This is a genomic window from Streptomyces sp. NPDC031426, from assembly GCF_055581585.1.
The window spans coordinates 1-53366 of sequence record NZ_JBVIJE010000040.1; the positions used below are offsets into that span (position 1 = coordinate 1).

A 53366-nucleotide genomic window follows, 5' to 3' on the forward strand; every position below is an offset into this window, starting at 1 on the left:
GCGAGAACGATCGCCAGCATCAGCACTTTGTTGCTCGTGAGATCCATGGGCTGTTACCTGCCTGCGCTCTCCGCCCGGCGCCGCCCGCGCTTCGTTGCGAGGGCTTGCCCGGGGCTTTCCTTGGCCTTTGACCCGACTTTCCGGTGGGGAGTGAACCTCTCTCCCCAAGACACCGTCCTAGAGGGCGCAATGTCGCCGGATGCCCGATCGGGCCCGGGTTCAAGGTCTCTCGCAGAACTACGGGATGCGATGTCTGTCAGGATAGATGGGGAAATGTCGGGCGAGGTTCCGAGCCGATCAAGCCGGGCGCGGCGCATACTGCGCGGCCCGCGTCCCGAGGCCGTCCCCGTGCTCGTCGGCAGGGCGGCCGCCCTCGTGGGCGTCCTGGACATTGCCGCGGGTGTGTTCCCGCGCTTTCGTCACAGCCGTATGCACGCCATCGCCGAGGTGCTGCCGGGCTCGTTCGGGCCCTTCGCGGCCGCGCTCTCGCTGAGCGCCGGTGTGCTGCTGCTGTTGCTCGCGCACGGACTCAAACGGCGCAAGCGCCGGGCGTGGCGGGCCGCGGTCGCGCTGCTGCCGGCCGGCGCGGCGGCGGAGTTCGCGTACCGGCACTCGGTCGTCGGCATGCTCATCGCGGTGGCACTGCTCGTGCCCCTGCTGGTCCACCGCGACGAGTTCGCGGCGCTGCCCGATCCGCGCAGCAGGTGGCGGGCGCTCGCGAACTTCATCCTCATGAGCGCCAGTTCTCTCGTCCTCGGACTCATCATCGTCAGCGTCCACCCGCACCGGACCATCGGCGACCCGAGCCTGGCCGACCGGCTGACACACGTCGTCTACGGCCTGTTCGGCTTCGAGGGCCCGGTCGACTACCAGGGCAACACGTCCTGGACCGTCGCCTTCTCCCTCGGCGCCCTCGGCTGGATCACCGCCGCCACCACGATCTACCTGGCCCTCCGCCCCGAGCACCCGGCCGCCCGTCTCACCGAGGAGGACGAGGCACGGCTGCGCGCCCTGCTGGAGAAGCACGGCGGGCGCGACTCGCTCGGCCACTTCGCGCTGCGCCGCGACAAGGCGGTCGTCTTCTCGCCCAGCGGCAAGGCGGCGGTCACCTACCGCGTCGTCTCCGGGGTGATGCTCGCCAGCGGCGACCCCATCGGTGACGTCGAGGCCTGGCCCGGCGCCATCGAGCGCTTCATGGACGAGGCCAAGGCGCACTCCTGGACGCCCGCCGTCATGGGCTGCTCGGAGACCGGCGGCGAGGTGTGGACCCGGGAGACCGGCCTGGGCGCCCTGGAACTGGGCGACGAGGCGGTGGTGGACGTCGCGGATTTCTCGCTCGCCGGACGCGCGATGCGCAACGTACGGCAAATGGTCAAGCGCATCGAGCGAGCCGGCTACGAAACCCGGGTGCGGCGCATCCGTGACCTCGGCGACGCCGAACTGGAACGCATCCGCCGGGCGGCGGAGGACTGGCGCGGCACCGACACCGAACGCGGCTTCTCCATGGCGCTCGGCCGCGTCGGCGACCCCGCCGACGGCGACTGCCTGATCGCCACCGCCCACAAGCAGGACGACGAACCCGGCGAGTACGGCGACCTGAAGGCGGTCCTGCACTTCGTGCCCTGGGGCGAGGACGGCGCCTCGCTGGACCTGATGCGCCGTGACCGCAGCGCCGACCCCGGCATGAACGAGCTGCTGATCGTCGCCGCCCTCCAGGCCGCGCCGAAGTTCGGCATCGCCCGGGTCTCGCTGAACTTCGCGATGTTCCGCTCCGCCCTCGCACGCGGCGAGAAGATCGGCGCCGGCCCGGTGCTGCGCGCCTGGCGCGGGCTGCTGGTCTTCCTCTCGCGCTGGTTCCAGATCGAGTCGCTGTACAAGTTCAACGCCAAGTTCCAGCCCCGGTGGGAACCCCGCTTCGTGGTCTACCGGAACAACGCCGACCTGCCCCGCATCGGCTTCGCCGCCATGCAGGCGGAGGGCTTCGTCAACATCGCCCTGCCGCTCCCGCGCTTCCTGCGCCGGCGCAGGGCGGCCGCCGAGCGCCCCTGCGCGCACGCCGTGGCGGAACGGGACGTCCGCGCGGCCTGAGCGCCGCGGGACGACATCAGGACCGCAGGACAGAGCGGTCCGGCCGAGGACGGGCCCGGGCGGGCGCCCCACCCCCTCCAGCACCGGGGGGCTCCCGCCCGGGCCGCCTCGCATTCCAGGCGCCCTCCTGGGCCTACGCTGAACGTATGAACAACGTCAGCGGGCGCGGCCGGGTCGCCGGCCTTCCGGTATGGGACCGGTGCGCGGTCATGGGTGTCGTCAACGTGACCCCCGATTCCTTCTCCGACGGCGGCCGCTGGTTCGACACGACCGCCGCCGTCAAGCACGGCCTGGACCTCGTCGCCGAGGGCGCGGACCTGGTCGACGTCGGCGGCGAGTCCACCCGCCCCGGCGCCACCCGGGTGGACGAGGCCGAGGAACTCAGGCGCGTCATCCCGGTCGTCCGGGGCCTCGCCTCCGAAGGCGTCGTCGTCTCCGTCGACACCATGCGCGCCTCCGTCGCCGCAAAGTCCCTCGCGGCCGGCGCCGCCCTCGTCAACGACGTCAGCGGCGGGCTCGCCGATCCCGCGATGATCCCGGTGGTCGCCGACACGGGCGCCCCGTTCGTCGTCATGCACTGGCGCGGCTTCCTGCACGGCGGCAACGTCAAGGGCGCCTACGAGGACGTCGTCACCGAAGTCGCGGACGAACTGCACGCACGCGTGGAGGCCGTGCTGGCCGGCGGCATCGCCCCCGACCGCATCGTCGTCGACCCCGGCCTCGGCTTCTCCAAGGAGGCCGAACACGACCTCACCCTCCTCGCCCACCTCGACCGCCTGCGCGCCCTCGGCCACCCGCTGCTCGTGGCCGCCTCCCGCAAGCGGTTCCTCGGCCGGGTCCTCGCCGGCCCGGAGGGCGCGCCCCCGCCGGCCCGGGAGCGCGACGCCGCCACCGCCGCCGTCTCCGCACTCGCGGCGCACTCCGGCGCGTGGGCGGTGCGCGTACACGAGGTACGCGCCACCGCAGACGCGGTCCGGGTCGCACGCGCCGTGGAGGGAGCGCGTACGGCGGGCTCAGCGCCGGACGCGCTCAGCGAGCGCGGGGCGCGTGAAGCGGGAAACACTCCGAGCGCCGAGCGCGAGCCCGGGGTGTGCGGCAGTGGGCGCACGCCCGGCACCAGTGATGAGCAAGGGGCGGAAGGAGCCCGGTGAGCGCCCCTCATACCGATGCCGAACAGGTGGAGGCCGCCAACACCGCCTTCTACGAGGCGATGGAACGCGGTGACTTCGATGAGCTGTCGTCCCTCTGGCTCACCCCTGCCGACCTGGACGTGGACGAGGAGTACCACGACCCGGTGGACACCGGCGTGGTCTCCTGCGTACACCCCGGCTGGCCGGTGCTCACCGGCCGCGGCGAGGTCCTCAGGTCGTACGCCCTGATCATGGCCAACACCGACTACATCCAGTTCTTCCTCACCGACGTGCATGTCTCCGTCACCGGCGACACCGCGCTCGTCACCTGCACCGAGAACATCCTCAGCGGCGGCCCCGCCCCCGAGGACGGCGCGGAGCTGGGACCGCTCGTCGGCCAGCTCGTCGTCGCCACGAACGTGTTCCGGCGCACACCCGCCGGCTGGAAACTCTGGTCGCACCACGCCTCCCCCGTGCTGGCCGAGACCGCCGAGGACGAGGAGCCCGGCGCCGACGGCGTGAACCCGGACGACGGACCCCTCGCCTGAGCGGGTGGACGCTCCATGGGGCGAGAAGTGGTTGGAATCACCTCCCCCGGGGTAGGAGCCGCTACCAGCCCGTGACACGGCCGGGTTTCCCCGGGGAAACCCGGGATGAACCCTCGTGATCCCGGCCCGGGCCAGCGCCCCGCGGCCCGGCTTTGTCAGTGCCCGCAGGTAGATTCGTCTGAGGACGGCGTGCCGCCCGCACGTGGTACGGACCGGTCCTTCCCGACGATTGCAGGAGTGATTCGCGTGGATCGTGTCGCGCTGCGCGGCCTCAAGGCCCGCGGGCACCACGGTGTGTTCCCCAAGGAGCGCGAGGAGGGCCAGACCTTCATCGTGGACCTCGTCCTGGGGCTGGACACCCGGCCGGCGGCGACCGACGACGACCTGGCGAAGACCGTCCACTACGGCATCGTGGCCGAGGAGGTCGTGGCCGTCATCGAGGGTGAACCGGTGAACCTCATCGAGACCCTCGCCGAGCGGATCGCCCAGACCTGCCTGAAGCACGAAGGGGTACACGAGGTCGAGGTCTGCGTCCACAAGCCGGACGCGCCGATCACCGTCCCCTTCGACGACGTGACCGTCACCATCACCCGGAGCCGAGTATGACCCGATCCTTCCTGCAGGGTCACAGCGACCCGACCGTCCAGCCGGTGCCCGCCTCGGTCGTCGAGAAGGTGGACGCCGCCGACACGACCCTCCAGAACCCGAAATGGGCCGTCATCTCCATCGGCTCCAACCTCGGCAACCGCCTGGAGACCCTCCAGGGCGCCGTCGACGCGCTGGAGGACACCCCCGGTGTCCGCGTGAAGGCCGTCTCCCCGGTGTACGAGACCGAGCCCTGGGGCGTGGCACCCGGCAGCCAGCCGTCGTACTTCAACGCGGTCGTGGTCCTCAAGACCACCCTCCCCCCGGCCTCCCTGCTGGAGCGGGCCCACGCCATCGAGGAGGCGTACAAACGCGTCCGCGACGAGCACTGGGGGCCACGCACCCTGGACGTCGACATCGTCGCCTACGCCGACGTCATCTCCGACGACCCCCGGCTCACCCTGCCGCACCCACGCGCCCACGAGCGCGCCTTCGTGCTCGCCCCCTGGCACGACGTGGACCCGCAGGCCCAGCTGCCCGGCCGCGGCCCGGTGGCCGAACTGCTGTCGGCCGTCACCCGTGCGGGCGTCGAGCCCCGCGCGGACCTGGAACTCCGACTGCCTGAATAGTCGTTAAGGTCAAGACGACTCGAACGACAAGGTCGAGCCGACCGCAGTCCGGACCGGTCCGGGGGAGCTGAAGGGACACCGTGAGAGAGCTGCGCATCAGGGTGCTGGCGGGCGTGTTCGTCGTGGCCGGGATCCTGTCCTGGGCGGGCGCCCGCCTCTGGAACTCGATCGGGACCCTGCCCAGCGTCCCCCTGGCCGCCCCCATCGTGCTCGCCCTGATCGCGGTGGTCCTGCTCTCGACGGCGCTGTCGCTGCGCGCCCGCCTCAAGGCCCAGCGCGAGCGCCGCCCCGGCGCGAAGGGCGTCGACCCCCTGATGGCCGCCCGCGCGGTGGTCTTCGGCCAGGCCAGCGCCCTGGTCGCCGCCCTCGTGGCCGGCATGTACGGCGGCACGGGCGTCTTCCTGCTGGAGCTGCTGGACATCCCCGCGCGCCGCGACCAGGCCGTCTACGCCGGCTTCTCGGTCCTGGCCGGCATCGGTGTCATAGCGGCGGCCCTGTTCCTGGAGCGGGTGTGCAAACTCCCCGAGGACGAGGACCAGAACCCCCCGGGAGCGGAGCCGGCCGCGTGACGGCCGGTTTCGGCAAGCAGCGGTTCAGCGCGCCATGATCAGGCTCATGGCCTCGTTCCGCGTCGCCGCATCCCGCAGCTGCCCGCGCACGGCGGACGTTATGGTCTTCGCGCCCGGCTTGCGGATGCCGCGCATGGACATGCACATGTGCTCGCACTCGACGACCACGATGACGCCCCGCGGCTCCAGCATCTCCATCAGGGAGTCCGCGATCTGCGTGGTGAGTCGTTCCTGCACCTGCGGTCGGCGGGCGTAGACGTCCACCAGACGGGCCAGCTTGGACAGGCCGGTGATCTTCCCGGTGACGGACGGGATGTAGCCGACGTGGGCGACGCCCCGGAACGGGACCAGATGGTGCTCACAGGTCGAGTACACCTCGATGTCCTTCACCAGCACCATTTCGTCGTGCCCGAGGTCGAACGTCGTCGTCAGCACGTCCTCGGGCCGCTGCCACAGGCCCGCGAAGATCTCCTTGTAGGCCCGCGCCACTCGCGCCGGCGTCTCCCTCAGGCCCTCCCGGTCCGGGTCCTCGCCGACCGCGATCAGCAATTCCCGTACGGCATTTTCGGCGCGCTTCTCGTCGAATTCGCCGATGGGGGCCCCGTCGCCGTCCAGCGTCACCGGGTTGGTCATCTGGTTCCTCGCTCCTGTACCTCGCGCGCGTGGCGGCGGCCACGCGTCTGTGTGCGGACATACGAACGCCGCGCCCTCCAGGCTAAAACCTGATGGGCGCGGCGTTCATTCCAGGCCGTTTGGCCGAAACGCGATCAGTTCTCCGGGCGGTCCTCCGGGGTCTTGTCCGTCGCCGGGGCGGGCTCCGCGGCGGTGGACTTGACCGTGCTGATCGCGGCCGTCGCGCCGTTCGCACCGTTCGTCAGTGCCAGCTCCTTCGGGGAGAGCACCGGCGGGCGGGTGGACGGGGTGCGGCGGGAGGAGCCTGTCCAGGCGGGCCGCGGCGGGCGCTTGACGATCGGGGCGAAGATCTCTGCGATCTCCTCCTTGCCCAGGGTCTCCTTCTCCAGCAGATGGAGGACGAGCTGGTCGAGCACGTCGCGGTTCTCGACCAGGATCTCCCAGGCCTCGTTGTGCGCGGTCTCGATGAGCTTCTTGACCTCTTCGTCGACCAGCGCGGCGACCTCTTCCGAGTAGTCGCGCTGGTGAGCCATCTCACGGCCGAGGAAGGGCTCGCTGTTGTCGCCGCCGAACTTGATGGCGCCGAGCCGCTCGGTCATGCCGTACTGGGTGACCATCGCGCGGGCCAGGTTGGTGGCCTTCTCGATGTCGTTCGCGGCGCCGGTGGTCGGGTCGTGGAAGACCAGTTCCTCGGCGGCGCGGCCGCCCAGCATGTAGGCGAGCTGGTCGAGCATCTCGTTGCGCGTGGTCGAGTACTTGTCCTCGTCGGGCAGGACCATCGTGTAGCCGAGGGCGCGGCCGCGGGACAGGATCGTGATCTTGTGGACCGGGTCGGAGTTCGGCGAGGCCGCCGCGACCAGGGCGTGACCGCCCTCGTGGTACGCGGTGATCTTCTTCTCCTTGTCCGACATGATCCGGGTCCGCTTCTGCGGGCCCGCGACCACGCGGTCGATCGCCTCGTCGAGCGCTCGGTTGTCGATCAGCTTCTGGTCGCCTCGGGCCGTCAGCAGCGCGGCCTCGTTGAGGACGTTCGCCAGGTCGGCGCCGGTCATACCAGGGGTGCGGCGGGCGACGGCGGCCAGGTCGACGTCGGGCGCGACCGGCTTGCCCTTCTGGTGGACCTTGAGGATCTCCAGGCGGCCCTGCAGGTCCGGCGGGTCGACCGCGATCTGGCGGTCGAAGCGGCCGGGGCGGAGCAGTGCCGGGTCGAGGATGTCGGGGCGGTTCGTGGCGGCGATGAGGATCACGCCGCCCTTGACGTCGAAGCCGTCCATCTCGACGAGCAGCTGGTTCAGGGTCTGCTCGCGCTCGTCGTGACCACCGCCGAGGCCGGCGCCGCGGTGGCGGCCGACCGCGTCGATCTCGTCGACGAAGACGATCGCCGGGGCGTTCGCCTTGGCCTGCTCGAACAGGTCACGGACCCGGGAGGCACCGACACCGACGAACATCTCGACGAAGTCGGAGCCGGAGATCGAGTAGAAGGGGACGCCCGCCTCGCCGGCCACGGCGCGGGCGAGGAGCGTCTTGCCGGTACCCGGGCGGCCGTAGAGCAGCACGCCCTTGGGGATCTTGGCGCCGACGGCCTGGAACTTGGCCGGCTCCTGGAGGAACTCCTTGATCTCGTGGAGCTCCTCGACGGCCTCGTCGCAGCCGGCGACGTCGGAGAAGGTCGTCTTCGGGGTGTCCTTGGTGATGAGCTTGGCCTTGGACTTGCCGAAGTTCATCACCCGGGAGCCGCCGCCCTGCATCTGGTTCATCAGGAACAGGAAGACGACGACGATCAGGACGAAGGGCAGCAGGGAGAGCAGGACGCCGACGAACGGGTTCTGCTTGGACGGCGACACGGTGTAGCCGTCCGGGATCTGCTTGTCCTGGTACTTGGTCTGCAGGATGCCGGCGACGGTCTCGCCCTGACGATCGATGTAGCTCGCCTGGATCTTCGAGCTGCCGTCGATCTTCTGACCGTCCTTGAGGGTGACCTTGATGGTCTGCTCGTCGCCGGTGGTCAGCTTGGCCGACTGGACCCTGTTGTCATTGATCGCCGCGACGACCTGGCCGGTGTCCACCGTCTTGTAGCCGCCGGACGAGCCGACGACCTGCATCAACACGACCACGGCAAGGACGGCCAGCACGATCCACATGACCGGCCCACGGAAGTATCGCTTCACGTCCATCCATACGGAGCGGTGCCGCCCCGTCCCTCCTGCCATAGTGAGTTTGATAAGACAGTTCTTCTGACGGTACCCCAGCGTGGTGGTCCGAAGCCGCACGAAGTTCGCTTCGGACGGCCGGGGAGCCCCGTCTCTGCATGCTTCAACGCCCTGGAACCCGCCGGGGTTCCCGATCGTCCTACAAGGCTTGAGCCGAGTGGCTCACATCACCCGGTACGGCTCAGCCACCGTAGACGTGAGGCGCGAGCGTACCGACGAACGGCAGGTTCCGGTACTTCTCGGCGTAGTCGAGGCCGTAGCCGACGACGAACTCGTTCGGGATGTCGAAACCGACCCACTCGACGTCGATGGCGACCTTGGCGGCGTCCGGCTTGCGCAGCAGCGTGCACACCTTCAGCGAGGCGGGCTCGCGGGAGCCGAGGTTGTTGATCAGCCAGGACAGGGTCAGGCCGGAGTCGATGATGTCCTCGACGATCAGGACGTGCTTGCCCTTGATGTCGGTGTCCAGGTCCTTGAGGATCCGCACGACACCGGAGGACTGGGTGCCCGCGCCGTAGGAGGACACGGCCATCCAGTCCATGGTGACGGGGGTGGACAGCGCCCGGGCGAGGTCCGCCATGACCATCACGGCGCCCTTGAGGACGCCGACGATGAGCAGGTTCTTGCCCGCGTACTCCGCGTCGATCTTCGCGGCCAGCTCGGCCAGCTTCGCGTCGATCTCTTCCTTGGTGATGAGCACCTGCTGGAGGTCGGCACCCATGTCTTTCGCGTCCACCCGCATCACTTTCGGTCGTCCCGCACTTACGGCCGCATGCACGGCCACCGGCTGCCCGTACCGGCCGCCGGAGGGTCGCTCCGCCGGGTCGGGATTCAGCCTTGCCGAATCACCAGTCTGCCACCCTGCCGCTGGGCGACGACTTTGCCCGGGAGATTGATGGCTCCCTGGCCGCGCCAGCCGGTGATCAGACGGTCGACTTCCTCGATGTGACGGGCGAACAGCGAACCGGCCGGGGCACCCGCCTCGATGGCGGCGCGGCGCAGGATGCGGCGGCGTACGGCGGGCGGGAGCGCGTAGAGCTTGGCGCACTCCAGCAGGCCTGCGGCGTCACGGACGGAGGACTCGGCCTGGCTCGCCCAGGCGTCGAGGGCGTCGGCGTCGTCGCGGGAGAGCTGGGCGGTGCGGGCGAGTGCCTCCACGACGCCTTTGCCGAGGGCCTTCTCCAGGGCCGGCAGGCCTTCGTGCCGCAGCCGGGAGCGGGTGTAGGCGGGGTCGGTGTTGTGCGGATCATCCCAGACGGGGAGGGACTGGACCATGCAGGCCTTGCGGGCGGTCTGCCGGTCGAGTCCCAGGAAGGGGCGCCGGTAACGGCCGCCGGTCCCCGAGACCGCGGCCATGCCGGACAGGGAGCGGATGCCGGAGCCGCGGGCGAGGCCGAGCAGGACGGTTTCGGCCTGGTCGTCGCGGGTGTGGCCGAGCAGGACCGCGGTGGCGCCGTGGCGTTCGGCGGCGGCGTCGAGGGCGGCGTAGCGGGCGTCGCGGGCGGCGGCTTCGGGTCCGCCGTCGCGGCCGACGGTCACGGCGACGGACTCGACCGGGTCGAGGCCGAGTTCGCGCAGGCGCAGGGCGACCTCGTCGGCCCGGAGGTCGGAGCCGGGCTGGAGGCCGTGGTCGACGGTGACGCCCCCGGCGCGGACGCCGAGCTTGGGCGCTTCGAAGGCGAGGGCCGAGGCGAGGGCCATGGAGTCGGCGCCGCCGGAGCAGGCGACCAGCACGAGCGGGGAGGGGAGCCGCTCGGCCGTCCGGTCCTGGTGCGTGCCGAAGGCCTGCCGGCCGGGCCCGCCGGAGGCGTGGTGGTTGTTGAGGATGTCGTGGAGGGCGCGGCGGACCGCCAGGCGTATCGCCGCGACCGCAGGATGGGGACCCATGTCCGGTTCCCTTCATGAAGTTTTCGGGGGGTGAGCCCGAGTCCGGTCACTCAGAGTGTGTAGATGGTGACAGAAGCGGGCGGTTCCCCGAGCATTGCACGCCTACGCATGGCTCACGGTCCCTCGGACGGGTGATTGGAGAGGCGTTCGCCTGCCGTCGGCCGGATTCGATTCACGACGTGTCCATGCCGCTCACGACTCGGCCTTGCGGTGCACCCGCGCGACCCAGTCCGCCGGTTTGGCGATCTCCGCCTTGGTGGGCAGGGTGTTGGGCGAGGTCCACACGCGGTTGAAGCCGTCGATGCCGACCTGCTCGACGACGGCCCGCACGAACCGTTCGCCGTCCCGGTACTGCCTGAGTTTGGCATCCAGACCGAGCAGTTTGCGCAGGGCGAGGTCGAGGCGGGAGGCGCCCTTGGCGCGGCGCTGCTGGAACTTCTCGCGGATCTCCGCCACGGTCGCTACGACACTGGGGCCGACGCCATCCATGACGTAGTCGGCGTGGCCCTCCAGCAGGGACATGACGGCGGTGAGGCGGGCGAGGATCTCGCGCTGGGCCGGGGTCTGCACCAGGTCCACGAAGGAGCGGCCGCCGTCCTCCTCCTCGCCCTCGGGACGGCCGCCGGCGAGGGACTGGGCGGCTTCCCTGACGCGCTCCAGGAAGGTCATCGGGTCGACGTCGGTCTCCGCCAAGAACGACTGGATTTCGCCCTCCAGGTGGTCGCGCAGCCAGGGCACGGCCGTGAACTGGGTGCGGTGGGTCTCCTCGTGCAGGCACACCCACAGGCGGAAGTCGTGCGGCTGCACGTCGAGTTCGCGCTCGACGTGGACGATGTTGGGCGCGACGAGCAGGAGGCGACCGCTGCCGTTCTCACCGGCCGGGAGGTCGCGGGTGGCCGGGGCGAAGGTCTCGTACTGGCCGAGGACGCGGGAGGACAGGAACGACAGCAGCATGCCGAGCTCCACGCCGGTGACCTTGCCGCCGACGGTGCCGAGGACCGCGCTGCCGGGGCTGCCGGCGCGCCGTTCCTGCATCTTCTCCAGCAGCGGCCGGAGGATCTCGCGGAAACCGGCCACGTTGGCGCGGACCCAGCCGGGCCGGTCGACCACCAGGACCGGGGTGTCGTGGATCTCGTCGGTGCCCATACGAGTGAAGCCCCGGACGTGTTCCTCCGAGGCCTTGGCGTGCCGGCGCAGCTCCGCGACGACGGCGCGTGCCTCGTCGCGGCTGACGTCGGGGCCCGGCCGTACGAGCCGTGTCGCGGTTGCCACCGCGAGGTTCCAGTCGACCATCCCGGGAGATGTGGTGCCACCGAAGCCAGTCATGTCGTCAACCGTACGGGACCGCTCCCGCTTGGGGCAGGCCATGAGGGTCGGTGGGGGCTGAGGGCGTCGGACGGGCACCTGGTGCGGCCGGCCGCGGCTATCCGCAGCCGCACCCGGCCAGTGCCGTGGCCGTCTTGTCCAGGGCCGACTCGGCCTGCACGGGGTCTGTCGTGCCGGAGGCCATGAAGGCGAAGGCCAGGAGGCGGCCGTCGGCGTCGACGACCGTGCCGGCGAGGGTGTTCACGCCGGTCAGGGTGCCGGTCTTGGCGCGTACGACGCCTGCCGCGCTGTCGGTGTAGCGGTCGGCCAGGGTGCCGGTGAAGCCGGCCACGGGCAGCCCGGTGAGGACGGGGCGCAGGCCGGGGCGGCCGGGGTCGCCGGCGGTGACCAGGAGGGCGGTGAGGAGGTCGGCGGTGAGCCGGTCGTCGCGGTCGAGGCCGCTGCCGTCGTGGAAGGAGGCGCCGGACATCGGCAGGCCCAGCTTGGTCAGCCGTGCGGAGATCGCCCTGGCGCCGCCGTCGAAGCTGCCGGGCTGGCCGCTGGTGAGGGCGGTCTGGCGGGCCAGGGCCTCGGCGATGTCGTTGTCGCTGTTGGTCAGCATGCGCTCGACCACGTCGGCCAGTGGAGGCGAGGAGACCGTGGCGAGGGTCTGCGCGCGCGTGCTCGCCTTGGAGGGGCCGGGTGGTGTGGTGGTGATGCCCGCGCTCTTCAGGAAGGCCGCGAACTTGCTCGCCGCGTCCTTCGCCGGGTCGCTCACGCGGGGCGCCGGGCCGCTGGTCGAGCCGTTGGTGCGGCCCTCGTCGGCGCTCAGGGCGCTGACCGGCGCGAGGTTGTCGTTGACGCCGATGGGGTGCACGGCGGGGCCGGAGTACAGGGTCGTGTCGTAGGAGAGCGTGACCTTGTGGATGCCGCGCTTGGCCAGGGCCTTCGCGGTGTCCGCCGCCAGTGTGCGCAGGCTCGCCCAGCCTCCCCCACTCCCGGCTTCGCTCGAGCCGGAGGTGCCCCCAGCCTGCGTGCGGGCGGTGAGGGTGGGGTCGCCGCCGCCGACCAGGATCAGTTCGCCGGTGCCGGGTTCGAGGGCCGCACGGGTGGTGAGGCGGTGGTCGGGGCCCAGCGCGGACAGGGCGGCGACAGCGGTGGCGATCTTGGTGGTGGAGGCGGGGGTGAGGGCCTGGTCGGCGTCGGCGGCGTACAGGCGCCTGCCGGTGGTGACGTCGACGACGGCGGCCGCGTGGGTGCCGCCCAGCGCGGAGGCGTCCAGGAGGGGCTTGAGGACGTCCGAGAGGACCTTTCCGCCCGGCGGGGCCTTCTTGGTGTCGACGGCGCTCGTCGAGCCGTCCAGGCCCATCAGGACGGGTTCGGCGCTCGGTGCGGGCCGGGGCGCCCCGACAGCCGTACCGGACCGGCCGTGATCTGCGCCACCTGTCCGCTCCAGGGCGGCGGCCCGGTCACGCTCGGCCGTACGCTGACCGTTGGCGTCCCAGGGGCCGGCCGCAGTCACCACACCGGCGGCCAGCACCAGGCCGGCGGTGGCGGCGCCCGCGGTGTACTGCCAGGTCTTCACGGGCCGCGGCAGGGCCAGGGGCCGGGACCGCAGGGCCCGCGTCAACCGTGCGACCTGCGGCCTCGCGGCCGCCCCGGCCCGCGCCAGACGCGGTCGTACGGCGTTCGCGATCCGCTCCACCTGCGGTCTCGCGGCCCGCCAAGGCCTCAGCTCTGGCACGACCACCAGCCCCTTTCGCGATCACACACCTGCGTGAGGGACACTTAACCACCAGAACTATGTGCTGATCATGGAGGAGCCACCGGTGGAGTTCGACGTCACGATCGAGATCCCGAAGGGTTCGCGCAACAAGTACGAGGTGGACCACGAGACCGGTCGGATCCGCCTGGACCGTCGCCTCTTCACCTCGACCGCCTACCCGACCGACTACGGCTTCGTCGAGAACACCCTCGGCGAGGACGGCGACCCGCTGGACGCGCTGGTCATCCTGGACGAGCCGACCTTCCCGGGCTGCCTGATCCGCTGCCGCGCGATCGGCATGTTCCGCATGACGGACGAGGCGGGCGGCGACGACAAGCTGCTGTGCGTTCCGGCCACGGACCCGCGTGTGGAGCACCTGCGCGACATCCACCACGTGTCCGAGTTCGACCGCCTGGAGATCCAGCACTTCTTCGAGGTGTACAAGGACCTGGAGCCCGGCAAGTCCGTCGAGGGCGCCAACTGGGTGGGCCGTACGGACGCCGAGGCGGAGATCGAGCGTTCCTACAAGCGCTTCAAGGAGCAGGGCGGCCACTGAGCCCCACCCTTCTCGTGGACGGGCCGTACGCGCACGCGTGCGGCCCGTTCCCATCCACGCGCGCGTACGACCCGTCCGGGTCCTGTGCGCATACTGAGCCATACGGAAGGTGTCGTTCAGGGAGCGGTGCGAGGTGACGGAGGCGGAGGACCGCAAGCCCCGGTCGGACGAGGCGCGGTACGACCCGGAGATCACGTCCGAGTTCGCCATTCCCGCGGGTATCGAGGTCCCCGAGGGCGGCGGTGAGCCGGAGACCACCTCCGAGTTCGCTCTGCCGAAGGGCCTGGAGACGCCGCATCCGCCAAGTGCCGAGCCGGAGGCGTCGGCGTTCAGCCCGCCGAGCGCCTACAACGCCAAGGACTCCCTGGCGGCGTTCACCCCGGCCACCGGGGTGCCGCTGGTCAGCCTGATCAAGGACGCGCCCTGGCAGGACCGGATGCGCACGATGCTGCGGATGCCGGTGGCCGAGCGGCCGGCGCCCGAGCTGGTGCAGCGGGTGGAGGAGGAGGGCCCGGCCGTCCCGCGCGTGCTGGACCTGACCCTGCGTATCGGTGAGCTGCTGCTGGCCGGCGGCGAGGGCGCGGAGGACGTGGAGACCGCGATGTTCGCGGTGTGCCGCTCCTACGGCCTGGACCGCTGCGAGCCGAACGTCACCTTCACGCTGCTGTCGATCTCGCACCAGCCGTCACTGGTGGAGGACCCGGTGACCGCCTCGCGGACGGTACGGCGGCGGGGCACCGACTACACCCGGCTCGCGGCCGTGTTCCGGCTGGTGGACGATCTGACCGACCCGGAGACCCATGTCTCCCTGGAGGAGGCCTACCGGCGGCTGGCGGAGATCCGCCGCAACCGGCACCCCTACCCGGGCTGGGCGCTGACCCTGGCCAGCGGGCTGCTGGCGGGTGCGGCCTCCGTGCTGGTCGGCGGTGACCTGATCGTGTTCGTCGCCGCCGCGTTGGGCGCGATGCTCGGCGACCGGCTGGCCTGGCTGTGCGCGGGGCGCGGGCTGCCGGAGTTCTACCAGTTCACGGTCGCCGCGATGCCGCCCGCGGCCATCGGGGTGGCGTTCGCGCTGGCGCACGTCGACGTGAAGGCGTCCGCCGTCGTCACCGGTGGACTGTTCGCGCTGCTGCCCGGGCGGGCGCTGGTGGCGGGCGTCCAGGACGGTCTGACCGGCTTCTACATCACCGCGTCGGCCCGTCTGCTGGAGGTCCTGTACTTCTTCGTCGGCATCGTCGCCGGCGTGCTGGTCGTCCTGTACTTCGGGGTGAAGGTCGGCGGCAAGCTCAACCCGGACGCGGCGCTCGTCATCAACGAACGGCCGCTGATCCAGATCGCGGCCTCCATGCTGCTCTCGCTGACCTTCGCGGTGCTGCTCCAGCAGGAGCGGTCGACCGTGCTGTGGGTGACGCTCAACGGCGGCGTGGCGTGGACGGTGTACGGCGCGATGCACTATGTCGCCGACATCTCGCCGGTGGCGTCGACGGCCGTGGCCGCGGGGCTGGTCGGTCTGTTCGGGCAGCTGCTGTCGCGTTATCGATTCGCTTCGGCGCTGCCGTACACGACGGCGGCGATCGGACCGCTGCTGCCTGGCTCCGCCACGTATTTCGGGCTGCTGAACATGGCCCAGAACGAGGTGAACAAGGGGCTGGTGTCGCTGGCCAACGCGGCGTCGCTGGCCATGGCCATCGCCATCGGGGTCAATCTGGGGTCGGAGACCTTCCGGTTGTTCCTGAGGGTGGGGTCCGCCGGGAAGCGGCGGGCTGCCAAGCGGACCAGGGGTTTCTAGGCGGGCGGTTACCCGCGCCCCTCAGTGGTTGCGGTAGCCGTACGGGTACTCGTTCTGGTCGTACTGGTACTGGTCGTACTGGTACTGGTCGTACTGCTGCTGCGGGTAATGCTGCTGCGGGTACTGCTGGTCGTAGCCCTGGTTCCAGTACTGCTCCTGCTGCTGGTTCCAGTCCTGCTGCTGGGGCTGCTGAGGCTGCTGGTACGGCTCCTCGTACGGCCGGCCGTAGGGCTGGTCCGCCTCGACGCGACGGAGCCTGGTCGTGGCGTCGTCCATGACCACCGGGGCCGGGCGGGACGCCTCCGGTGCCGGCTGCGCGGCTGCCTTCTTCCCCTTGCCGCGGGCCCGCAGGAACTCGATCGCGATCGGGACCACGGAGACGAGGACGATCAGGATGAGGATCGCCTCGACGTTGTTCTTGACGAAGTCGATGTTGCCGAGCCAGGAGCCGAGCAGGGTGACGCCCGCGCCCCACAGGGTGCCGCCGATGACGTTGAAGATCAGGAACGAGCGGTACCTCATGCCGCTGACGCCGGCGATGATCGGCGTGAACGTCCGCACGATCGGCACGAAGCGGGCCAGGACCAGGGACTTCGGGCCGTACTTCTCGAAGAACTCGTGCGCCTTGGTGACGTTCTCCTGCTTGAACAGGCGGGAGTCGGGGCGGTTGAACAGGGACGGCCCGACCTTCTTGCCGAACATGTAGCCCGCCTGGTCGCCGAGTATCGCGGCGAGGCAGATCAGGCCGATCGCGCCCCACAGCGGGAAGTGCATCTGATGCGAGGTGATCAGCAGGCCGCAGGTGAACAGCAGCGAGTCACCCGGCAGGAAGAAGCCGATGAGCAGGCCGGACTCGGCGAAGACGACGAGCAGCAGACCCCAGATGCCGTAGGTGTCGAGCAGATAGTTGGGATCCAGCCAGCTCGGGCCGAGGGCGAGTGTCATCACGGGTCCGGGCTCCTGAAGGGGTGAAGGCGGCTACGGGGGTTGGTCTTCGAGCGAAGGCCGCACAAAGCTATCAACGTGATGTGACCGCCCCAGGTTCCACCGGTGTCTCCAGGATGCACTGTGGGATGACTGGGAGAAAGGTGTGACTCATGGGACTCGATGACTACGGCGGCGGCCAGGGGCCCCAGCCGGACGTGCTGGTCGTGACCACCAACGACGTGCCCGGATACCGGGTGCAGGAAGTGATCGGCGAGGTCTTCGGACTCACCGTGCGCTCCCGCCACCTCGGCAGCCAGATCGGCGCCGGCCTGAAGTCGATGATCGGCGGCGAGCTGAAGGGGCTCACCAAGACGCTCGTGCAGACCCGCAACCAGGCCATGGAGCGCCTGGTGGAGCAGGCACGCGCGCGTGGCGCCAACGCGGTGCTGGCGTTCCGGTTCGACGTGACCGAGGCCGCGGACGTGGGCACCGAGGTGTGCGCCTACGGCACGGCGGTGGTCCTGGCCCGGGAGTGAACCCCGCGCACTCCCGGGCCGGGAGCGCTCAGCAGGTCTGACGGTCGGCGTTGGCGAGGATCGCGTCGCGCAGGTGCTCGGCGACACCGGGCCCCATGGAGTCGTAGTAGGCCTTGAAGCGCTCGTCGGAGACGTACATCTGCCCGAAGCACCGGTGCATCTCGTACGGGACCTCGAAGAACCACCTGGTCATGTGCTGCCGGTGTTCCTCCGCCATGTCCATGGCCGCCTCACCGGACGGCGGCTCGCCCGCGGCCACCAGGGCGGCGTACCGCTCCTGCCAGTCGTCGACCTCGGCCTTGATCCGCTTCCAGTCCTCCTTGGTGTAGCGCGCGGCGCGGCGCTGGGACTCGGCCCAGGCCTCGGTGTCGCCCCAGCGCTGCTCCGCCTCCTCGGTGTACTCCTCGTTGAAGGGGTCCTTGTCCCCGAACACCTCGAACCGCTCCTCAGGCGTGAGGTTGATGCCCATCTTGCGTGCCTCCATGGCGTGCTCCACGGCCGCGGCCATCTTCTGCAGCTTCTCGATCCGGGCGGTCAGCAGTTCGTGCTGGCGGCGCAGGTGTGCGCGCGGGTCCGCGTCCGGGTCGTCGAGCAGGGCCGCGACCTCGTCGAGCGGGAAGCCGAGCTCCCGGTAGAACAGGATCTGCTGGAGCCGGTCGAGGTCGGCGTCGGTGTAGCGCCGGTGCCCGGCATGGGTGCGCGCGCCGGGCACGAGCAGGCCGATCTCGTCGTAGTGGTGCAGGGTGCGCACCGTGACCCCGGCGAACCCCGCGACCTGTCCCACGGAGTAGCTCACTTTCCGCTCCTTGTCGTCGGTACGCCCTCCACGCTGAGGCCTCACGTCGCGTGAGGTGCAAGCCGGTTTCCGTTCGGGACATTCAGGATGTTGTGTGCTTTTTGTCCGCTTATGGTGAGCCCGTGGCCCAGGAAACCGACGCGCTGCAGGCGCCCCCGACCGCCCCTACGGCGCCGGCGCGGGCCCTGCTGCCGTTCATCCTGCCCGCCGTGGCCGTCGGCGTGGTGGCGAGCCTGGTGTTCGTCGGGGTGAGCACGGCGGCGGAGCAGCTCCAGCACGTGCTGTGGGGGCCGCTGCCGGACGCGCTCGGGGTGGGCCGCTACTCGGTCCTGTGGATGTTCGTGATGCTGACCGCCACGGGCCTCGCGGTCGGCCTCGTGGTGTGGAAGGTGCCCGGGCATGCCGGTCCCGACCCGGCCACCCTCGGCCTGAACGCCCCGGTGATGCCGCCGGTCGTGCTGCCGGGACTGGTGCTGGCGAGCGGGCTGATGCTGGCCGGCGGCCCGAGCCTCGGCCCGGAGAACCCGATCATCGCCGTGAACGTGGGCATCGCGGTCCTGCTCGGCGCGCGCCTGGCGCCCCGGGCGCCGGGCACCCTGTGGCCGGTGCTGGCGGAGTCGGCGACGATCGGCGCGCTGTTCGGCACGCCGGTGGCGGCGGCGCTGGTGATCTCCGAGGCGCTGGCCGGGCGTCCGATGCGGGGGCGACTGTGGGACAACCTGTTCGCGCCGCTGACCGCCGGCGCGTGCGGGGCCGTCACGACCAACCTGGTGGCGCATCCGACCTTCGATCTGGGGCTGCCGCCCATGGGCCACCCGGACCCGAAGGACATTCTGGCGGCGCTCGTGATCGCCCCGGCGGCCGCGCTGCTCGGCATGGGCGCCGTCTACGCCTTCCCGTTCGTCCACGCGGCCTTCCGGCGGCTGCGGCACCCGATGCTGATGCTTCCGGCCGGCGGGGTCGTACTGGGCGCTCTGGGAGCCCTGGGCGGCCATCTGACGCTCTTCAAGGGGCTGTCGGAGGTCGGGGAGCTGGCCCGGCACCCGGACGGCTGGACGGCTGGGCAGTTCGCCGGGATGGCGGTGGTGAAGCTGACCGCGCTGCTCGTCGCCGCGGCCTGCGGTTTCCGCGGCGGCCGCATCTTCCCGTCCGTCTTCGTCGGCGCGGCCCTGGGGCTGTGCGCCCACGCGCTGGTCCCGGCCGTGCATCCGGCGCTGGGCGTGGCCACCGGTGTCCTGGGCATGCTCCTGGCGATCACCCGGCAGGGCTGGGTGAGCCTGTTCACCGCTGCCGTGCTGGTCGCCTCGCCCACCATCATCGCCGTGCTGTGCATCGCGTCGCTGCCGACCTGGCTGCTGGTGACGGGGCGCCCGCAGATGCAGTTGGGCGAGGACGGCACCCCGATCCGCTGAGAACCCTTTTCTGGAATCCCTGGAGGCACGTTCATGGCCCTGCACAAAGGTCCCGCGAAACACGAAGAGCGGAAGATTTCCGTCAACCCGTTCTACGGGGAGGCCAATCCGGTCGGCGGCATGACCGAGGCCCCGCCCACGCACCGCCTCCCGGACGCGCCGCTGGCCCCGTCCACGGCGTACCAGCTGGTGCACGACGAGCTGATGCTGGACGGCAACTCCCGGCTGAACCTGGCCACGTTCGTCACCACCTGGATGGAGCCGCAGGCCGGGGTGCTGATGGCGGAGTGCCGGGACAAGAACATGATCGACAAGGACGAGTACCCGCGCACCGCCGAGCTGGAGCGGCGCTGTGTGGCGATGCTCGCCGACCTGTGGAACGCGCCGGACCCGTCGGCGGCGGTGGGGTGTTCGACGACCGGGTCGAGCGAGGCCTGCATGCTCGCCGGGATGGCCCTCAAGCGGCGGTGGGCGGGGCGCAACGCCGACCGTTACCCGGGCGCCCGCCCCAACCTGGTCATGGGCATCAACGTCCAGGTCTGCTGGGAGAAGTTCTGCAACTTCTGGGAGGTGGAGGCCCGGCTGGTGCCCATGGAGGGCGACCGCTTCCATCTGGACCCGCAGGCCGCCGCCGAACTGTGCGACGAGAACACCATCGGGGTCGTCGGCATCCTCGGCTCGACCTTCGACGGCTCCTACGAGCCGATCGCGGAGCTGTGCGCCGCCCTGGACGCCCTCCAGGAGCGCACCGGGCAGGACGTCCCGGTGCACGTGGACGGCGCGTCCGGCGGCATGGTGGCGCCCTTCCTGGACCCGGACCTGGTGTGGGACTTCCGGCTGCCGCGCGTGGCCTCGATCAACACCTCGGGGCACAAGTACGGACTGGTGTATCCGGGCGTCGGCTGGGCGCTGTGGCGGGACAGCGAGGCGCTGCCCGAGGAGCTGGTCTTCCGGGTCAACTACCTGGGCGGCGACATGCCGACCTTCGCGCTCAACTTCTCCCGGCCCGGCGCCCAGGTGGTCGCGCAGTACTACAACTTCCTGCGGCTGGGCCGCGAGGGATACCGCGCGGTGCAGCAGTCGACGCGGGACGTGGCGACCTCGCTCGCCGGGCGGATCGCGGAGCTGGGCGACTTCCGGCTGCTGACCCGGGGCGACCAGTTGCCGGTCTTCGCCTTCACCACGGTCCCGGAGGTGACGTCGTACGACGTCTTCGACGTCTCCCGGCGGCTGCGCGAGAGCGGCTGGCTGGTGCCCGCGTACACCTTCCCGGCGAACCGGGAGGACCTCTCGGTGCTGCGGGTCGTGTGCCGCAACGGCTTCTCCCACGACCTGGCCGATCTGTTCCTGGCCGACCTGACCCGTCTGCTGCCCGAACTGCGCCGGCAGCCGCATCCGCTGACCCGGGACAAGGAGGCGGCGACGGGGTTCCACCACTGACCGCCGCCTCCTGCCCGGGCGCCACCGGACGTCAGACGTGCGGCGCGCCGCGGAACGCGCGGACGGCTCCCGACTGCGCGAGCTGGAGAAGAAGCTGGAGACCGCGCGGCGCGCCACCCTCTCCGGACGACCCGACCGCGTCTCACGCGCCAACGCCGCCTTCCACCACCACATCGTGGAACTGGCGGACAACGAGCTGCTCAGCTCGACCCTGGCATCTCTGGAGGGCCGACTGCGCCGGCTGTTCCAGCAGATCGACGACCCGGGTCCGCTGTGGGACGAGCACCGGGAGCTGTACGAGGCCATCGCGGGCGGTGCCGTGGACGCGGCGGGCGAACTGTCCCTGCGGCACGTACGGCACTACCGGGAGGTGGCGCTCCAACTGCTCTTCGGAGTACGGGGACGCGACAGGCCGAACGGCGGCTGAGCTCGGCGCCGATGAGGGGGAGTTGCTTGCGGGCGTGGGGGGATGGCAGCCGGTCAGCGGCCTTGGGGGCGGCAGCCGACCCGCCATCGCGGTACGGCGGCCGACCAGCCATCGCGAGAGCAGCAGTTGCTCAGCCGTCGTGGAGGGCGGCAGTGGGTCAGTGGTCGTCCTCCGGGTGCCGCTCCCCCGTCGCGTACGGGTTCTCCTGTCCCTCGGTGAGGATGCCCTCGAACGGTTCGCCCTCGCCCGCGAACGTGTACGCGCCCGCCTCGATGCGCCCTATCAGGCCCCGGGTCCTCTCGGCCTCGCCGTCGGCCGCGTGCATCCACATCTTCATGATCTCGCCGATGTGTCCGAGCTGTTCGGGGCCGGCCTCGGGCACATAGTGCCCGGTGACGGAGTCGCGCCACTCGGCCAGCGCGCGCAGGCGCTCCCGCAGCAGCGACACCACCTCCGCCCGCTCCAGGTCGACCATGAAGCCGATCGCCGCGGAGAGCTTGTCGATGCTGCGGTCGCGCGCGACCAGGGCGTCCCGCAGGAGCCGCAGGTACTCCTCGGCGCCCCGGTCGGTGATCTCGTACTCGACGCGCGGCGGGCCGCCGGCCGTCGACGGTGCGATCTCGTGCGCGTGCAGCAGCCCCTGCTTGGCCATCTGCTTCAGGGCGTGGTAGATCGAGCCCGGCTTGGCGTTGGACCACTCGTGCGCGCCCCAGTACTCCAGATCGCCGCGCACCTGGTAGCCATGGGCCCGTCCGTGCCGGCGGACCGCGCCCAGCACGAGGAGACGGATAGCTGACATGAGGTCCAGGCTATGGCCGTACGGCCGCCCGCCCCCGATCAGCCCCAGGAGCCGCCCTGCTGCTGCGCCACCAGCTCGAAGGCCGTCCTGCCGTCCAGGGACTCGCGGATGATGTCGGCATGGCCCGCGTGCCGCGCCGTCTCGCGGATCAGGTGCAGACACACCCAGCGCAGGCTGACCCGGCCCTCCGGCGGGAACCAGGGGTCCGGCGGCAGCGGGAAGGTGTCGTCCAGGCTCGGCGCGGACCGGATGAACCTCTCCGTCTCGGCGGCGACCTGCTCCCAGTACGCCAGCTGCGAGGCGACCGTCTCCTCGCCGACCAGCTGGAAGCTCTCGTGCCAGTTCGACTCGTCGCGCTTGACGGCCGGGGGCTCATGCCTGGCCCGTGCGATCCAGATCTGCTCGACCTCGGCGACATGCTTGAGCAGGCCGCCGAGCGACAGCTCGCTGGCGCTGGGACAAGAGCGCGCCTGCTCCTCGGTCAGTCCGAGCAGGGCCCGGCGGATCCCGCCGCGCTGCTCCTCGATGAACGCGAGCAGCGCCCCGCGCTCGTCGCCCTGCGCCTCCGCCGGTACGTGCTGGACCATGGCCGACCGCCTCTCTTCACCGTCGTCGGGGCCGTTCGCCCCCTGACACCGACGACGCTACGGGCCATTGCGGTCAGCTCGTGTCCGCAATGGCCCGTGAGCCGGAAGAAGCGGGCTAGAAGGGGAATCCGCTGCGGCCGTGCTGCACCGAGATCCACTTGACGGTCGTGAAGGACTCCAGCGTCGTCTCGCCGTTCAGGCGGCCGATGCCGGAGTGCTTCTCGCCGCCGAACGGCACGATCGGCTCGTCGTGGACCGTGCCGTCGTTCACATGGAACATGCCGGTGTCGACCTGCTTGGCGAAGGCCACACCCCGCTCGATGTCGCCCGTGTGGACGGCACCGCTGAGGCCGTACGGCGTGTCGTTGACGATGCGCAGCGCCTCCTCCTCGCCGTCGAACGGGATGAGGAAGACGACCGGGCCGAACACCTCCTGCTGGAGCAGCCCGGAGTCGGCGGGGACGTCGGTGAGCACGCTGGGCTCGACCAGGTTGCCGGACGTGCCGCCCCGCACCAGTGCGGTGGCGCCCTCGGCGAGCGCCTGCTCGACGGTGCCGGAGACCGCGTTCGCCTGCTGGGAGTTGATCACCGGGCCGATGACGGTCTGCGGGTCGCGCGGGTCACCGACCTTCAGGGTCCTGACCTTGGCGACGAACTTCTCGGTGAACTCCTCGGCGACGGACGCGTCCACGAGGACCCGGTTGGCGGCCATGCAGACCTGGCCCTGGTGCACGAACCGGCTGAAGACCGCCGCGTCCACCGCGTAGTCGATGTCGGCGTCGTCCAGGACCACCAGCGCGCTGTTGCCGCCCAGTTCGAGCACCGAGCGCTTGAAGTTGGCGGCGCAGACGGTGGCCACGTGCCGGCCGACCTTGTCGGAGCCGGTGAAGGAGATGATCTTCGGCACCGGGTGCTCGATGAACGCGTCGCCGATCTCGGCAATGTCGGTGACGACGACGTTGAGCAGGCCGCCAGGCAGCCCGGCCTCCTCGAAGAGCTTCGCGATCAGGGTGCCGCCGGCGATCGGGGTGTTCTGGTGCGGCTTGAGGACCACCGCGTTGCCGAGCGCGAGCGCCGGGGCGACCGACTTGATCGACAGCAGGAAGGGGAAGTTGAACGGGCTGATCACGCCCACGACACCGACCGGCACCCGGTAGACGCGGTTCTCCTTGCCGTCGACCGGGGAGGGCAGGATCCTGCCTTCGGGGCGCAGCGCCAGGTGGATCGACTCGCGCAGGAACTCCTTGGCGAGGTGCAGCTCGAAACCGGCCTTCACGCGCGTGCCGCCCAGTTCCGCGATGATCAGGTCGGCTATCTCCTGCTCACGGTCCTCTATGAGCCGAAGCACCCGCTCGAAGACCGCGCGGCGGGCGTAGGGATTGGTCTCGGCCCACTTCTTCTGGGCGCGGGCGGCGGCCCGATAGGCCTGGTCGACCTCGTCCACCGTGGCCACGGTGATCGAGGCCAGCTTCTCGTCGTCGTAGGGGTTGAAGTCGATGACGTCCCAGGAGCCGGTGCCCGGTCGCCATTCTCCGTCGATGTACTGCTGGGCCAGGTCGCTGAAGTAGGACGACATGTGATCCCTCAATCACTAGCGGAGCCAGATCCTGGTCACGGTCTGATCGCACGTCATCGTACTTGCGTTCAAAGCGAGTTGAAGGCGCAGTCAGGACAGTTGGAGCAGACCTCGGAGAAGGTCCCGGCTCTCGTCGGGGCCCGGGCTGTCCTGCTGGAGTTCCTTCAGCGCCTGCTCGTACTGGGCGACGTCCTCGCGCTTGTCCAGGTAGAGGGCGCTGGTGAGCTGCTCCATGTAGACGACGTCGGACAGATCGGCGTCGGGGAAGCTGAGGATGGTGAAGGCGCCGCTCTCGCCGGAGTGCCCGCCGAAGCTGAACGGCATGATCTGCAGCCGTACGTTGGGCCGCTCGGAGACCTCGATAAGGTGCTGGAGCTGACCGCGCATCACCTCGCGGTCACCGTAGGGGCGGCGCAGGGCGGCCTCGTCGAGCACGAAATGGAACTCGGGGGCGCCGGACGCGAACAGGTGCTTCTGCCGCTCCAGGCGCAGCGCCACCCGGCGTTCGACGTCGGCCGGGCTCGCGCCCTTCATACCGCGCCGCACGACCGCGCGGGCGTAGTCCTCGGTCTGCAGCAGGCCGTGGACGAACTGCACCTCGTAGACGCGGATGAGGGACGCGGCGCCCTCCAGGCCCACATAGGTGGGGAACCAGCTGGGCAGGACGTCGGTGTAACTGTGCCACCAGCCGGCCACGTTGGCCTCCCGGGCGAGGGAGAGCAGCGATTCGCGCTCCGTCTCCTCCGTGATGCCGTACAGCGTCAGCAGGTCTTCCACGTCCCTGGTCTTGAAGCTCACCCGGCCCAGCTCCATCCGGCTGATCTTCGACTCGGAGGCGCGGATGGAGTACCCCGCCGCCTCACGCGTGATGCCGCGCGCTTCCCGCAGTCGCCTGAGTTGCGAGCCGAGCAGCATCCGCCGCACCACCGATCCGGGCTCTCCCGCGCTCACTTCGCCAGCCTCCCCAACCGTCCTCAGGGCCCGCAGTCTGCCACTAAAACACTCCGAGCAGTACTCGTCCGGTTACGGAAACGGAAAGAGGCAACCCGTTTCCGCCTGCGGGTTCCGGGAAGAGGTCAGGACCTCTGGCGGGAACCGCCGAGAAGATGGCGGAAAAAATGGCCAAGAAGCGGTACGGGAAGGGCCATTTCGGTCACGTGCACGTGCATCTGCCCTTGCATCTGCTCTGCGCATCCGAAACCATGGTGCCGCGCCACCGCTGCATCGCAACGACCGCGAATTCCCGGGAGTGCCTCGCATGGGGACGAATGGATCGACCATGCTCAAGCCGTTACGGCAGGGCCTTCCGCCGTTGGATCCCGCGGCCGTGTCCGATGCCGCCTCCTGCGCCCTGCCCGCCCGTTACGAAGCGGTGCGCGAGGCCCGGCGCTTCACCCGCGGCACCCTCGACCAGTGGGACATCGGCGACCGCTTCGACGACATATGCCTCGTCGTCTCCGAACTCGTCACCAACGCCCTGCGCCACGGCCTGCCGTCCGAGGTGGCATGCCCCGAACACGCCCCGGCCGTGCGGCTGCACCTGATGCGCTGGACCGAGCGGCTGGTGTGCGCGGTGCGCGACCCGAGCCACGAGACGCCGGCGCCGCGCGACTCGGACGACTTCTCCGCCGAGTCCGGGCGCGGGCTGTTCCTGGTCGACTCCTTCGCCGACAGCTGGGGCTGGCACCCGCTCGCGGGCACGCTCCACGGCAAGGTGGTCTGGGCGCTGTTCCGGCTCCAGTCGGCCGGCTGACGCGGTACGACATCGACGGACGCGCGGTGTCTACGCGCGTCGCCGCGGCTTTCCAGGTCTGACATCGTTGCCATGACCACCGATGGAGACCCGCCGCGCGCCGCCGGGCGTCAGCTCACTATCAGGTGGTCGAACTCGCCGTCCTTGATGCCGAGGAGCATGGCCTCGATCTCCGCGCGTGTGTACACGAGCGCCGGACCGTCCGGGAAACGCGAGTTGCGTACGGCGACGTCGCCGCCCGGCAACCGCGCGAACTCCACGCAGGAACCCTGCGAGTTGCTGTGCCTGCTCTTCTGCCAGGCCACTCCGACCAGCTGCGCGGCAGCAATGCCGTTGTACACGTCGTACCCCCCGTACACGCCGTCAACGTCGCGGTCCACAGGTCGCTCCCCGCTGGTGCACTGGCTGGTATGGCCATAGATGCCGTGGTCAACTGACCCGGATCATAACCCCGTTCACGTGCAGATGCATGAGCAAATGCACGTGCACAAGGGGTGGCCCCGCGGTTACAGGTTTGACGTCCGCTTTACTCACCGGGGAGACGCCTGCGTCAGCCAAGCCGTTCCAGCGTCTGCCCCAGAGCAGGCAGGACATGCCCCCGCCAACCCCCGTCCATGATCTTCCGTGCCATCAGCTGAGCCGGATCGTCCGGATCGAAACCTTCGTGCACCAGGAAAAGACGCGTACCGCGCCCTTCCTGTTCCAGTGTCCACGTGATGGTCCAGTCCGCGGGATTGGCCGGATCGGCGTCGGCCCAGCGGACGGACAGCATCCGCTCGATGTCGTAGGCCAGCACCCGTACCTCCACGACCCCGGAGAAACGGGCGTTGGGACGCGGGACGGAGGTCATCCGGTACCGGTGGCCGACCTCCAGCCGGAAGCGCTCGGCGCCGGGCATCTGCCATTGGGCGAGCAGTGCTGGGTCGGTGAGGGCGCGCCAGACCTTGGCGGGCGGGTGCGGGAAGAACTGGTCGACGCGGATGGTGGTCAGGTCGTCCGCGTCACTGCCGGGTTCGGTACTCATGGCTGGTCATCGTCGGGCAGACGGTCGAGCAGGTCGCCGAGACCCTTCAGGCGGTCACGCCAGAACCGCTCGTACGGGTGGAGCCAGTCCTGCACCTCGGCGAGCGGGGCGGCCTCCAGGCGGTAGATACGCTGCCGCCCGGAGCGCTGTTCGGAGACGAGGCCGGCCTCCCGGAGCACCTTGAGGTGTTCCGAGAGGCTCGGGCGGCGCATGTCGAAGTGGTCGGCCAGGGCCTGGACGGGCTGTGGTCCGCGCTCGCGCAGGAGCCGCAGCACCTCGCGGCGGGTGACGTTGGCGAGCGCGGCGAAGACGCGGTCCTCGGCGGCGGTACCCGTCCCGGTCCCAGTGCTCATGGCGCGCTCAGAAGCCTTCCTTCTCCGTCAGCAGCATCAGACCGTTGCCGTCGGGGTCCGTGAAGGACGCCATGCGCCCCCAGGGGTACTCCTCCGGACCCCGCACCTCGGTGCCCGCCTCGGCGAGCCGCGCGCAGTCGGCGTCGACATCGGTCGTCACCAACATGATCCCCCGTGCCGAGCCGGGCTCGAAACCGCCCATGTCCGGCCCGGAGAGCGTGAAGACGGTCTGCGCGCCCTTCGGCGCGACCTGGAGCCAGCGCCCGGGCGGCATCTGCAGATCGGCGGTGACCTCGAAGCCGAGAACGTCTCGGTAGAAGCGCAGGGCGCGGTCCTGGTCGGTGACGGGCAGGGTGACGAAGGAGGCGTGAGTGATGTTCATGGGCACGACGATAGGTAGGCGATTCCCTACGAGTCAAGCGTAGGGAATCGCCTACCCATGCATCTCGGCCGGCGCCGGCAGTACGGGGTGACGCCGCGCGAGCGCGTTCACAACGGATTCCCGCCCGGCGTCCGGAAGTGCCCATGGTCACTGCTGGTAGCTTGCTGCGGGCCGTCCGGCCGAGGACGGCCGGCCGCTACGAGCTTGGGAGCTTTCCGGTGACTTCTGCGAGTGCTGCGAGTGCTGCGAGGGCAAGGGTGCGGACCGCGGCCGTGGCCGCGGGCCTGGTGGGCGCGCTGGCCGCGCTGACCGCGTGCAGCGGGGGCGGGGGCGACGGCGACAAGACCGCCTCCTCCTCGACGCCGAGCGCGACCAGCGCGTCGGCCTCCCCTTCGGGCTCGGACGCCGCGAAGGGAGCTTCCGGCAAGCTCCAGGGCAGCTGGATCACCACGAGCGGCGGCAAGATCGTGGCCCTGGTGATCACCGGCAAGAAGGCCGGGCTCTTCGTGACCGGCCGGAAGGCCTGGTGCCAGGGCGCCGCGGGCGAGGAGTCCGGGATGCAGATGATCCATCTGACCTGCCCCGACGGCAACAAGGACCGGGTCACCGGCATGGTCGACTCGGTGGACGCCAAGGGCCTGACGGTGAGTTGGTCGGGCAGGACCGGCAAGGAGACGTACACCAAGGCGGATGGCGGCAAGCTGCCTTCGGCGCTGCCGACCAAGTTGAAGCGTTGAAGCGGCGTCAGGTGTGAGTCCGGTGAGGAGTGCCACCTGAAGCGGTGATTCCACCGGGGGTGGGCGGACCCGGTCCAGGCGCAGGCGCCATGATGCAGGGGCACCGTCACGACCTCGATGGGACCTGCTCATGCGCGCCATTCCGCTCACCGTCACGGCCCTCGCCGCCGCCCTCCTGCTCACCGCCTGCAACGGCGGCGGGAGCAAGGGCAGCGGCAAGAACAGCTCGGCCTGCGAGATCGGCGGGGTCTCCGTGCAGATCGGGTCCGCGAGCGTGGCGCCGAAGGCAGGCGACACGGGCGAGATTCCGGTCAGCATCACCAACCAGAGCAAGCCCTGCACCCTGGACGACTTCGCGGGTGTCGCTCTGAGCGCCGGCAGCACCGAGGTCAAGGTGCCCGCCCTCAAGGGCGCCAAGGCCCAGAAGCTGAAGCTCGCCAAGGGTGACTCGGCGTCCTTCACCATCGCCTACGTGCGCGGCAAGACGGGCGACAAGGCCGCGCTGGACCCCAAGACCGTGAAGATCACCCTGCCCGGCACCACCGCCTCCCGAGGCTTCCCCTGGTCCTACGGCCCCGTCGCCACCCAGCCCGCGGACACCGCCCCGAACGCCTCCGTGACGGCCTTCCAGCAGGTGGGCGACTGAGCGGCTCGACGGGTTGGGGAGGGTTGGGCCGGGCTGAGGAGGGTCCGGACGGGCTCCGGGCGGGCTGCCTCCAGCCCGGGCGGGCTGACATCGGCTTCAAACGGGCTGGTTCCAGCCTCGGGCTGACTGGGTCGAGCCGGGGCGGGCTGACGTCGGCTTCGAGCGGGCCGGCTCCGGCCGTCGGCTTCAGGCCGGCCGGTTCCAGCTTGGAGTGAACTCACCGCCGGCCTCGGGCGGGCCGACCCCGCTTCGGGCAGGCTGAGTCCAGCCCGGGCGGGCTGACGTCGGCTTCGAGCGGGCCGGCTCCGGCCGTCGGCTTCAGGCCGGCCGGTTCCAGCTTGGAGTGAACTCACCGTCGGCCTCGGGCGGGCCGACCCCGCGGGCTCTCGTCGGCTTCGGGCGGGCCGATGTCCGGTGTCGGTGGACTCTCTCCGCCTGGGCCGGGCTCACTCCAGTCTGGGGCGGTGTCTGACCTGGGCCTGGTCTGCGGCTCTTGCGCCCTCCGTCCAGCCGGCCGCGTCGCTCACGCCGCGCAGGCGAGTGGTCGTGGTCTCGGGGAACATGCGCTCCAGGCGGTCGGTGACGGCTATCTCCCTGGTGGCGAGAACCGGCAGCAGGTCCTGGCTGACCTGGGTCTCGGCGGCGGCCGCGAGCCGGTCGCCGACGCGGTGGGCGTAGGCGGCCAGGAACGACTGCCGGAAGGTCTTGGTCCGCTTCCGCCCGCCGGCTCTCTGCGCGGCCTCCGCCTTGGTCATCGCGTGTGTGGCCTGCACCAGCAGCGAGGTGTAGAGCAGCTCGACCGCCTCCAGGTCCGCCTCGAAGCCGACGACCGTGGAGAAACCGAGCGGTTCGTTCCACACCGCGCGACAGTGGTTCGCGCCGGCCACGGCGTCGAGCAGCACGGCCTTGGCCTGTTCGTACGGCGGCTCGACCCCGATCCGGCACGCGCCGGGCGCGTCCGGCGCGGGCGCCTCGGCGGCGAGCAGCGCCTCGTCGACGCTGTGCCGCGCCATCAGCTCCTGTGCCTTGGCACTGAGCGCCTCCGCCTCCTCCGGATACCCGGTCGCCTCGGCCTTGGCGAGCAGCGCGCGGATCCGGGCGAGCATGCGGGAGGCGGCCGGGCCGGGGGCGCGCCGGCGCTCCTCCTCCAAGGGCTCCAGGGCGGGCAGGCGCAGCAGCAGGCGGTACAGCTCCAGCGCGGTCGTGGCCTGCGCGAAGCGGTCGGCCTCGCGGCCGGGCGCCGCGGGCAGCTCCGCCAACTGGGCGGCCCAGCGGCGCCCGCGCGGGCGGTCCCGCCCCGCCTGGGCGCGGATCAGGGCGGTGGCCAGGCGCACATGCGCGTCCTCCAGCTCGCGCCGCACCAGCCGTACGACATCGGCGGGCTGCCAGCCGCGCTGCCAGGCCGTCGCCACGAACTCCTCGCCCCGCCGCGCGAGTTCGGCGTCCGCGGCGGGATCGGCGGCGAGCAGGGAGGCGCCCGTGTCGAGGCCGGTGTCGGTGTCGTCGTAGAGGGCGGCCCTGAAGGCCCTCTCGACCGTGCTGGCTGTGCTGGTCACATCGTCGATCGTGCCATGCCCCACCGACAGCGGACCGAGCTTTGTCCACAGGCTGTGGATGAAGGGCCCCCCGGATGGCGGGAGGGGTGGCGGCCCTGGTCAACAGGACCGGAGAGCCTGCCCGCCGAGGGTCCCGAACCTCAACGCCGCCGACCCGCCGACCGATTGGCCGCCATACCGTCCCAGTCCCTGGAATTCGCCACGCGAGCGTGGGAGCGGGCGAAGCATGGCGGCATGGTGGACACGTCTCTCTACGCGGCGTTCCTGATCGCCGCTTTCGCACTCTGCGTCACTCCCGGCCCCGACATGATGTTCATCGTGGCGGTGGGCGGCCGGGGCGGCCCCCTGACGGGGGTCGCGGCCGCCCTCGGGGTCGCCTGCGCCATGCTGGTGCACACGGTCGCCGCGGCGCTCGGCCTGTCAGCCCTGTTCCTGACCCTGCCGACGCTCTACGAAGCACTCCACTGGGCGGGCGCGGCCTACCTGCTGTTCCTCGCGGTCAGGGCGTTCCGGGGCGACGGCGGCCCGATCGAGGCCGAGGCGGCACCGGGGAAGGGGCGCCGGCGGGCGTTCTGGCGGGGCGCCGTCACCAATCTCCTCAACCCGAAGGTGATCCTCTTCAACGTCTCCTTCCTGCCGCAGTTCGTGAACCCCGGCCTGGGCCACATGCGCGAGCAGTTCCTCGTCCTGGGCTTCACGATCACGGCGATGGGCGTGGTGGTGGACGGCTCGGTCGGGCTGCTCTCCGGGAAGCTCGCCTCGCTGCTGCGGCGCAGCCGGCGGGTCGCCCGGGGCCTGGACTACTTCAGCGGGACGGTCTTCGCCGGGCTCGCGGTACGTCTGGCGGTCGCACCGAAGTGACCGAGTAGGAGAACTGGGCTGTCAACTATCGGTTGACACGCCTCGGGGCGCAACCTACGGTTGACGCATGGCGACCAACCCGAACATCACGGCATCCGTACGCCTCGACGACCTCATCGAGGCCATCAAGAAGGCCCACAACGAGCCCCTCGAACAGCTCCAGGACGCGGTGATCGCCGCCGACCACCTCGGTGACGTGGCCGACCACCTGATCGGCCACTTCGTCGACCAGGCACGGCGCTCGGGCGCCTCCTGGACCGAGATCGGCCGGAGCATGGGCGTGACCCGGCAGGCGGCGCAGAAGCGCTTCGTGTCGAAGGAGTCCGGCGGCCTCGACGCCGGCGACTTCAGCCGCTACACCCCGCGCGCGCGGAACGTGGTCATGGCCGCGCACAACGAGGCGGTGGCCGCCCGCAACCCGGAGGGCCGCCCCGAGCACCTGGTCCTCGGGCTGCTGGCCGAGCCCGAGGGCATCGGGGCCAAGGCGATCATCGAGCAGGGCGTCCTGCTGGACGCGGTACGACAGGCCGCGTCCGCCGCGCTCCCGCCCGCCGCGGACGAGGTCCCGGACCTCGTCCCCTACGGCCCCGACGCCAAGAAGGCCCTGGAACTCACCTTCCGCGAGGCCCTGCGGCTCGGCCACAACTACATCGGCACCGAGCACATCCTGCTGGCGCTCCTGGAGCAGGAGAACGGCCAGGGCGTCCTCAGCGGCCTCGGCATCACCAAGTCCGCGACGGAGGCGTACATCGCCAGGGCGCTGTCGCTGCTGGCGGAGCAGAAGTTCCCGGCGGCCGGGGCGGGCGACACCACCGCATCGCAGGACTGAACAGCAGGTCACAGCGATTGTCAGACCCGGCTGCCACACTCCAGTCATGACCGACCGGTGGGCGCTCGCACCGGCCGAGGACTCAGGCGTGGACATCGCCCCCCTCGGCCCGGACGGGCTGCCCGCCGGGCCGGTGCGGCGGGAGAGCGATCTCGCCGGGGCGGTGCGGAGCCGCCCGGAGGTGACGCGCTGGGTGTGGCGGTCCACCCCTGAGGTCTACCCGCGTCTGCTCGCCACGGGGGTGCGAGTGGAGCGGTGCTACGACATCGAGGACGCCGAGACACTCCTGCTGGGCCACGAGGGCCGGTACGGCGAGCCACGCTCGGCCGCCGCCGCCCTGGCCCGCCTCCGGGGCGGCCCCGTACCGCCCGACCCGCCCCAGCGCTCGGCCGAACCGGGCGCCCAGTCCCCGCTGTTCGAGCCCACGGGCAGCCACCTGCCCATGACCGACCTCCTCGCGGTCTACGCCGAGCAGCTCCGGCGGCACCAGCGGACCGCCCTCCCGGACCAGATGCGGCTGCTGACGGCCGCCGAGTCGGCCGGCATGCTGGTGGCCGCCGAGATGAACCACGCGGGCCTGCCGTGGAGCGCCGAGGTCCACCGCCGCCTGCTGCACGACCTGCTGGGCGAGCGGTACGCGGGCGGCGGTGAACCGCGCCGCCTGGCCGAGCTGGCCGACGAGGTCTCCGCCGCCTTCGGCCGCCGGGTCCGCCCCGACCTGCCCGCCGACGTGATCAAGGCCTTCGCGCAGGCCGGGATCAAGGTGAAGTCCACCCGCCGCTGGGAGATCCGGTCCGTCGACCATCCCGCCGTCGAACCCCTGCTGGAGTACAAGAAGCTGTACCGCATCTGGGTGGCACACGGCTGGTCCTGGCTGCAGGACTGGGTGCGCGACGGCCGTTTCCGCCCAGAGTTCCTCGCCGGCGGCACGGTCACCGGCCGCTGGGTGACCAACGGCGGCGGCGGACTGCAGATCCCCAAGGTGATCCGCCGGGCCGTGGTCGCCGACCCCGGCTGGCGGCTGGTGGTGGCCGACGCCGACCAGATGGAGCCGCGCGTGCTCGCCGCCATCTCCCGCGACCCCGGGCTGATGGAGGTCGCCGGCCGCGCGAGCGACCTCTACCAGTCCGTGTCCGACCGCGCCTTCTCCGGCGACCGCGACCAGGCCAAGGTCGCCGTCCTGGGCGCGATCTACGGCCAGACCTCGGGTGACGGCCTGAAGAACCTGGCCGCGCTGCGTCGCCGCTTCCCCAAGGCCGTCGCCTACGTCGACGAGGCGGCACGCGCGGGCGAGGAGGGCCGGCTCGTGCGCACCTGGCTGGGCCGGACCTGTCCGCCGGCCGCCGGATCCGGCGAGGACGCGGCAGACGAGGCGGGCATCCCCGTCGGGGACGACGACGCCGAGACGCAGACGGACGGCCAGACCGCCTGGGTCCCCGGCTACGCCTCCAGCAACTCCCGGGCGCGGGGCCGCTTCGCGCGCAACTTCGTCGTCCAGGGCAGCGCCGCCGACTGGGCCCTGCTGATGCTCGCCGGGCTCCGCCGGGCCTGCGCGGACCTCAAGGCGGAGCTGGTCTTCTTCCAGCACGACGAGGTGATCGTGCACTGCCCCGCCGAGGAGGCCGACGCGGTCGTCCAGGCCATCCGCGCGTCCGCCGACCTCGCTGGCCGGCTGGCCTTCGGCGAGACACCGGTGCGGTTCCCGTTCACCACGGCGGTGGTGGAGTGCTATGCCGACGCCAAGTGAGCGCCGCGCGGGTGCACTTCGGCCACTTCGCAAGCGCTGCTCGCACCTCTGCCGGCCACTCCGCGCGAGCTGCACCCCAAGCCTTGGGCCACTGCGTGCGAGCTGTTCGGCAGCCGTTCGCTCACTCCGCCAGAAGCTCCCGCAGTTCCGCCACGACCGCCTGCTCGTCGGTCCCGTCCAGCGCCGCGAGTGCCGCGCGCCAGGCGTCGCGCGCCTCCGCCCGCCGCCCGCGCGCGCTCAGCAGCAGCCCGTGCTGGTGCCGGGCCAGGCCGCCCATGTAGCGGTCGGCGCGAGCGTCGGCCCGGCGCAGCAGCTCGGTGCACTCGCGACCCGCCCGTTCGGTCTCCCCCAGCTGCCGCAGCGCGCGGACCAGGCCGAGCCGGGTCTGGGACTCCCCGTGCCAGTCGCCGTGCCCGCCGAGGATGCGCAGGCTCTCCTCGAAATGCTCCGCCGCGGCTGCCGGTTCGCCGAGGGTGAGATGGGCGTAGCCGATGTTGCAGTGCGCCGAGTGCTGCACGATGACCGCGCCGATCGCGTCCCCGATCGCCAGCGAACGCCGGTGCTGCTCGATGGCGGCACGCGGGTCGGTGTGTTCGTAGAGGTTGCCGAGATGGCTGTGGGTGACGGCCTCTCCGTAGGGGTCGTTCAGCTGCCGCGAGTACGCGAGACTCTGCCGCAGCGCCTCCCCGGACTCCGCGAACCGCCCGAGCCCCTCCAGCAGCAGGCCCCGGTTGTTCAGGCAGCGCCGGATCCGGGAGACGACACCGAGCCGGCGCCAGATCTCCAGGGACCGGTCGGTGAGAGCGAGGGCGTCCTTCTGCCGGCCGGTCAGGAAGTGCAAGGCCGCCAGATCGCCGAGGGCGTACGCCTCGGCCGCCGCGTCCCCGAGCCGCCGCGCCGCCCCGAGCGCGGCCCGCCCCAGCACCTCCATCTCGGCGACCCGGCCGCCGCGCTGGACGTAGGGGAAGAGCAGCCGTGCGAGCGTCGAGAGGTGCGCGGCCCGGCGCGGGTCGGACACACCCGCGTTGCGTGACACCAGGGCGACGACGTTCTCCAGCTCCACCTCGCCCCAGCCGAAGGCCTGCTCGGCGGACTCGAAGGACGCCAGCGCGGCCACGTCGGAAGCGTGCTCCGGCGGCTGCGCCGAGGTGGGCCGGCGCCGGTCCTCCTGGTCGATCCCGGGCTCCGCGATCGCCTCCAGCAGCCGTTCGGCCACGGCGGCGTACCAGCGCAGGGCGATCAGGTCGGGGGCGCGTACGGCGGCGAGGTCGGTCCGACGGCCGGCCTCGCCCCGCGTGCCCGGGCTCCGCTCGCTGTCCGTGTCCGGAAGGCCGCTCGGCGCTCCCACGCCGGTGTCCTTCCCCGTGTCCGCCAGTTCACGGGCGAAGTCGCGGACCAGGTCGTGCGGGGCGTAACGGCCGTAGGCGGTCTCCTCCAGGAGGGCGACGTCGACCAGGCGGTCCAGGGCCGCCTCGGCGCGCCGCGCGTCGGTGCCGGTGAGGCGGGCGATCAGCGGTGCGCCGTAGGTCGGCAGGTCCAGCGCGCCGATGCGGCGCAGCGCGAGGGCCGCGTCCCGGTCCTCCTCGCGCTCGGCGGCGGCGAGCGCGTCGTGAGCGACGGCCAGGGAACGCCGGACGCTCAGGTCGTCGTACTCGAGATGGCGCAACCGGCCGCCCGTCTCGGCGAGTTGGCCCGCCAGCACATCCGGGGTCAGGGCGCGGCGGGCGGCGAGCCGGGCGGCCACGACGCGCAGCGCCAGCGGGAGCCGGCCGGTCAGCTCGACCAGCGGGTGACCGGCATCCAGTCCCTCGCGGCCGCTCACGGCGCGCAGCAGCGCCGCGCTGTCCTCGCCGGTCAGCGGGGCGAGCGGGAAGCGCCGGGCGCCGTCGAGCGCGGTCAGCGGCGAGCGACTGGTGACGATCACCGCGCAGCCGGGCCCGGCCGGCAGCAGGGGCCGCACCTGGGCCGCGTTCGCCGCGTCGTCCAGCACCAGCAGAACGCGGGCAGGGGCGAGCAGCGAGCGGAGCAACGCGGCGGCCGCGTCCGGGTGTTCGGGGATGCTGCGGGGCTCGGCGCCCAGGTCGCGGAGCAGCGCGGCCAGCGCATGGACGGAGCTGAGCGGGGCCATGCCGGGGGTGACGCCGTGCAGATTGACGTACAGCTGCCCATCGGGGAAACGTTCCCGCAGCTCATGGGCGACCGCCAGGGCGAGCGCGCTCTTGCCGACGCCCGCCATACCGCTGATCACGGCGACGGCCGGAGCCGGGGCGGGCGGCTCGGTGAGCGCGCGCCGCAGCTCGCGGCGGACCTCGACGCGGCCGGTGAAGTGCGCCGGAGGCGCCGGGAGTTGCGCGGGCCGCGGGGGCTGCCGGGCGTCCGGCGCGGCACCGCCCTCGTGCGGGCCCGGCGTTTCGGCTTCCTCGACGGCACCGCCCAAGTGACCGGCGCCCACGGCCTGGTGGTCGCCCGCCACGTCCCGCCGCCGCCCCTCGCGCTCCCCCTCGGTCCCCTTTCGTTCCCCGCCTCTCCCCCGCAGCACCTCGACATGGGCCTCGCGGACCGCCGGACCGGGTTCGATGCCGAGTTCCTCGATCAGGCGGGCGCGCAGATCGCGGTGTACGGCGAGGGCTTCGGCCTGACGGCCGCTACGGTGCAGGGCGAGCATGAGCTGACGGTGGTACGCCTCCCGCAGCGGATACTCGGCGACCAGCGCGGCGAGCTCCGGGACGATTCCGGCCAACCGCGCTCCACCCCGGGCTAGTTCGGCGTCGTAGCGCCACTCCAGCAAGAGCAGCCGGGCCTCCTCCAGCCGCTGCACCAGGGCATAACCGCCGAGGTCTGCGGGGAGCCCGCTGAGCGGTGCGCCGCGCCAGAGCGCGAGCGCGGCCGTACAGGCCCGTACGACACCCGGCCAGTCCCGCCGGGCATGCGCGGCACGCGCCTCGGCGACCCGGGCGTCGAAGACATGCACGTCCAACTCGCCCTGATCCACGCGCAGTACGTATCCCGGCGGTACGGCCCTGAGCCGGTCGGGGTCGTCCAGGAGCCGGCGCAGCCGGGTGACGTGGTTGTGCAGGGACGCCTGCGCGGAGACCGGCGGCGCCCCGCCCCACAGGGCGTCCTTCAGCGACTCCACCGACACGACCCGGCCCGGCTCCAGCAGCAGTGCGGCCAGCAGCGCGCGCACCTTCGGGCTGCCGATGGCACGGACGCCGTTGTCGGTATCGGTGCCGTCGTGGGGAGAGTTGCCGGGAAGGGCGTCGGGAGTCTCGTACGAGATCCCGAACGGCTGTCGGTCGTACAGGACCGGTGGCCCCAGCAGTCCGAACCGCAGCTCGCACCGCCGCATCACGCCGCCCCACTGCCTTCCCGCGCGGTCGGGACCGACCGTGCTCCGCGACGGGCCCGTGCCCGCCGTCCCCTGCGAGCCTGTGCCCGCGGTTCCCTGGCGGAATTCCGCCCTGTTCACAACGGTTTCCCGCCACCTTCTGCCGCCCGGACCGGCCGCGGATCGGCCTGCCCTACGGCCTGTTTCGGATACCGTCGGCGAATTCCGGCCAACGGGCCCGCCATCGGCCGACGAACCGTTGGCCACATGTTAGCGATCCGTTGGCGAATCCTGATGTGATCATTTCCATCGGATCTGGTCCGACGGCGCGCGCGCATGTCGCGTAACTCGGGGGAGTGTCGCCGTAGGCCGGGTCCGGGGACGCAAGGGGCCCCGGTCGGCGGAGGTGAACGCCCGGGGCCCCGTCCCGTTCCCTGCCCCAGTCCCTTTCAGGCCTGCCAGGCGATCGACGAAGGCGCCCAGCCCATCGCACCGATGACTGCTCCCAGCGATGACGGCTCCCGCGGACGCGGGCACCCACCGAAAAGGACCCCCACCCGCCGTCCGGCGCCCCGCACCTCAGATCACCGGCGGGCGCCCCAGCCGGGTGAGCCGCCACACCGTCCGCCAGCGCATGGGCCGGCGCTCGCCGGCCGGTTTCCGCAGCCCTTCCACGAACCCGCCGAACCACGCCTTCAGCCCCGCCGCAGAGCGCGTGCGGGCGAGGGTGAGCAGCGTCCAGACGCCGAGGTGCACGGGGACGAGCGGCAGCGGCAGCCGGCGCCGCACGAGCCAGACGCGGTTGCGGGCATTGACGCGGTAGTAGATGGCATGTCGGGCCGGCGAGGTCTTGGGGTGCTGGAGCAGCAGCTCGGGGGCGTAGAGGATCTTCCAGCCGGCGTCGGCGGCGCGCCAGGCGAGGTCGGTCTCCTCGTGCGCGAAGAAGAACTCCGCGGGCCAGTCCCCCGTCTCGGCCAGCATCGCCATGCGCAGGGCGTGCCCGCCGCCGAGGAACCCGGTGACGTAACCCCCGCGCAGCGGATCCGACTTGCCCACGCGGGGTACGTGCCGCTGCTGGGTCTCGCCGTGTTCGTCGGCGATCCGGAAGCCGACGATACCGAGGCGCGGGTCGGCGGCGTACAGGTCCCGTACGCGCCGCAGCACGTCGGCCTCGACGAGCAGGCCGTCGTCGTCCAGTTCCACCACGACGTCGACGTCGCCGTACTCCCGCAGGCGGGCGAGGGCGACGTTGCGGCCGCCCGGGCAGCCGAGGTTCTCCTCCACGTCGATGGTGGTGACCTCGCCGGGCAGGGAGAGCCGGCGCGCGAACTCGGGCAGCCGGCAGCCGTTGCCGACGATCACGATGCGGGCGGGGGCGAGGTCCTGCTTGGCCACGGACTCCAGCAGGGCGTCGACCTCGGCGGGCCGGTTGCCCATGGTCACCACGGCTACGGCGATCCTCGGCTCCACCACGTCCCTCACCCCATCCGGCCGCCGGCGGCGCCGCGCCCTGACCGCGCGGCGCCCACCGTTCACCAAGATGTTGCCTCAGATCCGCGGGTTCACCCGACCCCGATTCACTTGGCAGCCCCTTTGCTCCGCGTTTGTCCGGGCATGGAAACCGAGCGGTGACGGCATCCCCCGTCCACCGGCCACACCCCCTCCGGACGGGCGTGCCGCGATCGGCACCGCGAGCCTGCTTCTCCCCCAGCACACAAGAAACCCCAGGCCAGCTGTTTGGCCAGAGGCGCCGGCCGTACGCAGGCGGCCCTGCCGAGTGTGGGTCACCATCCGGCCGGCGGCGCGGAAGGGGCAGTCGCACGCCGCACGGTTGGGTCAGCACCGGCGTGCAGTACGACCAGCCCCTGATGACTGCATATTGCCTGCACCGCTGCTAAAATGAAGGCATGACCGCCATTACGATCCGTGATGTCCCGGACGACACAGTCAACGCCCTGAAGGTCCGCGCCGCACAGGCGGGCAAGTCGCTCCAGGCATACGCCCTGGACCTTCTCTCCCGGGAAGCCGCCAAGCCCACCCTGGCGGAGATGGCCGCACGCCTGGAGCGTGAAACCCGCACCGAGCTCAGTACGACCGACATCCTCGACGCCATCGAGGACGGGCGGGACCGACGTTGATCGTCATTGACTGCTCCAGCCTCGTCCACTTCCTCCTCGACCACGGCGAGACCGGGACCGCGATCCGTGAGCGGGTGGGCCGCGCCGACGCTCTCGCAGCCCCGGGCCTGCTGGACTACGAGATCACCTCGGCCGCCTTCGGGCTGGCCCGCGGTCGGCGAGGGGGCAAGCCGAAGATCACTGAAAAGGAAGCCCTGAAGGCGATCACCGACTACCAGGCCCTCGCCCTCGACCTGCACCCCACACTGGTCCTGTGGCAGCGCGTACGCGAGCTGTCGAACAACCTCTCCGTCTACGACGCGCATTACGTGGCCCTCGCCGAGAGCCTCGGTATTCCGCTGATCACCAGCGACGCCAGGATCGAGCGCAGCGGGGCAGCACGCTGCCCGATCGAGACCTTCGAGGCACCCAGCACCTGACCTCAGCGGCACCAACGCGCGCGGCTCCACAACCCATGCACGGTCTGTGGGTTCCATAGTTGTCGCCGCACTGGGTCTGGCCTTGGCGTCCGCCGCGCCCCGATCAGATTCGGGCGCTCCCCTTGCCGTGAGCCGGAGCGGAGCGGATCCGTCCGGATGGTCAAGCCTCGTGGCAGTAGTCCCACACGCTCGCCCGCGGGCTCAAACAGCCCGCGCACATGAGCCGCGCCGGCCCCCTTGCGGCTCGGGAGGCCCACGGGTTGTGCCGTTTGTTTCACTCCTTGACCGGGGTGTCGCCGTTCATGGCGAAGCGGGCGGAGCACTGCTCGTCGGATCGGTCGCTCGCGTTCCAGACGCAGATCCACATCGTGTGGCCGACGTCTGAGATGAAACTTGTTTTCGCGGCGCCCCAGGAGGCCCGGAACGTGTACGCGATGCCGTCGCTGCGGTAGAGCTCGGCGCCACAGCTTTGGTTCAGGGAGGTGTTGAGCACGCCTGCGAGTTCGCCGGAGCCGCTGTCGTCCAGCCAGGCGGAGCAGGCGGCGTCGTTGCCGAACCAGGAAGTGTCCGCCTCGGAGCCCTTGACCTGCTGCGGGTCATCGCTGCCGTTGATACCACTGATCGACGACGAGGTGACGCGGGTGGCGGCTGCTGAGGACGCGGCGGTCGCGACGGGGCCGGAGGGCGAACGCGCGCTGGACGCGCTCGGCGGGACGGCAGTGTCGGTGCCGGCCGGGACGACCGGGGTCGGGCGCCCGGACTCAGCGGTGGGCGAGGCCGAACGGCTTGGGCTCGCGGAGGGCGTCCGTGTCGCCCCGGCCAGGGGCTCGACGCTGACCGACGCGCTGTCGGACGGATGCGCAGCGCCGTTGTGCCGGGAAGCGGACGGGACGAGTACGAACGCTGCGACGGCGCCGAGGGCGATCACTGCGGCGATCGGGAGCAGGAGCAGGCGTTTGCGTGAGTGGCGAGGTAACGCGGCGGACGGGGGCGCGGTCTCAGGCGTCGGATCCGCATCCAGGTCCGGCGGCGGGACGGTCTCCAGCTTGCCGACCGGCGTCGCGGCGAAGGCACGTCGCGAGGCGATGCGTGACATGACCTCGGAAGGCCAGGAGGGAGGCGGAACAGGCAGGTGTGCGCGGGCCGCCTCCACCACCTCGCCGGCGGTGGGGCGGGCTCCGGGGCCGGTCGCGAGACAGGACCCGATGACGGCGGCGAGGTCGGCGTCCACGGCACGCAGCGGCTCGACGTCGGGGACGACACCGGGCGTGCGGCCCGAAGCCGCGTAGAGCACGAGCGCCCCGAGCGAGTAGACGTCCGCGGGCGCGTCCACGTCCTCGTCCCCGGCCTGCTGTTCCGGTGCCGAGAATCCCTGCGTACCGTAGCTGCCACCGCTCTTGGTGAGCCTCGCCTGGTCCGCGGCGCGCGCGATGCCGAAGTCGATCAGCTTCACGCCGTCCCGCACCAGCATGACGTTGCCGGGCTTGACGTCACGGTGCACGATCTCGAACGCGTGCACGGCCGACAGGTGAGTGGCCGCCTCGGCCAGCAGCAGCCACAGCGCCTCGGCGGGCAGCGGGCCGCGCAGCCGGACCGCCTCGTCCACGGTGAGTCCGGGCACGTACTCGGTGGCGAACCAGGGACGTTCCGCGGTGCCGTCGCTCGCCAGCACCCGCGGCCCGACCCCGGTCGGCACACGGTAGAGGATGCCGACCTCGCGTTCGAAGCGCTCGCTGGAGACCAACCGTGGCCGGACGCGCTTGACGGCGGCGTAGCCCTTGTCGGACGCGCCGAGGTAGACCTCGCCCATGCCGCCGACGCCGAGCAGACCGATGATGTTGAAGCTGCCGATCTCCTGCGGATCGTCCGCGCCGAGCGGTTCGGCGATCGTGCTATCCATCATCGGCAGTTCCCCGGCCGCTCGCGCTCACGGCGGGCAGGCTATCGGGCAAGTCAGGGCAAGGCAACACGAGTTGGCGGCGAACGCGCCTTGCCCGGCGTACGCATCTGTGGGAGGACCGGTCCTCGCGGTGCGCTCATACACTGACGCGAGCCGAGCCGGAGGTATGTGATATGGCGTACGGAAACTTCCCACCCCAGATGCTGCCGCCGGGCAGTCCCTCCGACAGGGTGCCCTCGGCGCCGCCGGGGACGATCTTCGTACTGGGTCCGGAAGGCGGGTACGCCGTGCCGCCGCGCCGGTACACGCTGCTGTTCGGGCGCGACCGCGAGGACGTGCATGTGCCGGTCGGTGTCGACGACCCGACCGTCAGCCGTCGGCACGGCGTGTTCACCTGTACGGCCACGGACGGCGACTGGTGGCTGGTCAACACCGGCAATCTGCCGATCGAACTGCCCGACGGGGTGCTGATGCTCACCGGCCACAAGCGGCTCCTCGAGTCCGGGTACACCCCGCTGGTGATCAACTCGTCCAAGCGGCGTTCCCACCTGGTGGAGGTCCGCGTCGTGGACGACGAGGACGACCGGAACCCCCGCTCCACGAGCGGTGCGGAGACCGTGGATCCCGAGACGGTCTACGAACTCTCCCCGCAGGAGCGGCTGGTGCTCACCGCACTCGCCCGGCGCTACCTGGAGGGCCACGACGCCTTCCCGCTCCCGCTGGCCTGGGAGGACACAGCCCGTCTGGTCAACGCCTCCCCGTACGCGACCAAGTCCTGGACCTACAAGTCGGTCGCGAACACGGTCGAGGACGTGCGCGAACGGCTGCACCGCCGGGGCGTGCGCGGACTGCTGCGCGACGAGGTCGGCGAACCGGTCGGCTCGACACTCAGTGTCAACCTGATCAGGGAACTGCTGAAGACGGCGACGCTGAGTGCTCAGGACCTGGAGTTGCTGGCCGACAAGGACTGAGCGGATCGCAGGGTACGTGCCCCGGCCGATCGTCGGCCTGGGCACGCGGCGTTTCTCAGCCTTCCGCCTCACGCTCGGCTGCGGCGTTGTACGTGACGTGCATGGTGCCGTGTTGGACTGCGAAGACGGCTGCCTGGTCCTCCGCCGAGCTCTGCTGCGGCTGCGGCTGCGGCTGCTCGGGGTGACGCGTCGTGTTCGTCACGCGGTTGTTGTCTCCTACGACGAAGGTGCCGGAGACGTCCCCGGTGTGGATGTCTCCGTGTGTGGATTCCGCGGGCATGGCCGGCCTTTCTACTGGTTGGTCTCAGGGAGGGTCAGGCGCCGCAGTCGGTCTGCAGGCTGTCCGATGCCGAGTTCATCGCCGAGGCCTGACTCGACGGGTCGACCTGGGAATTCTTCGGATCGTTCTCGTACGACTGATACATGCTCTGCATCTGCTGAGTGGCGGTCAGCATGCCGTTGAGGTCTGATGCCACGGAGCTGTCCTGGGCCTGCGAGACGGCCTCCTGCAACGTGGACTCGAGGGAATTCAGGTCGCTGATGACGGTGCTGACGTCGGAGAGCAACGTGCTGTCGTCGGGAACGGTGGACGTGGCGCCCGAGTTGTAGGAGGCCATGTCGCTGTTGTACGTGTCGACCGCAGCGGAGGCGATGGCGGCGTCGGTGTTGAACTGCCGGGTCTCTGACGACAGTTCGGAGATCACGGTCGCGCACAAGGGATCGACGGTGGGCGTCGGCGAGGTGTCGTCGGTGGGCAAGGTGTCGTCGCTCGGGTTCGGCGTGCTGAAGGGGCTCGACGTGACGGCTTGAGACGAGTTCGGCTGGTCGTTCGCGTAGACCATGGCACCCACGCCCAGCACGGCCGCGAGGCCGAGCGTGCAGGCGAGGGCGAGTGCCGATAGTCCGCCCTTGGCACCTGTCGCACCGGCGCCGACGAGCCCCGTGTGGCCTGTGCTCGCCGAGGTCGTCGTGGTGCTCGCGGCGTGCGTCGACGGGGTGACGGAAGAATGCGCCGCCGAGAGGTCGATCCGCGGGGGTGTCGGTACGGCTGAGTGTGCGCCGGCCGCGTGGGCGGCGACGTGCGGCTGTGCGGAGGCGTGGGACAGGTCGACCACCGGCCTCGCCGCGTGTCCGGGCAGCGCTGTGTGCGCGGGAGCCGAAGGGGCGGAGGTGGGGACGGTCGAGTGGGTGATGGCCTGCGTGTTGACCGCACTGTGCGTCGGGGTAACCGGGTGGACCGGCGGTGTGGTGGTCGGCGGGGCGGTGACCGACGCCGCGTCGGCGACCCGATGGGCCGCCGAATGCGCGTGCAGGGCGGTGAGTTCCCGCCACAGCACCTCCGCCTCGAGCACCAGGGCCGTCGTCTGCGCGGCCCGCCCGATCGCCTTCCGGCGGGTGCGAGCCTCGCGCAGGAAGAACTCCTCACCCTCCTTGTCCCCCGCGCTCTTCGCCGCTGCCCAACCGGCTCCGAGCAGGCTGCCCCACGCGTCGAACTGCCGGGACAGCGCCAGCTTCGGCGAGGCGACACGGGCCAGCCCCGCGCCGAGCTGCGCGTGTCCGCTCTGCTCCGCTCGCAGCACCGCGACATCCAGGGCCTGGAAGTGCGCCGCGACGTCGTCCGGAGTGGTGTCCCTCGCCTCGACCCAGGCGGTGAGCGCCCGGCAGAGCCGATCGGCGGGAAACTCCGTCTTCCGCATGTTCAGCACGCACTCGGCAACATCCGGCGGACAGCTGTAGCCGGTCTCCGAGGCGAGCAGCAGTCCGTGTCGCACCAGGCCGTCGGCGAGCGCGCCGGTGTCCGGACGGCCGAGCAGATCATTGAGATGCCGGGGGGCCAACTCGGCGCCGGACAGCGAACCGAGCAGGTACAGCAGGTCGCGCTCCTGCGGCCGGAGCCTGTTCAGCAGCGCGGGAAGCAGTTCGGGAAGATCGGCGATGCCCGGCAGGCCCTTGCCGGTCGCGGCCGACAGGGCGATGCGCCGCAGCCGGAGCGGGTTGCCGTCCACCGCGTCGCACAGCGCGTCCACGATCGGCACCTCGTCGGGCCGCAGCTCGCGGGACAGCAGTGCCGCCACCAGTTCCGCCGCCGCCGAGGCCGTCAGTCCTTCGAGTCGGATCGCGTGCACACCGTCGACCGCGGACCGCTGCTGCGAGGTGAAGACGAACGTGGACTGCTCGGCCATGTCGAAGAGCCGGCGCAGGTCCTTCTCGTCGAACCCCGCGTCGTCCAGGTAGATCCGCAGCCGCAGGGTCTTCAGATGCTCCTTCAGCACCTCCAACGACGGCTTGTAGTTCGGCGCGTCGAAGCTGATGTCGAATATCGCCTGCGCGATGTCATCAGCCGTACGTCCGCCGGCTTCGATATAGGCCGCGCCTTCGGGCCCGCGCGCCATCGTGCACGCGAGGTGGCGCAGCAACGCACTCTTGCCGACCCCGGACGCGCCCCAGACCTGCACCAACTGACGTGTCTCGATCGCCTCTCGCAGTGCGCGCACGTCCCGCGCTCGTCCGATCAGCGGCTCGGCGGCGGACCGCGGCAGCTGGGAGATCGACGGGCGCTTGACCGGATCCGGCAGCGGTCCCCCGTGCACGGTGACGGTCGAACCGGACTCGGCGGTGATCTTCAGGTTGCTCACGGTGTTGTGGCTGCCTACGACCATCGTTCCGGACACGTCGCCGGCCCGGATCCGCCCTGAATCGTCCGGAACACCGTTGTTCTCCGACATCTTCTTCCCCCGTCCTCTCAAACGCCCGGGTCCCGCCACTCGGTCAGGCTGGCGCCGACCCGTCGTGCGAACCCGGCGTTTTTACGTGTTCGGCGAGATCGCCGGCAATCCGGCGGGCCCGGTCGCGACAGCGATCCGGGCGAGGTGATCCAGGTCGAGGATCGTGATCCTGCGGTAGCCGGTCACGATTGCGCCCGACTCCCGCAGCACCCGCAGGGCCTTGTGGATCGACGACTCCGCCGCGCCGACCAGGGTGGCCATCTCCGGCTGCGACAGCGGGAGTTGGGCTTCGTTCCGGCCGGGACGCCCGTAGGTGACGGCCAGGTGGTGCAGGATCCTGGCCAGCCGTCCGAGCACGTCACAACCGGTGAAATCGACGATCCGGCCGGTCGCCGTACGCAGCTTGGCCACCACGCTCGCGCTGAGCGCAAGTCCTATGGTGGGGTGCTGTTTGGTGCACTCCAGCAGTTCGGAACGCAGTATGTAGCGGGCCAGCACCCTGCCACAGGCGGTCACAGTGCCGACGCGCGGCTGGCCGTCGATCCCGGCGAACTCCCCGACCAGGTCCCCGGCCATCCGCACGGCCAGCAGCGCCTCGCGGCCGTCCTGCGCGTGCGCGGTGACCTTCACCATGCCGCCGAGCAGGAGCAGCGCGAAGTCCGAGGTGTCGGCCTCGCGGATGGTGATCTGGCCAGCCGGGTAGGCCACGCCGTGGCCGAGTCCCATGAGGATTCCGCGGTCGGCCTCGTCGACCCGGCCGAGCAGCCCGGCCGGCGGCCAGTAGGCCGCGGCCCCGCGAACCCGTGTGTTGCTCATCGGCCACACCTCTCTTCCTCGTGCGGCCGAAGCCGCACAAGCCGTATTAGTAGCCGTTCTACCCGGGGACCCCTCCTCTACGGTCTCGTCAATCATCTTGTCGACACCGGATGACCGGGACGACAGCAAATCGATCTTCGAATTGCCTGCCCCGTCGTGATCGCGGAGGAATAGTGAATCCGAGGTACGAATACCGAGCCCTGCTGGCGTGTGACATCGCGGGCTCCGCGGGCCGCGGCGAGCAGCGGCTGCAGGAGATCCGCAGAATTCTGCGTTCCGCGCTGTCCGACGCCCTGGGCGTCGCGGATCTGGACGCGGGGGACTTCGCGTACGTCGACACCGGCGACGGCTGCCGGCTCGTCGCCCCGGCCGCACTGCCCAAGGCCAGACTGCTGTTCCCGCTGCTCCCGGAGCTGTGCTCACGGATCCGTGAGCACAACCGGCACGCCGGCGCGGACACCCGGCTGCGGGTGCGGGCCGCGGTGCACGCGGGGGAGATCCGGCTCGATCCGGACGGCACCGTCTCCGGCGCCCCCTTCGAGGCGCTGGCCCGGCTGCTCGACTCGGCCCCGCTGCGGCACGCGACCCTCGCCGGTACCGGCGGCACCCCGCTGGCCGCGATCCTTTCGCACCACTTCTACGAGGAAACAGTCGGGCACGGCTACGAGGGGCTCGAAGCCGACGCCTTCACCGCGGCCGACGTCCGGGTCAAGGAATACGCCGCGCGGGCCTGGCTCTGGTACCCGGGCAGCCCCGTCGGGCCGCAGGTCGGTTCCGGCCGGGATTCCGACTCCGCCGAGCAGCCTGCGCAGCCCGAGCCGCGGACCGTGGAGCAACTCGTCCAGGCCACAGGAAACGGCACGGTCTTCGCCGTGCACCGGGGCGACCAGTACATCCGCCACAACGACCGAGGTTGATACGCGCTGATGAACGAGGAACTCGCCGAGCTGGCCGCGAGCGGCGCCACCGCTCTGGTCTCCGCAATGGGCACCGATCTCTGGCAGGAGGCGAAGAGGCTGATGAGCCGCGTCCTCGCACAGGCTCGCGGCAGCCGCCGCAACGAGCTGTCCGTCGCGCTGAACCGGCAGTCGACCGCCACGAGGGGAGCGGTCGACGCCGGGGCCGTGGACTACTGGACCGAGGCCCTGTCTCAGCTGCTCGACCGGAACCCGGATCTCGCCCAGGACGTCATGGCCCTGGCTTCGCTGCGAACCCCGGAAAGGCCGGACATCGTGATCCAGGTCAATTCCGCCACCAATTCAGGTGAGGTATTCGCGGTGCAGCACGGCACTCAGCAGTTTGCCTCCGGGCCGAAATCCCGCGGTTCCGGGGACCGGCCGTGAGCCGGGACGACAGCCGGCGAGACGGCCTCATGGACGGACGGTTGCGGGCGGTGCTGTTCGTGGCCGTCATCATCGGGGCCTTCATCGAGGTCAGCACGCCGCATCGGCGGTATGGCCCGCTGGTGGACGTATTCGCCCTCGCGGCAGTGGGTGTCGTCGGCGCGGCGGCCGTGCTGGGGTCCGAGTCCGCCGCGACGCCAGCCCGGCAGCGGGATCGGCTCGCGCAGGAACCCCAGCCCAGCACAACGGTTCCGATCTGCCGCTACGTCACCGGACCGGCGACGCCGCAGTCCCAGCCCCCGAGGCCCCGGCCGTTCCTGCGCGAGCGGCCGACCGACCTGAGCGTCCCCCGCTTCGGCGACGGCGCCCGTGCCCAGGGCTACCCCTGGCTGCTGCCGGAGCGCACGGTACAGAACGGGATCGCCGCCGACGAGGCCACGGTCGGTGCCTTCACCATCCGCGCGGCCTCCGTCATCGGGCCCGGCCACCGCTGCGGCCAACCCGCCGAGCCGCGCCAGGACTCCTACCGGATCGGGCGAAGCCGGGACAGCCGGCACGCGATCGTGGCCGTGGCCGACGGCCTGTCCAGCGCGGCTTGGTCCGACGCCGGGGCCACCACGGCCTCCAGCCAGGCCGTCACCCTGCTGCGCGAGCAGATCGAGACAGTGGGCTTCGGCGGACTCGATGTCAAGGAGCTGTACGGGCGGATCGCGGAATCGATCGCCGCGCACGCGACCGGCCGCGGCGTCGGCACCTCGCACCTGGCCACCGTGCTGATCACCGCGGTGCTCGCCGAGCCGGACGCGAACGGCGTTGCGAAGGCCTGGGTCGCGTGGCTCGGCGACAGTTCGGCCTGGACGCTCGACCCGCACGTCCCGCTGTGGCGGTTCTCCGCCGGCGAGACCAAGGACCGCGCGGCCGCGGTGGTCTCGAACGAGGTCGCCGGACGACTGCCGGACACACCGCAACTGGCCAGGTACCACTACGTCACGCTGGCTCCCGGCGCCGCCCTCGCCCTCGTCACGGACGGGATCGGCGACGCGTGGGCGGACCCGGCGGGCAACGTCAACGAGTACTTCGCGAACGCCTGGCGCTCGCCGGTCCCGGCCACCCGGTTCACCGCCGACGTCGGCTTCGACGCACCGCAGTGCCTTGACGACCGCACCGCGGTCGTGATGTGGAACGGTGACCGTGCATGACGGAACCCCATCTCAACGTCGGCGCCGATGACAGTGTCGGCGGCGGCCCGGCGGCCGATCCGCGGGGCTGGGTGTTGCCACGGGCCGTGAGCGTCAGCGATCTCGGACCACTGGCCGAGCCGATCTCCGAACACAACGGCCAGGCCATCGCCGTAAAGCCACTGACGAACCATCCGGGCTGGCTGGCCAAGCTCTACCGGCCGGAACAGCACCCGGAGGACGCCGGCCGGCTCGACCTGCTGATCTCGGCTCCGGGCACGCTGCCGGAGGCGGATCGTGCGCTCCTGTACGCCGGCACCTGCTGGCCCGCGGCCCGGATCCACGAGCCCGGCAACCCGGCCGTCGGCTGCGTGATACCGATGGCGCCCGAGCAGTACCGTTGCGAGCTGCGGCGCGGCGGGTTCAGCGATCGCCGCTTCGTGGAGATCGACTGGCTGGCGAAGTCCGACGAGTCGATCCGGGGCGTCGGACTGCCGCCCCCCGGCTTCGCGGGCAGGCTGGCCGCCTGTCGCCAACTGACTGAGCTCGCCGCGATCCTGGAGAGCCTGGGCCTGGTCTACTCGGACTGGTCGTTCTCCAACGCCTTCTGGAGCCCGGATCAGCGCTCTGTCTACCTCATCGACGTCGACGGCTGTCAGCCGAAGAAGATGCCTGACATCCACCAGCCGAACTGGGCCGACCCGCTCACGCCGCCGGGCACCGACGCGGACGAGTACACCGACCGCTACCGGCTCGGACTGCTCGTCGCCAAATGCATGACGGGCCGGCGTGACGCGCACACCTTCCACACCGTCGCCGCGTCCCCCTGGCAGAACCAGCCCGCCGTCTCCGAAGTACTGCTCGACATGCTGCTCGCGACCGACCGCGAGCGACGGCCCTCGGCCGCTCAGCTGAACCAGGCGCTGAACAGCGGTCCGTATCTCAGGACCACGCCACGTCCGACACGCACCGCGCTGCCCCCGTTGCCCCCGCAGCCGATCCCGCAGTCCCCCGGCGGCACCGATAAGCCCGTGAAGGAACCCGAGCCGACGCCCCCCAAAGCGCCTCAGCCCGGCCCGCACACCGGCTGGATTCTCGTACTCGTCATAGCCGTGATCCTGCTGTTCGTCATCGCCTCCAACCACTAGCTCAGAGGTGCACCATGTCACTCTGCCTGCCCACCTACGTGGTGATCGACGCGTCCTCGTCGATGAAGGAGCACGAGGCAGTGCTCAACGCGACCCTCTCCCGTCTGCACTACAACCTGGCGACAAATCCCCGTGTCTCGGAGTTCGCCCGAGTCTGCGTGGTCGCCTTCTCCACCGATGTGCACGTGGTGATCCCGATGTCGGACATGGAGCAGGTGCCGGCCATGCCCGAGGTGATCTGCGGCGGGCGCACGGAGTACGGCAAGACCTTCGACCGGGTGCGGGAGTGCATCCAACAGGATGTCAGCAACCTGAGGATGCAGAACCTCGACGTGCTACGGCCGACGATCTTCTTCCTGACCGACGGCGGTCCGACCGACGCGCACTGGCAGGACTCCTTCCGCAATCTCGTGGACAGGGACTGGCCGCGCCACCCGCACGTGATCGCCTACGGCTTCGGCGGTGCGAGGCGCGACGTGCTGGAACAGGTGGCGACCAAGGCGCTGTTCATCGCCGACGGTTCGGACACCGAGTCCGCGCTGAGCGCGGCGATCACCGGTCTGCTCAATACCCTGATCGCCTCGTCGAAGACTGGTCAGATGCAGATCGCCACCGACGTCAAGGGCTTCAAGTACGTCGAGGTCGCCCAGGAATACGTGGACTGATGACGGACGTCGACCCGCGTTCCACGGTGTCCCGGACACTGCGCGCCTCCGTCGGTCTGACCGCACTGGCCGCAGCGCTGCTCGTCTGCGGCGCCGCGGTCGAGGCGACGGGCAATCTCCTCGGCACCTCGGCGAACGGAGGCAGCGGCAGCTCTCACCCGACACCGACCGTGCACCCGACCCACACCCGCTCCCGCGCCTCCGAGGCGCCTTCACCAGACCGCCCGCCCCCGACCTCACCCGCCTACCTGCCCAGCCCCACGGCCACGGCCACCGCTACCGGTAGTTCGTCAAACGGGCGGCAGAGGTGAAGGCCGCGTCCAGTGGTGACCGCGTCGAGCAGGGCATGGAGCTCGGAGGTCGGGTCCTTGTCCGCCCAGGCACGCCCCGGTGTACACCTAGGGAGGGAAGGACGGCAGGCATCAACCCGACGTCAATCCTGTGACGGTCGGCCCGACGCCTCCTGAAGCTGACGTCACTGATCGCATCTACCTGTGAGCTGATCATTTCCGGCCTGTCGGCCGGAGCCATAGCACGCAGGACCCTCCTGATCGAGCTACTGCTCATTCGGGGAGAGTGGCCGACGAGTTCGAGCCCCTGAGCAGGGTATCGCTGGTCCGGCGGCTGCACCGAACCCAGCCCGGGCCCTTGCATGCCGTGGCATCGAGGGCGCGGCACGAGCAGCTGACGTTTGCGGAGCACGCACACTGCTCGGCGCTTCCGTGATGCAACTGTCCAAATAGGCAATTCCGTCATCAATCACACGGGCCCGTACGACAATTGGCAAGGCAAACGGGCCCACGGCAGCCCAGAGCGGGAGGCACACGTGGGAATACTGCACGCGATCCGGATGCAGAAGCTCGTCGCGGATGCCAGGCGCGCACACGCGCAAGGCGACCACACCTTCGAAGCGTCCATCGACATCGACCCCCGGGGCATGGCCCGGGTCAGGAACCCCATGAAGAAGATCCGCAAGGAGATCGACCTGGTCGTGCGATCCGTCGAAGCCGTCGGCTGGAAGTGCGTGGGCGTCGGCCAGTTCATGTACTCGGTCAATATGGAGTTCGTCCGAGCCGGTTGAAAGGGCTTCCCGAAACCGGGTGTGAGGCTGGGGGTTCCGTATGGGTGTGCCGTCCAGGTGATTGCGGCCCTGCCGGGGCATGAGGGCAGGGCCTCCCAGTAGCACAGAGGGTGTCTATGCCACTGTTTACCGGGAGGCCCTGTTGCGCAGTCGTATCGGCCTGCTGGGGAACAGTCCGTTTCGGAGATGCGGGAGTGTGACCGCTGCACCCACACGTACGGCAACGCCGCGGACAACCCGAGCGGCTGGCGCTGGTATCCGACCGGCATGACGGACGCGGAGTGGGCCGCGGTCCGCGAAAACGGCAGGTCGTCCTCGCCGAACGGCGCACGCTCGGCAAGCTGTTGACCACCAGCAGCCGGTCGCCGACCGTCAGGGCCTCGTCCCGGACTTCCTGCCCCGGCGTCAGCGTGTCGCTCCCGGCCGGATCGAGCCCGATCTCGGCGAGGCGCCCTTCGAGTCCCTCCGCGGGCAGGCCGAGGAACCGACGTGCCGCGCTGTCGATCACGGTGATGCGACCCTGCGCGTCGCAGCCGACCTGCTGGCCATGGTCGACCCGGTTGACGACACCTACCGCCGCCAAATGAACCGGCAGCTCACCGTGCAGGAGTCCCGCCACAAGCTCGCCCGGGACGTGTGCCACGGCAAGCGCGGCACCATCCACCCGGCGTACCGGGACGGGATGGAAGACCAGCTCGGTTCGCTCGGCCTGGTCCTGAACGCGGTCGTGCTGTGGACCACGAAGTACATCGATGCCGCTGTTGCCCAGCTGCGCGCCGAGGGCCACGAGATCCGGGGCGAGGACGTCGCGCGGCTGTCGCCGCTCAAGCACAAGAACCTCAACGTGCTGGGCCGCTACAGCTTCACCGCCTCGCAGCCGGTCGACGGGCTGCGGCCCCTGCGCGACCCGGATGCGGCCGACCTTGACGAGGACGACGACGGCGCAGAGGAATGAGCCGGGCGCCCAGCGGTTTCCACCGTTCTTGAGCGGTAGGCCATTCGGCCCCCGGCGTTACTCCCAGGGCGTGATGGATGCCTGCCGTCCTTCAGAGCCTGCCCCCCGAGCGCATATACATGTGCCTGCGCGTGATCATGTATCGGAGGAGTGGGAATGAGGGTCCGCACAGCTGTAGTAATCCCCGTGTTGGTAATCGGCGCCATCATGGCCACCACCGCCCCCGCGACGGCCGCCGATACGACGACCACTTTCACCGTGACCGCGACCACGGGCCTCACCATCAGCGCGCCCGGAACCGCGTCTCTCTCCTCGACCACACCCGGCGGCTCGGCCACCGGCCAGCTCGGCACCGTCACAGTCAACGACCAGCGCTCCCAGCTGGGCACCACCTGGACCGCTACCGTGTCCCTGAGCTCTACCTTCAAGACGGGTGGCGGTGTCGCCTCAGAGACGATCTCGGGCAGCAACGTGACGTACACCCCCGGGTCCGCGACCGCCGAGACCAATCCACCGCACACTGAGCTGCCCCGAGTTTCGTAGAGTCCGGTGATCTTGTTTCAGGCGGACTGCGGGGTTTGCTCCTGGCTCTGCCAGAAGGCTTCCTCGTACTCGG

52 protein-coding genes and 1 pseudogene are annotated in these 53366 nt (G+C 70.9%); 30 read left to right on the forward strand and 23 right to left on the reverse strand.

Translation table 11 applies throughout. The features are described 5' to 3' along the window. The first annotated feature begins 273 nt into the window (after positions 1 to 273). The 6 genes from ACZ5NH_RS41300 to ACZ5NH_RS41325 all read left to right on the forward strand — a co-directional run bounded on the left by ACZ5NH_RS41300 (position 274) and on the right by ACZ5NH_RS41325 (position 5549). On the forward strand, positions 274 to 2088 hold the full coding sequence (locus ACZ5NH_RS41300; protein WP_468783031.1) for a phosphatidylglycerol lysyltransferase domain-containing protein: 1815 nt from the start codon (positions 274 to 276) through the stop codon (positions 2086 to 2088). A 146-nt stretch (positions 2089 to 2234) separates the two neighbouring features. Continuing rightward, complete coding sequence (folP, locus tag ACZ5NH_RS41305; RefSeq protein WP_468783033.1) at positions 2235 to 3239, forward strand: dihydropteroate synthase; 1005 nt, start codon at positions 2235 to 2237, stop codon at positions 3237 to 3239. Then, entirely contained in the window at positions 3236 to 3766 is a 531-nt protein-coding gene (locus ACZ5NH_RS41310; RefSeq protein ID WP_468783035.1) for a nuclear transport factor 2 family protein, read from the forward strand. The genes folP and ACZ5NH_RS41310 overlap by 4 nt, the downstream gene beginning before the upstream one ends. Positions 3767 to 4012: 246 nt before the next feature. Next, complete coding sequence (gene folB, locus ACZ5NH_RS41315; protein WP_388636107.1) at positions 4013 to 4372, forward strand: dihydroneopterin aldolase; 360 nt, start codon at positions 4013 to 4015, stop codon at positions 4370 to 4372. Continuing rightward, a complete protein-coding gene (gene folK, locus ACZ5NH_RS41320) occupies positions 4369 to 4980 on the forward strand; it encodes a 2-amino-4-hydroxy-6-hydroxymethyldihydropteridine diphosphokinase (RefSeq protein ID WP_388636109.1) in 612 nt (203 codons plus the stop codon). Before folB ends, folK begins: the two co-directional genes overlap by 4 nt. An 80-nt stretch (positions 4981 to 5060) precedes the next feature. Continuing rightward, a complete protein-coding gene (locus tag ACZ5NH_RS41325) occupies positions 5061 to 5549 on the forward strand; it encodes a DUF3180 domain-containing protein (RefSeq protein ID WP_388636111.1) in 489 nt (162 codons plus the stop codon). Positions 5550 to 5573: 24 nt separating this feature from the next. Here the strand turns inward: ACZ5NH_RS41325 and folE are convergent, their stop codons facing one another. From folE to dacB, 6 genes are all read right to left on the reverse strand, one after another. After that, positions 5574 to 6182: a GTP cyclohydrolase I FolE gene (folE, locus tag ACZ5NH_RS41330; protein WP_468783038.1), complete on the reverse strand. Its 609-nt coding sequence runs from the start codon at positions 6180 to 6182 to the stop codon at positions 5574 to 5576. Positions 6183 to 6316: 134 nt separating this feature from the next. Beyond that, positions 6317 to 8356 carry an ATP-dependent zinc metalloprotease FtsH gene (gene ftsH / locus ACZ5NH_RS41335; protein ID WP_388636115.1) on the reverse strand — a complete coding sequence of 680 codons (2040 nt, stop codon included), beginning with the start codon at positions 8354 to 8356 and terminating at the stop codon, positions 6317 to 6319. A 217-nt stretch (positions 8357 to 8573) separates the two neighbouring features. Further along, positions 8574 to 9134, reverse strand: coding sequence for a hypoxanthine phosphoribosyltransferase (gene hpt / locus ACZ5NH_RS41340; protein ID WP_388636116.1), 561 nt, complete (start codon positions 9132 to 9134; stop codon positions 8574 to 8576). Between the two features lie 89 nt (positions 9135 to 9223). Beyond that, positions 9224 to 10279, reverse strand: coding sequence for a tRNA lysidine(34) synthetase TilS (gene tilS / locus ACZ5NH_RS41345; protein WP_468783041.1), 1056 nt, complete (start codon positions 10277 to 10279; stop codon positions 9224 to 9226). Positions 10280 to 10471: 192 nt separating this feature from the next. After that, the gene (locus ACZ5NH_RS41350) at positions 10472 to 11605 is read right to left on the reverse strand and encodes a zinc-dependent metalloprotease (RefSeq protein ID WP_468783043.1); all 1134 of its coding nucleotides are present in this window, start codon (positions 11603 to 11605) and stop codon (positions 10472 to 10474) included. Between the two features lie 97 nt (positions 11606 to 11702). Beyond that, complete coding sequence (dacB, locus tag ACZ5NH_RS41355) at positions 11703 to 13334, reverse strand: D-alanyl-D-alanine carboxypeptidase/D-alanyl-D-alanine endopeptidase (protein WP_468783045.1); 1632 nt, start codon at positions 13332 to 13334, stop codon at positions 11703 to 11705. 79 nt (positions 13335 to 13413) lie between these two features. Here dacB and ACZ5NH_RS41360 point away from each other — a divergent pair, with 79 nt between their 5' ends. Next, on the forward strand, positions 13414 to 13905 hold the full coding sequence (locus tag ACZ5NH_RS41360) for an inorganic diphosphatase (protein WP_029381130.1): 492 nt from the start codon (positions 13414 to 13416) through the stop codon (positions 13903 to 13905). A 133-nt stretch (positions 13906 to 14038) separates the two neighbouring features. Beyond that, positions 14039 to 15694 (forward strand): threonine/serine exporter family protein, encoded by a 1656-nt coding sequence (locus ACZ5NH_RS41365; RefSeq protein ID WP_468783047.1) that lies wholly within the window; start codon positions 14039 to 14041, stop codon positions 15692 to 15694. A 21-nt stretch (positions 15695 to 15715) separates the two neighbouring features. Here ACZ5NH_RS41365 and ACZ5NH_RS41370 read toward each other — a convergent pair whose 3' ends face one another. Beyond that, positions 15716 to 16642, reverse strand: coding sequence for a DedA family protein (locus ACZ5NH_RS41370; RefSeq protein ID WP_468783049.1), 927 nt, complete (start codon positions 16640 to 16642; stop codon positions 15716 to 15718). A 149-nt stretch (positions 16643 to 16791) separates the two neighbouring features. Between ACZ5NH_RS41370 and ACZ5NH_RS41375 the strand changes: the two genes are divergently transcribed. Then, complete coding sequence (locus tag ACZ5NH_RS41375) at positions 16792 to 17157, forward strand: YbjQ family protein (RefSeq protein ID WP_451009489.1); 366 nt, start codon at positions 16792 to 16794, stop codon at positions 17155 to 17157. A gap of 28 nt (positions 17158 to 17185) precedes the next feature. Here the strand turns inward: ACZ5NH_RS41375 and ACZ5NH_RS41380 are convergent, their stop codons facing one another. Next, entirely contained in the window at positions 17186 to 17953 is a 768-nt protein-coding gene (locus ACZ5NH_RS41380) for a MerR family transcriptional regulator (protein ID WP_388636130.1), read from the reverse strand. Positions 17954 to 18075: 122 nt separating this feature from the next. Between ACZ5NH_RS41380 and ACZ5NH_RS41385 the strand changes: the two genes are divergently transcribed. Genes ACZ5NH_RS41385 through ACZ5NH_RS41395 form a run of 3 tightly spaced genes read left to right on the forward strand, consistent with a single transcriptional unit; the run spans position 18076 to position 21232 of the window. Continuing rightward, a complete protein-coding gene (locus ACZ5NH_RS41385; protein WP_468783052.1) occupies positions 18076 to 19365 on the forward strand; it encodes an ion channel protein in 1290 nt (429 codons plus the stop codon). A 33-nt stretch (positions 19366 to 19398) separates the two neighbouring features. Beyond that, positions 19399 to 20805, forward strand: coding sequence for a glutamate decarboxylase (locus tag ACZ5NH_RS41390; RefSeq protein ID WP_468783055.1), 1407 nt, complete (start codon positions 19399 to 19401; stop codon positions 20803 to 20805). A 37-nt stretch (positions 20806 to 20842) separates the two neighbouring features. Further along, on the forward strand, positions 20843 to 21232 hold the full coding sequence (locus ACZ5NH_RS41395) for a GntR family transcriptional regulator (RefSeq protein ID WP_468783057.1): 390 nt from the start codon (positions 20843 to 20845) through the stop codon (positions 21230 to 21232). Between the two features lie 157 nt (positions 21233 to 21389). On the opposite strand, the gene ACZ5NH_RS41400 is transcribed toward ACZ5NH_RS41395, so the two are convergent. The 4 genes from ACZ5NH_RS41400 to ACZ5NH_RS41415 form a co-directional block, all read right to left on the reverse strand. Further along, positions 21390 to 22031, reverse strand: a complete 642-nt coding sequence (locus ACZ5NH_RS41400) for a PadR family transcriptional regulator (RefSeq protein ID WP_468783059.1) — start codon at positions 22029 to 22031, stop codon at positions 21390 to 21392. Positions 22032 to 22069: 38 nt separating this feature from the next. Continuing rightward, entirely contained in the window at positions 22070 to 22618 is a 549-nt protein-coding gene (locus ACZ5NH_RS41405) for a DinB family protein (protein ID WP_388636140.1), read from the reverse strand. Positions 22619 to 22733: 115 nt separating this feature from the next. Continuing rightward, on the reverse strand, positions 22734 to 24194 hold the full coding sequence (locus tag ACZ5NH_RS41410; RefSeq protein ID WP_468783061.1) for an aldehyde dehydrogenase family protein: 1461 nt from the start codon (positions 24192 to 24194) through the stop codon (positions 22734 to 22736). A 90-nt stretch (positions 24195 to 24284) separates the two neighbouring features. Next, positions 24285 to 25109, reverse strand: coding sequence for a helix-turn-helix domain-containing protein (locus ACZ5NH_RS41415; RefSeq protein ID WP_388636220.1), 825 nt, complete (start codon positions 25107 to 25109; stop codon positions 24285 to 24287). 343 nt (positions 25110 to 25452) lie between these two features. Between ACZ5NH_RS41415 and ACZ5NH_RS41420 the strand changes: the two genes are divergently transcribed. Further along, positions 25453 to 25947, forward strand: coding sequence for an ATP-binding protein (locus ACZ5NH_RS41420; RefSeq protein WP_388636144.1), 495 nt, complete (start codon positions 25453 to 25455; stop codon positions 25945 to 25947). Between the two features lie 110 nt (positions 25948 to 26057). Here the strand turns inward: ACZ5NH_RS41420 and ACZ5NH_RS41425 are convergent, their stop codons facing one another. The 4 genes from ACZ5NH_RS41425 to ACZ5NH_RS41440 all read right to left on the reverse strand — a co-directional run bounded on the left by ACZ5NH_RS41425 (position 26058) and on the right by ACZ5NH_RS41440 (position 27706). Beyond that, positions 26058 to 26327 (reverse strand): DUF397 domain-containing protein, encoded by a 270-nt coding sequence (locus ACZ5NH_RS41425; RefSeq protein WP_388636146.1) that lies wholly within the window; start codon positions 26325 to 26327, stop codon positions 26058 to 26060. 170 nt (positions 26328 to 26497) lie between these two features. After that, positions 26498 to 26971, reverse strand: coding sequence for an SRPBCC family protein (locus tag ACZ5NH_RS41430; RefSeq protein ID WP_388636148.1), 474 nt, complete (start codon positions 26969 to 26971; stop codon positions 26498 to 26500). Further along, positions 26968 to 27324, reverse strand: coding sequence for an ArsR/SmtB family transcription factor (locus tag ACZ5NH_RS41435; protein ID WP_388636150.1), 357 nt, complete (start codon positions 27322 to 27324; stop codon positions 26968 to 26970). The genes ACZ5NH_RS41430 and ACZ5NH_RS41435 overlap by 4 nt, the downstream gene beginning before the upstream one ends. A 7-nt stretch (positions 27325 to 27331) precedes the next feature. Next, positions 27332 to 27706: a VOC family protein gene (locus tag ACZ5NH_RS41440; protein ID WP_388636152.1), complete on the reverse strand. Its 375-nt coding sequence runs from the start codon at positions 27704 to 27706 to the stop codon at positions 27332 to 27334. Positions 27707 to 27978: 272 nt separating this feature from the next. On the opposite strand from ACZ5NH_RS41440, the gene ACZ5NH_RS41445 reads away from it, so the two are divergent. Beyond that, positions 27979 to 28443, forward strand: a complete 465-nt coding sequence (locus ACZ5NH_RS41445) for a hypothetical protein (protein WP_468783065.1) — start codon at positions 27979 to 27981, stop codon at positions 28441 to 28443. Positions 28444 to 28573: 130 nt separating this feature from the next. Then, positions 28574 to 29089: a DUF4232 domain-containing protein gene (locus tag ACZ5NH_RS41450; protein WP_468783067.1), complete on the forward strand. Its 516-nt coding sequence runs from the start codon at positions 28574 to 28576 to the stop codon at positions 29087 to 29089. Between the two features lie 446 nt (positions 29090 to 29535). Here the strand turns inward: ACZ5NH_RS41450 and ACZ5NH_RS41455 are convergent, their stop codons facing one another. Next, complete coding sequence (locus ACZ5NH_RS41455; RefSeq protein ID WP_468783069.1) at positions 29536 to 30645, reverse strand: DUF2786 domain-containing protein; 1110 nt, start codon at positions 30643 to 30645, stop codon at positions 29536 to 29538. Between the two features lie 234 nt (positions 30646 to 30879). Between ACZ5NH_RS41455 and ACZ5NH_RS41460 the strand changes: the two genes are divergently transcribed. The 3 genes from ACZ5NH_RS41460 (at position 30880) to ACZ5NH_RS41470 (ending at position 34082) form a co-directional block, all read left to right on the forward strand. Next, entirely contained in the window at positions 30880 to 31506 is a 627-nt protein-coding gene (locus ACZ5NH_RS41460) for a LysE family translocator (RefSeq protein WP_468783071.1), read from the forward strand. Between the two features lie 67 nt (positions 31507 to 31573). Then, positions 31574 to 32335 carry a Clp protease N-terminal domain-containing protein gene (locus tag ACZ5NH_RS41465; protein WP_468783073.1) on the forward strand — a complete coding sequence of 254 codons (762 nt, stop codon included), beginning with the start codon at positions 31574 to 31576 and terminating at the stop codon, positions 32333 to 32335. A 46-nt stretch (positions 32336 to 32381) separates the two neighbouring features. Next, positions 32382 to 34082 (forward strand): bifunctional 3'-5' exonuclease/DNA polymerase, encoded by a 1701-nt coding sequence (locus ACZ5NH_RS41470; RefSeq protein WP_468783075.1) that lies wholly within the window; start codon positions 32382 to 32384, stop codon positions 34080 to 34082. Between the two features lie 121 nt (positions 34083 to 34203). Here ACZ5NH_RS41470 and ACZ5NH_RS41475 read toward each other — a convergent pair whose 3' ends face one another. Both ACZ5NH_RS41475 and ACZ5NH_RS41480 read right to left on the reverse strand, forming a co-directional pair. Further along, on the reverse strand, positions 34204 to 37431 hold the full coding sequence (locus ACZ5NH_RS41475; protein ID WP_468783077.1) for an AfsR/SARP family transcriptional regulator: 3228 nt from the start codon (positions 37429 to 37431) through the stop codon (positions 34204 to 34206). Between the two features lie 558 nt (positions 37432 to 37989). Beyond that, the gene (locus ACZ5NH_RS41480; protein ID WP_468783079.1) at positions 37990 to 38883 is read right to left on the reverse strand and encodes a glycosyltransferase family 2 protein; all 894 of its coding nucleotides are present in this window, start codon (positions 38881 to 38883) and stop codon (positions 37990 to 37992) included. Positions 38884 to 39317: 434 nt separating this feature from the next. On the opposite strand from ACZ5NH_RS41480, the gene ACZ5NH_RS41485 reads away from it, so the two are divergent. Beyond that, positions 39318 to 39548, forward strand: coding sequence for a FitA-like ribbon-helix-helix domain-containing protein (locus ACZ5NH_RS41485; RefSeq protein ID WP_451554542.1), 231 nt, complete (start codon positions 39318 to 39320; stop codon positions 39546 to 39548). Beyond that, positions 39545 to 39967, forward strand: a complete 423-nt coding sequence (locus ACZ5NH_RS41490; RefSeq protein ID WP_468783081.1) for a type II toxin-antitoxin system VapC family toxin — start codon at positions 39545 to 39547, stop codon at positions 39965 to 39967. The genes ACZ5NH_RS41485 and ACZ5NH_RS41490 overlap by 4 nt, the downstream gene beginning before the upstream one ends. A 274-nt stretch (positions 39968 to 40241) precedes the next feature. Here the strand turns inward: ACZ5NH_RS41490 and ACZ5NH_RS41495 are convergent, their stop codons facing one another. After that, positions 40242 to 41870: a serine/threonine-protein kinase gene (locus ACZ5NH_RS41495; protein ID WP_468783083.1), complete on the reverse strand. Its 1629-nt coding sequence runs from the start codon at positions 41868 to 41870 to the stop codon at positions 40242 to 40244. Positions 41871 to 42040: 170 nt separating this feature from the next. Between ACZ5NH_RS41495 and ACZ5NH_RS41500 the strand changes: the two genes are divergently transcribed. Further along, positions 42041 to 42838 (forward strand): FHA domain-containing protein, encoded by a 798-nt coding sequence (locus tag ACZ5NH_RS41500; RefSeq protein WP_468783085.1) that lies wholly within the window; start codon positions 42041 to 42043, stop codon positions 42836 to 42838. 55 nt (positions 42839 to 42893) lie between these two features. On the opposite strand, the gene ACZ5NH_RS41505 is transcribed toward ACZ5NH_RS41500, so the two are convergent. The 3 genes from ACZ5NH_RS41505 to ACZ5NH_RS41515 form a co-directional block, all read right to left on the reverse strand. Continuing rightward, on the reverse strand, positions 42894 to 43118 hold the full coding sequence (locus tag ACZ5NH_RS41505) for a hypothetical protein (protein WP_468783087.1): 225 nt from the start codon (positions 43116 to 43118) through the stop codon (positions 42894 to 42896). A gap of 34 nt (positions 43119 to 43152) precedes the next feature. After that, positions 43153 to 45564 carry a hypothetical protein gene (locus ACZ5NH_RS41510; protein WP_468783089.1) on the reverse strand — a complete coding sequence of 804 codons (2412 nt, stop codon included), beginning with the start codon at positions 45562 to 45564 and terminating at the stop codon, positions 43153 to 43155. An 81-nt stretch (positions 45565 to 45645) separates the two neighbouring features. Then, on the reverse strand, positions 45646 to 46380 hold the full coding sequence (locus tag ACZ5NH_RS41515; RefSeq protein ID WP_468783091.1) for a Crp/Fnr family transcriptional regulator: 735 nt from the start codon (positions 46378 to 46380) through the stop codon (positions 45646 to 45648). A gap of 173 nt (positions 46381 to 46553) precedes the next feature. On the opposite strand from ACZ5NH_RS41515, the gene ACZ5NH_RS41520 reads away from it, so the two are divergent. The 9 genes and pseudogenes from ACZ5NH_RS41520 to ACZ5NH_RS41560 all read left to right on the forward strand — a co-directional run bounded on the left by ACZ5NH_RS41520 (position 46554) and on the right by ACZ5NH_RS41560 (position 53293). Beyond that, complete coding sequence (locus ACZ5NH_RS41520) at positions 46554 to 47297, forward strand: hypothetical protein (protein WP_468783093.1); 744 nt, start codon at positions 46554 to 46556, stop codon at positions 47295 to 47297. A gap of 9 nt (positions 47298 to 47306) precedes the next feature. After that, entirely contained in the window at positions 47307 to 47723 is a 417-nt protein-coding gene (locus ACZ5NH_RS41525) for a hypothetical protein (RefSeq protein ID WP_468783177.1), read from the forward strand. Next, entirely contained in the window at positions 47720 to 48922 is a 1203-nt protein-coding gene (locus ACZ5NH_RS41530) for a protein phosphatase 2C domain-containing protein (RefSeq protein ID WP_468783179.1), read from the forward strand. Before ACZ5NH_RS41525 ends, ACZ5NH_RS41530 begins: the two co-directional genes overlap by 4 nt. Then, a complete protein-coding gene (locus ACZ5NH_RS41535) occupies positions 48919 to 50049 on the forward strand; it encodes a hypothetical protein (RefSeq protein WP_468783181.1) in 1131 nt (376 codons plus the stop codon). The genes ACZ5NH_RS41530 and ACZ5NH_RS41535 overlap by 4 nt, the downstream gene beginning before the upstream one ends. A gap of 14 nt (positions 50050 to 50063) precedes the next feature. Next, positions 50064 to 50714: a vWA domain-containing protein gene (locus ACZ5NH_RS41540; protein WP_468783183.1), complete on the forward strand. Its 651-nt coding sequence runs from the start codon at positions 50064 to 50066 to the stop codon at positions 50712 to 50714. Continuing rightward, complete coding sequence (locus ACZ5NH_RS41545) at positions 50714 to 51025, forward strand: hypothetical protein (RefSeq protein ID WP_468783185.1); 312 nt, start codon at positions 50714 to 50716, stop codon at positions 51023 to 51025. Before ACZ5NH_RS41540 ends, ACZ5NH_RS41545 begins: the two co-directional genes overlap by 1 nt. Before the next feature lie 515 nt (positions 51026 to 51540). After that, the gene (locus ACZ5NH_RS41550) at positions 51541 to 51795 is read left to right on the forward strand and encodes a hypothetical protein (protein ID WP_468783187.1); all 255 of its coding nucleotides are present in this window, start codon (positions 51541 to 51543) and stop codon (positions 51793 to 51795) included. Positions 51796 to 52333: 538 nt separating this feature from the next. Then, positions 52334 to 52750: pseudogene (locus tag ACZ5NH_RS41555) on the forward strand (Tn3 family transposase); the annotation flags it as partial. Between the two features lie 186 nt (positions 52751 to 52936). Beyond that, the gene (locus ACZ5NH_RS41560; RefSeq protein WP_468783189.1) at positions 52937 to 53293 is read left to right on the forward strand and encodes a hypothetical protein; all 357 of its coding nucleotides are present in this window, start codon (positions 52937 to 52939) and stop codon (positions 53291 to 53293) included. The last annotated feature ends 73 nt before the right edge of the window (positions 53294 to 53366 follow it).

Coding starts and splice junctions, on each gene's coding strand:
- ACZ5NH_RS41470 (WP_468783075.1), top strand. CDS start 32,382: ATGACCGACCGGTGGGCGCTCGCACCGGCCGAGGACTCAGGCGTGGAC.
- ACZ5NH_RS41540 (WP_468783183.1), top strand. CDS start 50,064: ATGTCACTCTGCCTGCCCACCTACGTGGTGATCGACGCGTCCTCGTCG.
- ACZ5NH_RS41525 (WP_468783177.1), top strand. CDS start 47,307: ATGAACGAGGAACTCGCCGAGCTGGCCGCGAGCGGCGCCACCGCTCTG.
- hpt (WP_388636116.1), bottom strand. CDS start 9,134: ATGCGGGTGGACGCGAAAGACATGGGTGCCGACCTCCAGCAGGTGCTC.
- folE (WP_468783038.1), bottom strand. CDS start 6,182: ATGACCAACCCGGTGACGCTGGACGGCGACGGGGCCCCCATCGGCGAA.
- folK (WP_388636109.1), top strand. CDS start 4,369: ATGACCCGATCCTTCCTGCAGGGTCACAGCGACCCGACCGTCCAGCCG.
- ACZ5NH_RS41300 (WP_468783031.1), top strand. CDS start 274: ATGTCGGGCGAGGTTCCGAGCCGATCAAGCCGGGCGCGGCGCATACTG.
- ACZ5NH_RS41435 (WP_388636150.1), bottom strand. CDS start 27,324: ATGAGCACTGGGACCGGGACGGGTACCGCCGCCGAGGACCGCGTCTTC.
- ACZ5NH_RS41410 (WP_468783061.1), bottom strand. CDS start 24,194: ATGTCGTCCTACTTCAGCGACCTGGCCCAGCAGTACATCGACGGAGAA.
- ACZ5NH_RS41505 (WP_468783087.1), bottom strand. CDS start 43,118: ATGCCCGCGGAATCCACACACGGAGACATCCACACCGGGGACGTCTCC.
- ACZ5NH_RS41405 (WP_388636140.1), bottom strand. CDS start 22,618: ATGGTCCAGCACGTACCGGCGGAGGCGCAGGGCGACGAGCGCGGGGCG.
- ACZ5NH_RS41460 (WP_468783071.1), top strand. CDS start 30,880: ATGGTGGACACGTCTCTCTACGCGGCGTTCCTGATCGCCGCTTTCGCA.
- ACZ5NH_RS41415 (WP_388636220.1), bottom strand. CDS start 25,109: ATGCTGCTCGGCTCGCAACTCAGGCGACTGCGGGAAGCGCGCGGCATC.
- ACZ5NH_RS41400 (WP_468783059.1), bottom strand. CDS start 22,031: ATGTCAGCTATCCGTCTCCTCGTGCTGGGCGCGGTCCGCCGGCACGGA.
- ACZ5NH_RS41440 (WP_388636152.1), bottom strand. CDS start 27,706: ATGAACATCACTCACGCCTCCTTCGTCACCCTGCCCGTCACCGACCAG.
- ACZ5NH_RS41390 (WP_468783055.1), top strand. CDS start 19,399: ATGGCCCTGCACAAAGGTCCCGCGAAACACGAAGAGCGGAAGATTTCC.
- ACZ5NH_RS41485 (WP_451554542.1), top strand. CDS start 39,318: ATGACCGCCATTACGATCCGTGATGTCCCGGACGACACAGTCAACGCC.
- ACZ5NH_RS41375 (WP_451009489.1), top strand. CDS start 16,792: ATGGGACTCGATGACTACGGCGGCGGCCAGGGGCCCCAGCCGGACGTG.
- ACZ5NH_RS41535 (WP_468783181.1), top strand. CDS start 48,919: ATGACGGAACCCCATCTCAACGTCGGCGCCGATGACAGTGTCGGCGGC.
- ACZ5NH_RS41450 (WP_468783067.1), top strand. CDS start 28,574: ATGCGCGCCATTCCGCTCACCGTCACGGCCCTCGCCGCCGCCCTCCTG.
- ACZ5NH_RS41500 (WP_468783085.1), top strand. CDS start 42,041: ATGGCGTACGGAAACTTCCCACCCCAGATGCTGCCGCCGGGCAGTCCC.
- ACZ5NH_RS41465 (WP_468783073.1), top strand. CDS start 31,574: ATGGCGACCAACCCGAACATCACGGCATCCGTACGCCTCGACGACCTC.
- ACZ5NH_RS41510 (WP_468783089.1), bottom strand. CDS start 45,564: ATGTCGGAGAACAACGGTGTTCCGGACGATTCAGGGCGGATCCGGGCC.
- ftsH (WP_388636115.1), bottom strand. CDS start 8,356: ATGGACGTGAAGCGATACTTCCGTGGGCCGGTCATGTGGATCGTGCTG.
- ACZ5NH_RS41495 (WP_468783083.1), bottom strand. CDS start 41,870: ATGATGGATAGCACGATCGCCGAACCGCTCGGCGCGGACGATCCGCAG.
- ACZ5NH_RS41475 (WP_468783077.1), bottom strand. CDS start 37,431: ATGCGGCGGTGCGAGCTGCGGTTCGGACTGCTGGGGCCACCGGTCCTG.
- ACZ5NH_RS41430 (WP_388636148.1), bottom strand. CDS start 26,971: ATGAGTACCGAACCCGGCAGTGACGCGGACGACCTGACCACCATCCGC.
- ACZ5NH_RS41420 (WP_388636144.1), top strand. CDS start 25,453: ATGGGGACGAATGGATCGACCATGCTCAAGCCGTTACGGCAGGGCCTT.
- ACZ5NH_RS41545 (WP_468783185.1), top strand. CDS start 50,714: ATGACGGACGTCGACCCGCGTTCCACGGTGTCCCGGACACTGCGCGCC.
- tilS (WP_468783041.1), bottom strand. CDS start 10,279: ATGGGTCCCCATCCTGCGGTCGCGGCGATACGCCTGGCGGTCCGCCGC.
- ACZ5NH_RS41350 (WP_468783043.1), bottom strand. CDS start 11,605: ATGACTGGCTTCGGTGGCACCACATCTCCCGGGATGGTCGACTGGAAC.
- folP (WP_468783033.1), top strand. CDS start 2,235: ATGAACAACGTCAGCGGGCGCGGCCGGGTCGCCGGCCTTCCGGTATGG.
- ACZ5NH_RS41515 (WP_468783091.1), bottom strand. CDS start 46,380: ATGAGCAACACACGGGTTCGCGGGGCCGCGGCCTACTGGCCGCCGGCC.